Source organism: Pseudodesulfovibrio tunisiensis, from assembly GCF_022809775.1.
In the GTDB taxonomy this organism is placed as follows: domain Bacteria; phylum Desulfobacterota; class Desulfovibrionia; order Desulfovibrionales; family Desulfovibrionaceae; genus Pseudodesulfovibrio; species Pseudodesulfovibrio tunisiensis.
This window is the reverse complement of sequence record NZ_CP094380.1, coordinates 1,222,672-1,278,141: the sequence shown is the minus strand read 5'-3', so window position 1 is coordinate 1,278,141 and position 55,470 is coordinate 1,222,672. Positions and strand designations below refer to the sequence as shown.

General features: G+C 59.1%; 57 protein-coding genes, 2 tRNA genes, 2 pseudogenes and 1 riboswitch (2 of these 62 cut by a window edge). Of the genes and pseudogenes, 52 read left to right on the top strand and 9 right to left on the bottom strand.

What is annotated here, in order from left to right; all coding sequences use genetic code 11:
• On the bottom strand, positions 1-20 hold the beginning of the coding sequence (locus MPN23_RS06425) for a bacteriohemerythrin (protein ID WP_243546875.1). It extends 370 nt beyond the left edge of the window; the window shows 20 of its 390 coding nt (coding positions 1-20); its start codon is at positions 18-20; the stop codon falls past the left edge of the window.
• Between the two features lie 543 nt (positions 21-563).
• On the opposite strand from MPN23_RS06425, the gene MPN23_RS06420 reads away from it, so the two are divergent.
• Positions 564-2,405, top strand: a complete 1,842-nt coding sequence (locus tag MPN23_RS06420; RefSeq protein WP_243546874.1) for a UbiD family decarboxylase — start codon at positions 564-566, stop codon at positions 2,403-2,405.
• 19 nt (positions 2,406-2,424) lie between these two features.
• Positions 2,425-2,934 carry a hypothetical protein gene (locus MPN23_RS06415; RefSeq protein ID WP_243546873.1) on the top strand — a complete coding sequence of 170 codons (510 nt, stop codon included), beginning with the start codon at positions 2,425-2,427 and terminating at the stop codon, positions 2,932-2,934.
• A 95-nt stretch (positions 2,935-3,029) separates the two neighbouring features.
• On the opposite strand, the gene MPN23_RS06410 is transcribed toward MPN23_RS06415, so the two are convergent.
• Together MPN23_RS06410 and MPN23_RS06405 are read right to left on the bottom strand one after the other, a co-directional pair.
• Positions 3,030-3,431 (bottom strand): Hpt domain-containing protein, encoded by a 402-nt coding sequence (locus MPN23_RS06410; RefSeq protein WP_243546872.1) that lies wholly within the window; start codon positions 3,429-3,431, stop codon positions 3,030-3,032.
• On the bottom strand, positions 3,428-4,384 hold the full coding sequence (locus tag MPN23_RS06405; RefSeq protein WP_243546871.1) for a chemotaxis protein: 957 nt from the start codon (positions 4,382-4,384) through the stop codon (positions 3,428-3,430). Before MPN23_RS06405 ends, MPN23_RS06410 begins: the two co-directional genes overlap by 4 nt.
• Positions 4,385-4,615: 231 nt before the next feature.
• Between MPN23_RS06405 and MPN23_RS06400 the strand changes: the two genes are divergently transcribed.
• From MPN23_RS06400 to MPN23_RS06280, 25 genes are all read left to right on the top strand, one after another.
• A complete protein-coding gene (locus MPN23_RS06400; RefSeq protein WP_243546870.1) occupies positions 4,616-7,567 on the top strand; it encodes an NAD-glutamate dehydrogenase domain-containing protein in 2,952 nt (983 codons plus the stop codon).
• 60 nt (positions 7,568-7,627) lie between these two features.
• Positions 7,628-8,716, top strand: coding sequence for a hypothetical protein (locus MPN23_RS06395; protein WP_243546869.1), 1,089 nt, complete (start codon positions 7,628-7,630; stop codon positions 8,714-8,716).
• A gap of 89 nt (positions 8,717-8,805) precedes the next feature.
• A complete protein-coding gene (gene tpx, locus MPN23_RS06390) occupies positions 8,806-9,324 on the top strand; it encodes a thiol peroxidase (protein ID WP_243546868.1) in 519 nt (172 codons plus the stop codon).
• A gap of 79 nt (positions 9,325-9,403) precedes the next feature.
• Positions 9,404-9,760 carry an ArsR/SmtB family transcription factor gene (locus tag MPN23_RS06385; RefSeq protein ID WP_243546867.1) on the top strand — a complete coding sequence of 119 codons (357 nt, stop codon included), beginning with the start codon at positions 9,404-9,406 and terminating at the stop codon, positions 9,758-9,760.
• A gap of 67 nt (positions 9,761-9,827) precedes the next feature.
• Complete coding sequence (locus tag MPN23_RS06380) at positions 9,828-10,898, top strand: SO_0444 family Cu/Zn efflux transporter (protein WP_243546866.1); 1,071 nt, start codon at positions 9,828-9,830, stop codon at positions 10,896-10,898.
• A gap of 112 nt (positions 10,899-11,010) precedes the next feature.
• Positions 11,011-11,943, top strand: a complete 933-nt coding sequence (locus tag MPN23_RS06375; protein WP_243546865.1) for an ABC transporter substrate-binding protein — start codon at positions 11,011-11,013, stop codon at positions 11,941-11,943.
• Between the two features lie 3 nt (positions 11,944-11,946).
• On the top strand, positions 11,947-12,684 hold the full coding sequence (locus tag MPN23_RS06370; RefSeq protein ID WP_243546864.1) for an ABC transporter ATP-binding protein: 738 nt from the start codon (positions 11,947-11,949) through the stop codon (positions 12,682-12,684).
• A gap of 5 nt (positions 12,685-12,689) precedes the next feature.
• Positions 12,690-13,439, top strand: a complete 750-nt coding sequence (locus tag MPN23_RS06365) for an ABC transporter permease (protein WP_243547358.1) — start codon at positions 12,690-12,692, stop codon at positions 13,437-13,439.
• Positions 13,439-14,425, top strand: coding sequence for a PhoH family protein (locus tag MPN23_RS06360; RefSeq protein ID WP_243546863.1), 987 nt, complete (start codon positions 13,439-13,441; stop codon positions 14,423-14,425). The genes MPN23_RS06365 and MPN23_RS06360 overlap by 1 nt, the downstream gene beginning before the upstream one ends.
• 3 nt (positions 14,426-14,428) lie before the next feature.
• Positions 14,429-14,863, top strand: a complete 435-nt coding sequence (gene ybeY, locus MPN23_RS06355; protein WP_243546862.1) for an rRNA maturation RNase YbeY — start codon at positions 14,429-14,431, stop codon at positions 14,861-14,863.
• A gap of 14 nt (positions 14,864-14,877) precedes the next feature.
• Positions 14,878-16,455, top strand: coding sequence for an AlbA family DNA-binding domain-containing protein (locus tag MPN23_RS06350; RefSeq protein WP_243546861.1), 1,578 nt, complete (start codon positions 14,878-14,880; stop codon positions 16,453-16,455).
• 269 nt (positions 16,456-16,724) lie between these two features.
• Positions 16,725-17,627, top strand: a complete 903-nt coding sequence (gene argF, locus MPN23_RS06345; protein WP_243546860.1) for an ornithine carbamoyltransferase — start codon at positions 16,725-16,727, stop codon at positions 17,625-17,627.
• A gap of 29 nt (positions 17,628-17,656) precedes the next feature.
• Positions 17,657-18,889 carry an argininosuccinate synthase gene (locus MPN23_RS06340; protein WP_243546859.1) on the top strand — a complete coding sequence of 411 codons (1,233 nt, stop codon included), beginning with the start codon at positions 17,657-17,659 and terminating at the stop codon, positions 18,887-18,889.
• 5 nt (positions 18,890-18,894) lie between these two features.
• On the top strand, positions 18,895-20,283 hold the full coding sequence (argH, locus tag MPN23_RS06335) for an argininosuccinate lyase (protein WP_243546858.1): 1,389 nt from the start codon (positions 18,895-18,897) through the stop codon (positions 20,281-20,283).
• A 142-nt stretch (positions 20,284-20,425) separates the two neighbouring features.
• Positions 20,426-20,650: a hypothetical protein gene (locus tag MPN23_RS06330; protein ID WP_243546857.1), complete on the top strand. Its 225-nt coding sequence runs from the start codon at positions 20,426-20,428 to the stop codon at positions 20,648-20,650.
• A gap of 87 nt (positions 20,651-20,737) precedes the next feature.
• Entirely contained in the window at positions 20,738-22,744 is a 2,007-nt protein-coding gene (gene ftsH / locus MPN23_RS06325) for an ATP-dependent zinc metalloprotease FtsH (protein WP_243546856.1), read from the top strand.
• Positions 22,745-22,766: 22 nt separating this feature from the next.
• Positions 22,767-23,627, top strand: a complete 861-nt coding sequence (folP, locus tag MPN23_RS06320; RefSeq protein WP_243546855.1) for a dihydropteroate synthase — start codon at positions 22,767-22,769, stop codon at positions 23,625-23,627.
• A 13-nt stretch (positions 23,628-23,640) separates the two neighbouring features.
• Positions 23,641-24,390: a diadenylate cyclase CdaA gene (gene cdaA / locus MPN23_RS06315; RefSeq protein ID WP_243546854.1), complete on the top strand. Its 750-nt coding sequence runs from the start codon at positions 23,641-23,643 to the stop codon at positions 24,388-24,390.
• Between the two features lie 2 nt (positions 24,391-24,392).
• Entirely contained in the window at positions 24,393-25,301 is a 909-nt protein-coding gene (locus tag MPN23_RS06310; protein WP_243546853.1) for a CdaR family protein, read from the top strand.
• 25 nt (positions 25,302-25,326) lie between these two features.
• Positions 25,327-26,679 carry a phosphoglucosamine mutase gene (gene glmM, locus MPN23_RS06305; RefSeq protein WP_243546852.1) on the top strand — a complete coding sequence of 451 codons (1,353 nt, stop codon included), beginning with the start codon at positions 25,327-25,329 and terminating at the stop codon, positions 26,677-26,679.
• 21 nt (positions 26,680-26,700) lie between these two features.
• Positions 26,701-27,573: a UTP--glucose-1-phosphate uridylyltransferase GalU gene (gene galU, locus MPN23_RS06300; protein ID WP_243546851.1), complete on the top strand. Its 873-nt coding sequence runs from the start codon at positions 26,701-26,703 to the stop codon at positions 27,571-27,573.
• Positions 27,561-28,316 carry a hypothetical protein gene (locus tag MPN23_RS06295; RefSeq protein WP_243546850.1) on the top strand — a complete coding sequence of 252 codons (756 nt, stop codon included), beginning with the start codon at positions 27,561-27,563 and terminating at the stop codon, positions 28,314-28,316. The genes galU and MPN23_RS06295 overlap by 13 nt, the downstream gene beginning before the upstream one ends.
• A gap of 6 nt (positions 28,317-28,322) precedes the next feature.
• Positions 28,323-30,686 (top strand): replication restart helicase PriA, encoded by a 2,364-nt coding sequence (priA, locus tag MPN23_RS06290; protein WP_243546849.1) that lies wholly within the window; start codon positions 28,323-28,325, stop codon positions 30,684-30,686.
• A gap of 70 nt (positions 30,687-30,756) precedes the next feature.
• On the top strand, positions 30,757-31,266 hold the full coding sequence (locus tag MPN23_RS06285; RefSeq protein WP_243546848.1) for an OmpH family outer membrane protein: 510 nt from the start codon (positions 30,757-30,759) through the stop codon (positions 31,264-31,266).
• A gap of 13 nt (positions 31,267-31,279) precedes the next feature.
• Positions 31,280-32,539 (top strand): SH3 domain-containing protein, encoded by a 1,260-nt coding sequence (locus MPN23_RS06280; RefSeq protein ID WP_243546847.1) that lies wholly within the window; start codon positions 31,280-31,282, stop codon positions 32,537-32,539.
• Positions 32,540-32,620: 81 nt separating this feature from the next.
• On the opposite strand, the gene MPN23_RS06275 is transcribed toward MPN23_RS06280, so the two are convergent.
• Complete coding sequence (locus MPN23_RS06275; RefSeq protein ID WP_243546846.1) at positions 32,621-33,058, bottom strand: hypothetical protein; 438 nt, start codon at positions 33,056-33,058, stop codon at positions 32,621-32,623.
• 225 nt (positions 33,059-33,283) lie between these two features.
• A riboswitch (TPP riboswitch) is annotated at positions 33,284-33,384 on the top strand.
• 129 nt (positions 33,385-33,513) lie between these two features.
• Here MPN23_RS06275 and thiS point away from each other — a divergent pair.
• The 7 genes and pseudogenes from thiS (at position 33,514) to MPN23_RS06240 (ending at position 39,064) form a co-directional block, all read left to right on the top strand.
• Entirely contained in the window at positions 33,514-33,714 is a 201-nt protein-coding gene (gene thiS / locus MPN23_RS06270) for a sulfur carrier protein ThiS (protein ID WP_243546845.1), read from the top strand.
• A gap of 15 nt (positions 33,715-33,729) precedes the next feature.
• Positions 33,730-34,497, top strand: a pseudogene (locus MPN23_RS06265) (thiazole synthase); the annotation flags it as partial.
• A 10-nt stretch (positions 34,498-34,507) separates the two neighbouring features.
• The gene (gene thiH / locus MPN23_RS06260; RefSeq protein WP_243546844.1) at positions 34,508-35,623 is read left to right on the top strand and encodes a 2-iminoacetate synthase ThiH; all 1,116 of its coding nucleotides are present in this window, start codon (positions 34,508-34,510) and stop codon (positions 35,621-35,623) included.
• Complete coding sequence (gene thiF, locus MPN23_RS06255) at positions 35,620-36,249, top strand: sulfur carrier protein ThiS adenylyltransferase ThiF (RefSeq protein WP_243546843.1); 630 nt, start codon at positions 35,620-35,622, stop codon at positions 36,247-36,249. Before thiH ends, thiF begins: the two co-directional genes overlap by 4 nt.
• The gene (thiE, locus tag MPN23_RS06250; protein ID WP_243546842.1) at positions 36,246-36,893 is read left to right on the top strand and encodes a thiamine phosphate synthase; all 648 of its coding nucleotides are present in this window, start codon (positions 36,246-36,248) and stop codon (positions 36,891-36,893) included. Before thiF ends, thiE begins: the two co-directional genes overlap by 4 nt.
• 13 nt (positions 36,894-36,906) lie before the next feature.
• Positions 36,907-38,211, top strand: a complete 1,305-nt coding sequence (gene thiC / locus MPN23_RS06245; protein WP_243546841.1) for a phosphomethylpyrimidine synthase ThiC — start codon at positions 36,907-36,909, stop codon at positions 38,209-38,211.
• 244 nt (positions 38,212-38,455) lie between these two features.
• Positions 38,456-39,064 carry a TetR family transcriptional regulator gene (locus MPN23_RS06240; RefSeq protein ID WP_243546840.1) on the top strand — a complete coding sequence of 203 codons (609 nt, stop codon included), beginning with the start codon at positions 38,456-38,458 and terminating at the stop codon, positions 39,062-39,064.
• 63 nt (positions 39,065-39,127) lie between these two features.
• Here MPN23_RS06240 and MPN23_RS06235 read toward each other — a convergent pair.
• Positions 39,128-39,204 (bottom strand) — tRNA-Met (locus tag MPN23_RS06235).
• 227 nt (positions 39,205-39,431) lie between these two features.
• Between MPN23_RS06235 and MPN23_RS06230 the strand changes: the two are divergent.
• Positions 39,432-39,983: pseudogene (locus MPN23_RS06230) on the top strand (DsbA family oxidoreductase); the annotation flags it as partial.
• Between the two features lie 53 nt (positions 39,984-40,036).
• On the opposite strand, the gene MPN23_RS06225 reads toward MPN23_RS06230, so the two are convergent.
• Positions 40,037-40,113 (bottom strand) — tRNA-Met (locus MPN23_RS06225).
• A gap of 89 nt (positions 40,114-40,202) precedes the next feature.
• Between MPN23_RS06225 and MPN23_RS06220 the strand changes: the two genes are divergently transcribed.
• From MPN23_RS06220 to MPN23_RS06210, 3 genes are read left to right on the top strand one after another with little or no spacing between them, the layout of a single operon-like run.
• Positions 40,203-40,925, top strand: coding sequence for a glycosyltransferase family 2 protein (locus MPN23_RS06220; RefSeq protein ID WP_243546838.1), 723 nt, complete (start codon positions 40,203-40,205; stop codon positions 40,923-40,925).
• A 1-nt stretch (position 40,926) separates the two neighbouring features.
• Positions 40,927-41,175 (top strand): lipid A biosynthesis domain-containing protein, encoded by a 249-nt coding sequence (locus MPN23_RS06215; protein WP_243546837.1) that lies wholly within the window; start codon positions 40,927-40,929, stop codon positions 41,173-41,175.
• A complete protein-coding gene (locus MPN23_RS06210) occupies positions 41,175-41,885 on the top strand; it encodes a TVP38/TMEM64 family protein (protein WP_243546836.1) in 711 nt (236 codons plus the stop codon). Before MPN23_RS06215 ends, MPN23_RS06210 begins: the two co-directional genes overlap by 1 nt.
• 22 nt (positions 41,886-41,907) lie before the next feature.
• On the opposite strand, the gene MPN23_RS06205 is transcribed toward MPN23_RS06210, so the two are convergent.
• A complete protein-coding gene (locus MPN23_RS06205; protein ID WP_243546835.1) occupies positions 41,908-42,498 on the bottom strand; it encodes a phosphatase PAP2 family protein in 591 nt (196 codons plus the stop codon).
• Between the two features lie 143 nt (positions 42,499-42,641).
• The gene (locus tag MPN23_RS06200; protein ID WP_243546834.1) at positions 42,642-43,565 is read right to left on the bottom strand and encodes a DUF1848 domain-containing protein; all 924 of its coding nucleotides are present in this window, start codon (positions 43,563-43,565) and stop codon (positions 42,642-42,644) included.
• 119 nt (positions 43,566-43,684) lie between these two features.
• Here MPN23_RS06200 and MPN23_RS06195 point away from each other — a divergent pair, with 119 nt between their 5' ends.
• The 3 genes from MPN23_RS06195 to MPN23_RS06185 all read left to right on the top strand — a co-directional run bounded on the left by MPN23_RS06195 (position 43,685) and on the right by MPN23_RS06185 (position 46,892).
• The gene (locus MPN23_RS06195) at positions 43,685-44,785 is read left to right on the top strand and encodes a glycosyltransferase family 4 protein (RefSeq protein WP_243546833.1); all 1,101 of its coding nucleotides are present in this window, start codon (positions 43,685-43,687) and stop codon (positions 44,783-44,785) included.
• A 5-nt stretch (positions 44,786-44,790) separates the two neighbouring features.
• The gene (locus MPN23_RS06190; protein ID WP_243546832.1) at positions 44,791-45,789 is read left to right on the top strand and encodes a glycosyltransferase family 4 protein; all 999 of its coding nucleotides are present in this window, start codon (positions 44,791-44,793) and stop codon (positions 45,787-45,789) included.
• A gap of 581 nt (positions 45,790-46,370) precedes the next feature.
• A complete protein-coding gene (locus MPN23_RS06185; protein ID WP_243546831.1) occupies positions 46,371-46,892 on the top strand; it encodes a hypothetical protein in 522 nt (173 codons plus the stop codon).
• Positions 46,893-46,900: 8 nt separating this feature from the next.
• On the opposite strand, the gene MPN23_RS06180 is transcribed toward MPN23_RS06185, so the two are convergent.
• On the bottom strand, positions 46,901-47,857 hold the full coding sequence (locus MPN23_RS06180) for a UDP-glucuronic acid decarboxylase family protein (protein WP_243546830.1): 957 nt from the start codon (positions 47,855-47,857) through the stop codon (positions 46,901-46,903).
• A 142-nt stretch (positions 47,858-47,999) separates the two neighbouring features.
• Between MPN23_RS06180 and MPN23_RS06175 the strand changes: the two genes are divergently transcribed.
• From MPN23_RS06175 to MPN23_RS06125, 11 genes are all read left to right on the top strand, one after another.
• The gene (locus tag MPN23_RS06175) at positions 48,000-48,692 is read left to right on the top strand and encodes a 2-phosphosulfolactate phosphatase (RefSeq protein ID WP_243546829.1); all 693 of its coding nucleotides are present in this window, start codon (positions 48,000-48,002) and stop codon (positions 48,690-48,692) included.
• Positions 48,693-48,717: 25 nt separating this feature from the next.
• The gene (locus tag MPN23_RS06170; protein WP_243546828.1) at positions 48,718-50,052 is read left to right on the top strand and encodes a GGDEF domain-containing response regulator; all 1,335 of its coding nucleotides are present in this window, start codon (positions 48,718-48,720) and stop codon (positions 50,050-50,052) included.
• 195 nt (positions 50,053-50,247) lie between these two features.
• Entirely contained in the window at positions 50,248-50,625 is a 378-nt protein-coding gene (locus tag MPN23_RS06165; protein WP_243546827.1) for an NADH-quinone oxidoreductase subunit A, read from the top strand.
• Positions 50,604-51,149 carry an NADH-quinone oxidoreductase subunit B gene (locus MPN23_RS06160; protein WP_243546826.1) on the top strand — a complete coding sequence of 182 codons (546 nt, stop codon included), beginning with the start codon at positions 50,604-50,606 and terminating at the stop codon, positions 51,147-51,149. Before MPN23_RS06165 ends, MPN23_RS06160 begins: the two co-directional genes overlap by 22 nt.
• Positions 51,150-51,151: 2 nt before the next feature.
• A complete protein-coding gene (locus MPN23_RS06155) occupies positions 51,152-51,679 on the top strand; it encodes an NADH-quinone oxidoreductase subunit C (protein WP_243546825.1) in 528 nt (175 codons plus the stop codon).
• A 39-nt stretch (positions 51,680-51,718) separates the two neighbouring features.
• Positions 51,719-52,888 carry an NADH-quinone oxidoreductase subunit D gene (locus MPN23_RS06150; RefSeq protein WP_243546824.1) on the top strand — a complete coding sequence of 390 codons (1,170 nt, stop codon included), beginning with the start codon at positions 51,719-51,721 and terminating at the stop codon, positions 52,886-52,888.
• 9 nt (positions 52,889-52,897) lie between these two features.
• Positions 52,898-53,866, top strand: a complete 969-nt coding sequence (gene nuoH / locus MPN23_RS06145; RefSeq protein ID WP_243546823.1) for an NADH-quinone oxidoreductase subunit NuoH — start codon at positions 52,898-52,900, stop codon at positions 53,864-53,866.
• Between the two features lie 9 nt (positions 53,867-53,875).
• Positions 53,876-54,463 (top strand): 4Fe-4S binding protein, encoded by a 588-nt coding sequence (locus MPN23_RS06140; protein WP_243546822.1) that lies wholly within the window; start codon positions 53,876-53,878, stop codon positions 54,461-54,463.
• Between the two features lie 3 nt (positions 54,464-54,466).
• A complete protein-coding gene (locus MPN23_RS06135; RefSeq protein ID WP_243546821.1) occupies positions 54,467-54,976 on the top strand; it encodes an NADH-quinone oxidoreductase subunit J family protein in 510 nt (169 codons plus the stop codon).
• The gene (nuoK, locus tag MPN23_RS06130) at positions 54,973-55,281 is read left to right on the top strand and encodes an NADH-quinone oxidoreductase subunit NuoK (protein ID WP_243546820.1); all 309 of its coding nucleotides are present in this window, start codon (positions 54,973-54,975) and stop codon (positions 55,279-55,281) included. Before MPN23_RS06135 ends, nuoK begins: the two co-directional genes overlap by 4 nt.
• A 2-nt stretch (positions 55,282-55,283) precedes the next feature.
• On the top strand, positions 55,284-55,470 hold the 5' end (the start) of the coding sequence (locus MPN23_RS06125; protein WP_243546819.1) for a monovalent cation/H+ antiporter subunit D family protein. It continues 1,364 nt past the right edge of the window; 187 of the gene's 1,551 nt are visible here — the first part of the coding sequence; the start codon lies at positions 55,284-55,286; its stop codon lies off the right edge, out of view.

Below are 55,470 nucleotides of genomic sequence, written 5' to 3'. Positions count from 1 at the left end.
TCCCAGGTCATCAGGGTCATGTTGCTTCCTCCGGTTGACCGTTTCCGGAATGGTAACGCATGCAGGAAGTTCGGTGCAAGTCGCAGGACGGTATTTCCCGGTCGTTTTCCCCCAAGGCAAATGTGGGGAGATTATAATTGTCCGGCATGGAGGTGCGTGCTTTTACTCGAAACTGGCACATAGGCTGTTTTGAGGTGAAATCATGAGAAAAAAATATTTAATGACGGATGTTTGCAGTCGCTGCGTATTTTACAGAAAAGGATGCGTGCTCGGGCATCGCCGCCCCTGGAACGCGACGACTTGCGAGGAATTCAGGCCGTATTGCGTGGCCTGCACCTATCCGGCGGTTTTCTGCCACACATGCCGCAATGCCATGTCCAAGGGGCTGAAACCTTCCTTGCATGACATGAAACCCGCGTTTCGTCATCTCAGTCCGTTCAGATACGACTGCGTCTGGCAGTCGGGCGTGAACTGATTCTTCGTTGTCTGCCGATTCCCCCTTAACTTTTTCGCATATTCCGTCTACCTTGTCCGATCAGTGAATCCAAGCATGGGAAAGTGAGATGGGATACAGAAATCTTTCCGAATGTCTTGCCGATCTGGAGGCAAGAGGCGATTTGGTGCGCATCGAGCAATGCGTGGACCCGCGCATCGAGGCCGGGGCCATTCAGCGCAGAGTGTTTCAGGCCGGTGGACCGGCGCTGCTCTTCACCAACGTGAAGGGGTGCCGATTTCCCATGGCCGCCAATATCTATGGCACACGGGAACGTTTGCGCCATGTCTTTCGGGACACGTTGGAAACCGTTGAACGGCTCATGCGGCTCAAGCTGGAACCTCAGGCCGCGTTCAAACGCCCGTGGGAATATGTGCGTGCGCCTCTGGCCGCATGGCATACTCTGCCCAGAAAGGTTGCGTCCGGTCCGGTCATGCAAAATCGGACAAGCGTTTCCTCGCTGCCTCAACTGGTCTCCTGGCCCATGGATGGTGGCGCCTACGTGACCTTGCCGCAGGTATATTCCGAAAGTCCGGATTCTCCCGGATTCGGTGCGTCCAATCTCGGAATGTACCGGGTACAGCTCTCGGGATGGGCCTTTGAGAGGAATCGGGAAATCGGTCTGCATTATCAGATTCATCGCGGCATAGGCCATCATCACGCACAGGCCATCCGCAGAGGCGAGCCTCTCAAGGTCAATGTCTTCGTGGGCGGGCCGCCGAGCATGACCCTTGCCGCGATCATGCCGCTTCCCGAGGGCATGCCCGAGGTCTTTTTTGCCGGAGCCATGGGCGGGCATCGCATTCCGTTCGTCAGAAAGGCCGGGGAACTGCCCATTCTGGCCGAAGCGGACTTCTGCATTTGCGGCACCGTGCTGCCGAATGAGCAGAAGCCCGAGGGGCCGTTCGGCGACCATCTCGGCTATTACAGTCTTGAACACGATTTTCCGGTTCTGCGCGTGGACGCCGTGTATCATCGTACCGATGCGGTCTGGCCGTTCACCACGGTCGGACGTCCTCCCCAGGAGGACACCATGTTCGGGGAGTTCATCCACGACCTGACCGGGGCGCTGGTGCCGTCCGTGTTTTCCGGGGTGCACGAGGTGCATGCCGTGGATGCGGCCGGTGTGCATCCTCTTCTGCTGGCCGTGGGCAGTGAACGGTATGTGCCGTATGCCGAGGAACGCCAGCCGCAGGAACTGCTGACCAATGCGCTGGCCCTGTTGGGCAATACCCAGACCTCGCTTTCCAAGTACGTGCTCATTGCCGCAGCCGAGGATGCCCCGGACCTGTCCGCGCATCGCGTGCCCGAATTCTTCCGGCATCTGCTGGAGCGGGTCGATCTGGGCCGTGACCTGCATTTCATCACCAGAACCACCATCGATACGCTGGACTATTCGGGCATCAGTCTGAATCAGGGCTCCAAACTGGTTCTGGCTGCTGCCGGATCGAAAAAGCGGGAACTGGGAGTCGAAAAGCCCGGCAATCTGGACCTGCCGCGCGGATTCCGCGATCCTCAGGTGTTTCAGCCCGGCATTCTCGTGATCAAGGGACCCAAACATCGGCGCAAGCGCGATCAGCAGGACCCGGCCATGGAGCGGCTGGCAAAGGCTCTGGAAAAGGCTGTCGGGCTGGAAGGCTTTCCGCTCATCGTGGTTGCGGACGATGCCGGGTTCACGGCTCGCGATTGGGACAATTTCCTGTGGGTCGCCTTTACCCGGTCCGACCCGGCCACGGATATCTACGGGGTTCGGGCGTTCAGTCATTGCAAGCACTGGGGCGCGGAAACCGCCGTGGTGGTGGACGCACGCCTCAAGACGTATCACGCGCCGCCTTTGGAGCCCGATCCCGAGGTGGAACGGCGGGTGGATGAGTTGGGCGCGCCGGGCGGCCCGTTGCATGGAATCATTTAGACGGAATCGGAGCTGAATAATGGATCGGAACGTTATCCGCGATCTCAAGGCCGGCTTTTGCCATGACCTGTATGAAACCGTGAAGGCCGCCCGCAAGAACCGGGATGAAAAGGTCTTTCGTCACACCATGTTTCAGGACGGCGAAGTTCTGGTGTTCGCCGCAGTGTATCCCAAGCAGGAGCTGATGCAGTTCCCGGACATGTCCGAGGATTTTGCAGCAAGGCTCAAGACGTTCAATCTGCTCGGAGTGGCCACCAACAGCGAGAACAGTCTGGACCTGTTTTTTCTGGGCGGCATGAACAAGCCGTTTACCTCGGCTGCCAACCCCAATGATTTGAGCAAGGTGATCGAGGACGAGTCTCTGGCCGTGTTTCTGGAGATGTATTTTCAGGCCAGAGGCGTGGATCTGGACTTCCGCTCTCTGGACTATGATGCCTTTCTGGCCGCCGTGCAGGGCGAGGTCTTCAAGAATACGTCGTTCTCCAAGCTCGCGGACGTGGATGCCCTGTTGCGGCAGATGGGGAGCTAGTCCGGGGACAATCTGTCTTTCGTCGTTGCGAAATGAAAAACGGCCTGCGTTCATTGTAAACGCGGGCCGTTTCCTTTGATTCTTCGGGAAACGGATCAGACCGAAGCGCCGCCCATCTGGATGGCGTTGTCGAGCATGGCCGTGTGCAACCGGATGCTGACACCGTCGCTGTTTTCCACGTCCTCCACAAGTTCGCGGAGTTTGTCCACGGCCTCCAGGCTGGCCGTGATGACAAGCTCGGTAGGCGCAAGCTTGTCCCGTCGGATGAGTTCGAGAACATTTTCCAGCTTGTGGGCAAGGTCTTCGATGGTGTGCAACTTGAGCAGGTTGCAGCCGGCCTTGACCGAGTGCGCATCCCGGAACACGGAATTGACGAGATCGGGATCGCAGTGATCCCCGCATTTTTCCAGTTCCAGCAGGCCTGCCTCGATGTTGTTGAGCCGTTCTTCGGTCTCTTCAATGAATATTTCGAGCACATGGTCTCGAACTGGGGTCATTCCGGATTACCGCCTTTGATAAGTCCTATGGCTCTGCCGGGGATGGTATGGATGTCCGGCTTGGTTATCTGCAGGTTTGCACCGACAGAGTCGCCCTTGTGCTTCAGTTCCTTGGTGATGATGGAAGAATACAGTATGACGGGCAGTATTTGCAAGACTTCATCCTGCTTGATGTTCTTGGTCAGGCTGAAACCGTCCATGAGTGGCATTTCAATGTCGGAAATGACCACATTCACCAGTTCGGTGATGTCGCATCCTTCCTCAAGAGCCTGTTCCTTGAGTTGAAAGATCTTGTCCAGGGCATCCTTGCCGTTGGTGACCATGATGATGTTGAAGTTGGCTTCGGTCAGGTGCTCCTGCAGCATGGTGCGGATCGTGGCGGAGTCGTCCGCTACAAGGGCCGTGTAGCGCTGGTCCGCCACTTCCACTTCCAGATCGTCCCGCTGTGTGAACTGGGACAGGATGGTTTCCAGATCCAGAAGCTGGATGAAGCGGTCGCCCTTGTCCACGAGTCCGATGATGGCATCCGTGCTGCTGGAGATCACGCCACTGGGCGGAATGACCTCGCCCCAGCCCACTCTGTGGATTTCCGTGACTCCGGACACGAGGAAGCCGGTGACGGATTGGCTGAATTCCGTGACAATGACGATGTCCCGTTCGGTTTTGGGCATGTCCAGCTCCAGCCAGACCGAAAGGTCGAGGACCGGAAGGATGTGATCGCGCAGAGGGATCGTGCCCATGAAGGACGGATGCGGAGCAGACTCCGGCGGTTCCAGATTCGGAGTTTCGATCACCTGCATGACCTTGGCCACGTTGATGCCGAAGTAATTGGGAACCGGCGGTTCTCCTTCCTTGCGTGTCTCACTGATGTAGAATTCAAGTATTTCCAGCTCGTTGGTGCCGGTTTCCAACAGAATTCCGGTATCTACGGAGTTGTTCCGTGGGGTGCTCATGTCTACCTCGTTTGCCTTTGGCGGCCAGCCGGGGACTTCCGGGGCACGACTGTCGGTTTTTTACGCTTTGAATGAACGACTGTCCATGCCGTTATCGTGAATTATTCCCATGAATAATCCCGTAATGCGAATGAGGGAATGATTTTTCCAAAAAATTTGACTTCCCTCTTGGCAACCGGGCTGCGTCAGGGCAAAGTTGAAAATCCTATTCACCCCAAACTGGAGCGAAGAATGACTATTGCAGAGGGTTCCAGCCCGATGGAAATTCGGGATAAAGTGGGAAGCAGGCTACAGGATTCGGTGAACGCTCTTGTGCCGTGGTTCTACGAGAACATGCCGGAATACTATTTCCGGACCCATGGCGAAGAGGAGCAGATACGCCATCTCATGGGCATTGTGTCCGGACTGGTGCGTGAAGACAGGCAGGCCATTGCCCTGCACAGCCCGTGCGGCACCAAGGTGACGCACATCACGCCCGGCGGAGACATGAAGGCCCTGGTACAGGTCCTGGAGCCGTACATCGATCGCGATATCCAGATCGCGCGAATCTATTCCAGCCGGGACGACTCGTTGCGTCTGGACACGTTGCTGTTCGGTCCGCAGCCGCAGTGCGCCACGGACGGCGGCAATTTTCGGGCCGCGCTCGCCGAACTGGCCGGCGAGCAGACGAGTCTGCCCGGCGACACCGGCGAGTTCGAGCATTTTCTGTCTTCGGTTTCCGAGGATTACGTGGAAAAGTTCGATCCGCAACGGGCCGTCCGCCACTTCAACACCTGCGGCTGCCTGATCGGCAGGGAGCGGGTTCAGGTCATGCTGGAAAAGGACGTGCACCCGGGATTCGACAGGATCAGCGTGGCCATGGCCAATCCGCCGCGAAGGGCGCTTCTGCTGCGCATCATCAAGGTGCTGGCCTGGGAGAGCATTCCCGTGGATCGCGCCTATGCCGACGAGTTCGAGCTGGACGGAAACACCGTGGCCATCATGAGCTTCTATCTGAACCGGGAGCGGATCGACATGGACCCGCAATCCGAAAGGTGGCTCAGGCTCGAACGTCAGCTCAAGCTCGTCAAATGGTTCGCGTTTCACGGCCTTGAAGCCCTTGCTTCGGAAAACGGCTGGGAACTCGGCAAGGTCATGCTCATGCAGGCGGCGTCCGAGTTCGTGCATCAGTTCCTGATGCGCAAGAACATCCATGCCTACACGTCGAGCCGCATCGTCTACACCATCCTCAAGCATCGCGAGCTGGCGGAAAAACTGTTCGGCTACTTCGACGCCCGGTTCAATCCGGAGATAGCCGGGGATCGGAAGGCCCTGATGCTCGAGCGCAGGAATGCGGTCCGGCAGGCTCTGCGCAATGTCGGGGATCAGGTTGCGCGGGACATTCTCACCTATGTCTACAAGTTCTTCCGCTATACATTGCGGACCAACTATTACCTGCCGGAAAAGGCGGGGTTGAGCTTTCGGCTGGACCCGCTGATTCTTGCGCCCATGCCCAGAGAGGAGCGCCCTTACGGCATCTACTGTTTTCACGGTCCCTACAGCTTCGGCTTCCATGTCCGGTATCGCGATACGGCGCGCGGGGGCGTGCGTGTGGTCCGCACCTGGAGCCAGGAGCAGTTCGAGCTGGAGTCCAATCGGCTCTTCGACGAGGTTACCAAACTGGCGAGCGCCCAGCAGATCAAGAACAAGGACATTCCCGAGGGCGGTTCCAAGGCCGTGATCCTGCTTGGTCCGGACGGGGACATCGATCTGGCCGTCAAGAGCATGGTGGATTCCTTTCTGGACCTCATTGCCGTGCCCGAGGATGCCGAGGGCTTTGTGCAGCCCGGCGTGGTGGACTATCTGAATCGGGAGGAAATCATTTTCCTCGGCCCGGACGAGAACATCACTCCCGCGCATATCCAGTGGATGGCGGACCGTGCCGAGCGGCGCGGATACAAGTGGCCGTCCGCGTTCATGAGTTCCAAGCCGGGCGCGGGCATCGCGCACAAGCAGTACGGCGTGACCAGCGAAGGCGTGGTCGTGTTTGCGGACGAGGTGCTCAAGACCCTGGGCATCGACCCGAAGCGCGATCCGTTCACGGTCAAGATCACGGGCGGACCCGCCGGAGACGTGGCATCCAACGTGGTCAGGATTCTGTTCCGCGAATACGGCGACAACGCACGCATCGTTGCCATGACCGACGGGCATGGCGCGATTTTCGATCCGGACGGTCTGGACCGGCGCGAACTCCTGCGGCTCATGGACAAGTCGCTCAAGACCGCGGACTTCGATCCGGCTCGGCTCAAGAGCGACAGTGCGTTCGTGGTCTCCACCAACGACCCGGACGGTGTGCGCATCCGCAACGAGCTGCACAACATCGTCGTGGCCGATCTGTTCATTCCTTCCGGCGGCAGGCCGGATACCATCAATGCCTCGAACTGGAAGGAATTCCTGCAACGCGACGGCACGCCGTCGGCCCGAGGCATCATCGAGGGCGCGAACATCTTCATTTCGCCGGATGCGCGCCTGCATCTGGAAAAGGCGGGGGTGCTTGCCGTGCCCGGTCCTTCGGCCAACAAGACCGGCGTGATCTGCTCCTCCTACGAGATTCTGGCCGGACTCGTGATTTCCGAGGAGGAGTTCATCGGCATCAAGGACGAGTACGTGGCCCAGTTGCTGGACATTCTGCGGCTGAGGGCGCGTTCCGAGGCCCGGACCCTGATGCGGGAATACAAGCTGGCTGGCGGTCGCAAGAGTCTGATCGGGCTTGCCTTCCAGATTTCCCGGTCGATCATCTCTCTTGCGGACAGGATTGCCGTGATTCTGGACAAGGGGCTGGAAAAGGTGGCGGACGATCCCCGGCTGTGCAACGAACTCTTTGCCTATTGCCCGGCCGTGCTGGTGGAAAAGTATGGAGAGCGTCTGGTGAACGACCTGCCGCGCAAGCATCAGCTTGCCTTGCTGGCCTCGTTCATTTCTGCCAAGATGGTCTATCAGGAAGGAATAGGCTGGGCCGAGAATCTGACGAATGTGCGTGACGTTCGCGACGTACTGTTCAGCTATCTCGAAGAGGAGGATCGCGTCGGTGCGCTGGTCGAGGAAATCCGGAAGGCCGGACTGGCCGACGAGGACGTGATTGCGGAAATTCTGGAAAGTTCCGGACGCAAGCATCTGACTCTGGCCCGCCTCGGACTCGCATAACCCGGGCGGCATTCGGACCGTATCAGGCCCGTGTCCCGCCTCCATTACGGGAGAAGGGACATGGGCCTGTCTTTTTGCAACGACGATTCCCTGTTGCGGCGCGAGGTGGCACGCGTGGCCGAGGACCGTGCCCGACTGGGGCTGAACGGTCTGGTCGGCGGACTCGAGTGCGTGGTGATCAACACCGAACCTGACCGGCAGAAGGCGGCGGTCAGGGAACTGCTTTCCTCTACCGGACTGGAATTCGACGGCGCTTTCGAGGCTCAGGCCGTGCGCACGGCCGTGCTGCGGCAGGATGGAGGCGCGGATTTTCTTGTCACCAGTCGCAAGGGGCTGGATAATCCGTTCCGTGCCGTGAATCCGGCTCCGAAGAGCGAGCATCTGCCGAACACGCGACTGGAAACCTTCGTGTTTCAGTGTCCGCAACTTGAACGATACGTGGACATCCAGAAGGAGCGGGGAGTCCGCTTTCTCACCGAAGGCATTGTCGAGACCGATGCCTATCTCTTCATTCAGACCGAACCTTCCTCCTTTACCGGCAATTCCCTCGGGTTCATCAAGTGGATTGACGGCAGGGAAGGGAAATACCAGTGGGAAGGAGCTGCGCCTCTGGTTTGGCATCTCGGGAAGCCGGACCGGCCGCACCTGGCCGACATTCGTGAACTGGATCACGCGGCCACGCGGGTTCGGGCCGAGGACAGGGACAAGGCCATCATCGAGTTCATGGAACTCACCAACTACCATTTCGACTTTTCCATTTACGTGGAGTCCCTGAATTCCATCACCAACGTGGCGCGCCTCAGCCATGATGACTACGCCATGGTGTTCACCTCGGGCATCAAGCCGTTTCAGTCCGCGGACGAAGCCGGACCGACCGAGATGTTCATTCACAACTATGGCACGCGCGTGCACCATCTGGCCTTTCGAACCGAGAATATCGAGCGGACCCATGCGGCACTTGCCGAAGATGGCATGGAGTTTCTCGTGGACCTCGTGGGATCGCCGGAAGAGGGCTTGAAACAGACTTTTTCCGTTCCATTTGAAAATACGCTTCTCGTCAATGAATACATCCATCGCTACGGGGAGTTCGATGGTTTTTTCACCCGGAGCAATGTGACGCTGCTGACCAAGGCCACGGAAAATCAGTGAAGTGGGAAAAATAAGGATTATAATCTTTGCTGCAAAGGTGTGGGCGTGGTATGCGTGAATGCGTGAAACCTGACAGCAAGGAGTCTTCAATGCCGGAGAGAAGCGGAGCCGTCGCATTCATGGGCAACGGATTGACCTTGGTGGGACCGGAAATCAGTGTTGGCGATAATGCGCCTGATTTCAGTGCCTTGGATACGAATTTGAATGACAGGACCCTGAAGGATTATGCCGGTCGCGTGCTGGTGATCGCGTGCGTGCCGTCCTTGGATACACCTGTTTGCGACATGGAAACCAGACGGTTCAACACTGAGGCCGCAGCCCTTGGCGATGATATCCGGATTTTGACCGTCAGCATGGATCTTCCCTTTGCTCAGGCACGCTGGTGCGGGGCGGCGGGCGTGGATGCGGTCGAAACCCTTTCCGATCATCGGGATGCCAGTTTCGGGCTGGCGTGGGGCGCTCTGGTCAAGGAACTGCGTCTTCTGACACGGGCCGTTTTCGTGGTGGATCGCAAGGGAGTGGTGCGGCATGTCCAGTATGTTCCCGAAATTACCGAGGAGCCGGATTACGAGGCCGCTCTGGAGGCTGCCCGAAAGGCCGCTTCCTGACGAGACTGTTCCGGATTGACAATCCCGACCAATGAAGTTACATATATCATATATGAGTGACTAGTCATGTGAGGAGACCATGTCGAATATGGCTTGCAATGAAACGGAAAAGCACGCGGTCAATGTGGCCGTGGTCAAGGACCAGATGCTTTCGGAAAGAAATTTCCTGTTTCTGGCCGAATTGTTCAAGGCGCTCGGAGACTATACACGCGTGCGCATCCTGTTTGCCCTGTCCCAGAGTGAACTGTGCGTATGCGCGCTGGCCGAGGTCCTTGAAATGTCCCAGTCCGCGATATCCCACCAGCTTCGGCTGCTCAGGGCGGCCAAGCTCGTGAGGTACCGCAAGGAAGGAAAAAACGTGTTTTATGCTTTGGATGACGAGCATGTGCGCAATCTGTTGACGCAGGGATATGACCACATTCTTGAGGAGGGGTGATGAACCCCTTTTTTTGACCTTTGATATGAACAAGTGTTCATTTGTAGCGAGTGGGTAGGTGAAAAGCATGGAAATGATATACCTTGTTGTTTCGGAGTCGTGGCATGTGCTTGTGGATGCCGCTCCATATGTTCTCTTCGGCTTTTTCGTGGCCGGACTGCTCAAGGCGTTCGTACCCGACTCGTTCATGAGTCGACATCTTGGCGACAGCACTGTCGGGTCGGTTGCCAAGGCTGCGGTCATTGGCGTGCCGCTACCTCTGTGCTCCTGCGGCGTGTTGCCCGCAGCCCTCGGGTTGCGGCGGCAGGGTGCGAGCAAGGGGGCCACGACAGCCTTCATGATTTCCACACCCGAAACCGGGGTGGATTCCATTGCCGTGACCTATGCGCTGATAGATCCGATCATGACCGTGATTCGGCCCGTGGCCGCATCGGTGACCGCGCTTGTCGCGGGAGTGCTCGTGAATCTTTTTCCGGAAAGGGAGCCTGAACCGATTCCCCTGCAACATCTTTCCGAGTCGCATGACCATTCCGGGTGCGGATGCAGCGGGGGATGCAGTCGCGGACTCGCTGAGTTGGAGGTACCTCTTTCTCCATGGCGACGTTTTCTGGGCGGCATGCAGTATGCGTTCGGGGAAATGGTGCAGGACATCGGACGTTGGCTGCTGGTCGGCGTGGTGCTGGCCGGAATCATTTCTGCGGTCATTCCGGAAAATCTGGTCGGGGAGTATCTGGGGGGCGGATTCCTGTCCTACGCGGCCATGCTGGTGGTGGCGCTGCCGTTGTATGTGTGCGCCACGGCCTCCACGCCCATTGCCGCCTCTCTGTTGCTCAAGGGGGTTTCTCCCGGAGCCGCGCTCGTGTTTCTGCTGGCCGGACCCGCCACCAACGGCGCGACCATTACCGTAATGCTCAAGACGTTGGGCAAGCGCGCTGCCGGGCTGTATCTGCTGTCCATCGTGATCTGTTCGCTGGCACTGGCCTGGGCCACGGATCGGCTTTACGCCCATCTCGGGCTGGACATCCGGGCCGTGGTGGCCGAGGCCGGGGAGACCCTGCCCGAATGGCTGGGCGTGGCTAGTGCCGTCCTGCTGCTTGGCCTCATAGGCTGGGGAATGGTGGGCAGACGGCACCACTGACAGGAGATGAATTGCCGATGACAGTCAGGCGGACCGGTTTCCCGACCGGGCCGCCTTTTCTTTCCTTGGGCTGCGTGATACACATTGCGCCAGCAAAACAGGGAGATATGGGATGAGGAAACTGATCTTCGCCTTGGCGATGCTGGGCGTGCTGTGTTTCGGGTCCGATGCCGGGGCGGAAAACGTGAAAATTCGGTTCGGGATACTGCCTGTTCTGGATACGCTGCCGCTTCAGGTCGCGGTTCGGGATGGCCTGTTTCAGGCGCATGGTCTGGACGTGGAACTGGTGCCGTTCGCCTCGGCTCTGGAGCGCGACACCGCCATGCAGGCCGGGCAGCTCGACGGATATTTCGGCGACCTGATCGCCACGTACATGCTCATCCAGAAACAGGTGCCCATGTACATCGCCCTGACTTCCTGGCGCACCAGACCCGGCAATCCCATGTTCGGCATTGCCCTGTCTCCGGCCAACAGGGACGCGCAGCTCGATTCGCTCAAGGGCGTGAAGATCGGCTATTCCCGCTCCACCATCATGGAATTCCTGCTGGACAAGATGGAGGCGCGCCTTGGTGTGGGAAAGGGGCATTTCGAGCGCGTGGAGGTCAAGAAGATTCCCATCCGCATGCAGATGCTGCTCACCGACCAGCTTGGTGCATCCCTGCTGCCCGAACCGCTTCTCTCCCTTGTGCGGCTCAAGGGCGGCAGCGTGATTGCCACCTGCGACGAACTGGATGTCCCCCTGACCGTGCTCTGCCTGCACAAGAGGTATTTCGACAACGGGGCAACGCAGTACAGCGCATTTGTGGACGCGTACGCCGAGGCCGTCGAACACATCAGGGCCAATCCCGAGAACTATCGCCGGCTCATGGCGGAAACCTGCCGCATTCCCAAGCCGCTTGCACCGAAATTTCCGGTCTATGATTTTCCGCTTCCGGCCATGCCTTCGGATGCCGAGCTGGATGAAGTGGAGCAGTGGATGGTGGCGCACGGCCTGCTGGAGCGCGAACTGCCCAATGAAATGGTGCTTGCGCCGGTGCTGCCGTAGATCATGCTGGCTGTCAGGAATGTGACCAAGGCGTACGCCACGGGGCGTACCGTGATCGAGGATTTGTCCTTCGACCTCGGACCGGACCAGACTCTGGCCGTGGTCGGACCGTCCGGCTGCGGCAAGACGACTCTGCTCTACATGCTGTGCGGGCTGTCCCGTCCCGATGCCGGAAGCATTGCCCTTGCCGGTGGTCCCGTTGACGGAACTGCCGGAGATATTTCCATCATTTTGCAGGACTATGGTCTGCTGCCGTGGAAGAACATCGCGGAAAACGTGGCTCTGGGACTCAAGATTCTGGGCGTGCCGCGCAAGGAGCGCATGGCGCGTGCCATCGAGCAGCTTGAGGAACTGGGCATGGCCGGGCGCGGCAAAGATTATCCCGCCATGCTGTCCGGCGGCGAACAGCAGCGGGTGGCCATTGCCCGGGCTTTCGTGACCCGGCCCCGGCTCATGCTGCTTGACGAGCCGTTTTCCTCGCTGGACGCGCTCACTCGCGAACGGCTCCAGAAGACCATGCTCGACGTGTGGTCCCGGCGCAGGGTGCCGTACGTGCTTGTCACGCACAGTCTTGAGGAGGCCGCTGTCCTTGGCCGCCGCATTCTGGTGCTGTCCCGCAGACCGGCCCGGCGTGTGGCCATGTTCGAGAATCCGGGGTTCGGCGACCCGGACATCCGCGACACCGAAGCGTGTTTCAAGTTGCTGCGCGACTTGCGGCATACCGTGGAGGAGTTGTGGTGAACCGGCTGAAATCGATTTTTCGCTACGGCGGCGTGATTCTGGTCATCGGTCTGCTCTGGAAGCTGGCCGCCATGAACATGGGCGCGATCCTTCCTCCGCCGGAGGATGCCGGAATCGCGTTTGTTCGTGCCATGGGCACCCGGATTTTCTGGGAGCATTTCTGGGTCAGCGCCTATCGCGCTGTGGCGGGCATGGCCATTGCGTGGATCGTGGCCTTTCCGCTCGGGCTGGTCATGGGCAGCGTCAAGCGTGTGGATGAGCTGCTGGCCCCGTTCGTCTTTCTGACCTATCCCATTCCCAAGATCGTGCTGCTGCCCGTGCTGCTGCTTCTCCTCGGATTGGGGGACAGCGCCAAGATCGCCATGATCGTCATGATTCTGGGATACCAGATACTCGTCACTACCCGGGACGGCGTGAAGAGCGTCCATCCCAAATACTGCGACTCGGTTCGTTCGCTTGGTGGCACGCGGCGGCATGTGCTCATGGAAGTGCTGGTGCCTGCTGCGCTGCCGCATGGATTCACTGCGCTCCGGCTGGGAACCGGCGTGTCGGTCGCCGTACTGTTTTTCGTGGAATCCTTTGCCACCACCCGGGGGCTTGGATATATGATAATGGACGCCTGGGGCGCCATGGATTATGTTACCATGTTCAGCGGCATTCTGGGCATGAGCCTGCTCGGCGCGGCCCTGTATGAATGCGCGAACCTGCTCGAGCGGCGTGCGTGCCGCTGGATGTTCATGAGAGGAAAGCATTGATGTCGGAGGGAAAAGCCCTGACAACCAAACTGGAATTCGATGACGGACGGCTGGCCAGCCAGTTGTTCGGACCGCAGAATACGCATCTGAAACTGCTGGGTGAACGGCTGGATGTGCGTGTCGAGAGTCGCGGTGCGACCGTGATCATCCGCGCCGAGGACCATGATGCCGAGGCCCGGGCCGAAATCGCGGCCAAGGTGCTGACGCAGCTCTACGCCATGATTCGGGCCGGAAAATCCGTGTATGCGCAGGACGTGGATTTTGCCTGCCGCGTGCTGGAGCGGCAACCGTCTGCGGATGTGGGCAATGTGTTCAAGACGGATTTGTTCGCCGGAACCGCGCGCAAGGCCATTGCGCCCAAGTCCCTGAATCAGCGCGAATATCTTCAGGCCATCCGCGAATCGGATCTGACCTTTGCGGTCGGTCCGGCCGGAACCGGCAAGACCTATCTGGCCGTGGCCATGGCCGTGGGGGCACTCAGCCGTCGCGAGGTCAAGCGCATCGTGTTGACCCGTCCGGCCGTGGAGGCCGGGGAAAAGCTCGGGTTCCTGCCCGGGGACATGGCCGAGAAGATCAACCCGTATCTGCGTCCCTTGTACGACGCCCTGCACGACATGCTGGATTTCAACAAGGTCGGGGAATTGCAGGAGACCGGGGTCATCGAGGTCGCGCCTCTTGCCTTCATGCGCGGTCGCACCCTGAACGATGCGTTCGTGATTCTGGACGAGGCACAGAACACCACGCCGGAGCAGATGAAGATGTTTCTCACCCGGCTCGGATTCGGTTCCCGTGCCGTGGTCACCGGCGACGTGACCCAGATCGACCTGCCGAGCCATGCCCGGTCCGGGCTGCTCCATGCGCGGCGCATTCTGACCGATGTGAAGGGCATCAGCTTTGTGGATTTCGACGACAGGGACGTGGTGCGGCATCCGCTCGTGGGCCGTATTGTTCAGGCGTACGACAGGTTCGAGGAACGCGGGGAATAGCGCATGGAACGTGCCTATCGAGTGCTGCGGGAAACCTGGATCGACCCGGAGTTTCCCCTGTCCCGCAACGAACTGCCCATGGTGCTGGATGCGATTCTGGAGATGCTGGATCTGGAGGAGACCGCCTTCACCCTCAAGCTGGTCGACGACCGGGAAATAGCCCGGTTGAATCGCGAATTTCTGGGCTGCACCGGTCCGACCAACATTCTCAGTTTCCCTGCCGATCCGGATGGGGAAGAGGAGTCCCTCGGGGAACTGGCTCTTTCCGTGGATACGCTGGCCCGTGAAACCAGATTGTACGAGCAGGAGCCGGTTGTCCATCTTGCCCGGCTGCTGGCGCACGGCCTGCTGCATCTTGCCGGGTACGATCACGGAGACGAGATGTATGCGCTTACGGATGCGGCCGTGGATCGCGTCCTGCTGGAATTTGCCGACTGATCAAGGAGATAGCCATGCCCGCGTCCGCACGTCACGGTATCCGAGGAAAGAATCTTTACGCAATTCTGTTTTACGGAGTGATCGGAGCGGCCATGGCCATCGGTCTGCTTGCCTTTTGGGGCGTGCGCGAGATTCGGCATGATGCCGCCTCCATTGCCGTGGAAAGCTCGGGTCGTGGAGTGGCCGGGGCGGTCAACGTGCTCATGAGCGCAGTCAGTCGGACCGATGCGGACCTGGGCGGACGCGAACTCGTCAATCTGGAAGAGAAATATCTCAGGACCAAGTATCAGGCCATACTCAAGCGGCATCAGACCTTGACCGGAATTACGGTAGCAGATGCTGCCGGACTGGTCTTTTCGTTGGCCCGGGGGCCGGAAGGGTTGGTCGAAGGCGTGCGGTCGACTGACGGCAAGACCATGTCGTGGCGCGTTTTTCGCGAGGGGGCGGACGTGCGGACGCTTTCCGGCAATGCGGCGGAAAGGGAACGCGTGAATCGGGTTCTCGTCGAGTTGTTTCGACAGCTCAAACCCGGGCAGATCAACTGGTCCAGCGCCTATCGCATCCATCGGGGAGGGGAGTCCTGGGTCTCCGCTTCCCAGCTCCTGCCGCTCAAGGATAACGAATCGGACGTGATGGTGTCCTACATGTTCCCCGTGGACGTGGTTGCCAACCAGCTCGCCCATGCGGAGCGGGGGAGTGCGGAAAGCATCTTCCTTTTCTGGAACAGCGGAAAGATCATGGAAATTCCGCTGAACGGCGACGCCGAGATAGTGGGAGAGCGGGCTGCGCGGGCCATTGCTCCGGACGATGCCGTGAATCCAGCCGTGTCGCGGGCCGCAAAACTGCTGGCCGCCCGTCGCACGGACCGGCTTGCGCCCTTTGCCTTTCGTCTGGACGGCAGTATCTGGTGGGCGGACCTTGAACCCCTGTCCGTGTTCGGGGATACCATGTCCGTGGGCGTGATCATGCCGCAGAAGGCTGCGGTCTCCACGCTGACCAGCGACAATTTCATTGCCGTGTTCAGCGCGCTTCTGGCTTTGGCCGCCGGGGTGGCCCTGTTCTTTCTGCATCGCAACCGACTGCGCATCGAGGCGCTGGGCCAGCGCCAGCACATGCCCGTGACAGCCGAGGACGTGCTGCATCTCATTGCCGAGGGCGAGTCCTCGCGGCTTGAGTTCAAGCAGACCCTGCGTTTCAATGTCAAGGCAGGCAAGAATGGCAAGGAGATCGAGTATGCCAGCCTCAAGACCGTGGCCGGATTTCTCAATTCCGAGGGCGGCACCCTGCTGGTGGGCGTTTCCGACAATGGTGCGGTCACGGGGCTGGATGACGACAAATTTGAAAACGATGACAAGGCGTTGCTGCATTTCAACAATCTGCTCAATCAGAGCATCGGGGCCGAGTTCGCCCGCTACGTGAATACCAAGGTCATCGAAGTGCAGGGAAGCAGGGTGCTGCGAGTCTTTTGCGTTCCGGCCCATTCGCCTGCCTTTCTGAAGAAGGGACAGATTGAGGAGTTCTATGTCCGTTCCGGGCCTGCCAGTCGGACCTTGTCCCTGAGCCAGTTTTACGAGTGGTTGCAGAATCGTTGATGCGCCAATTGTGTCGAGTCGAAGCGGAAACAGCCTGTTTTGCCGTCCCTGATCTTGCTTTTCCGGTATTTTGAACGTCATATCTGTTGCCGGTGCGGCCGGTTCCGGCTGTTCTGCCGATTCCCGGACTGCGCAGAAGCGCGGATCATGGCGCGTGGCGTGGCATGATCCGTATTTCCTCCCTACTCATTTCTTTACATTCATCCGATTATCGGCCAGACTTCATCCCTTCTTCCAATATTGGAAAATGACAATGGAGAGACTTAGACATGGCCAAGCATTTTCTGACGATTCTGGACATTCCCAAGGACGAGGCCCGGCAGGTTCTGCTCCGCGCAAAGGAGATGAAGGACAAGAAGCTCCGAACCGACCTGTTGGCGGGCAAAACCCTGCTGCTCATTTTCGAAAAGGCCTCCACCCGAACCCGCGTCTCCTTCGAGGTCGGCATCCGACAGCTCGGCGGAGACCCGGTATTCATTTCCTCCCGCGATTCCCAGCTCGGGCGAAGCGAGCCGCTTGAAGACACGGCCCGTGTGCTGGAGCGATTCGCGGACGGCCTTGTTGTCCGAACCTTTGGCCAGAAGAAACTCGAAACGCTGGTGGAGTACGGCAATATTCCGGTCATCAACGCCCTGACCGACGAATACCATCCGTGCCAGGTCATGAGTGACATGCTGACCATGTACGAGCGCACCCCGAAGCTGGAACAGCTCAAGGTGGCGTGGGTCGGTGACGGCAACAACATGGCCCATTCCTTCATTAATGGTTCTGCATGGTTCGGCTATGAACTGCGCCTTGCCTGTCCCGAAGGATATGACCCTGACGGCGAGATCGTGGAAAAGGCCCGTTCTCTGGGCGCTCGCGTGACCTTGACCCGCGATCCGGCCGAGGCCGTGGCGGGAGCGGATTACGTGAACACCGATGTCTGGGCGTCCATGGGCCAGGAAGAGGAGCAGAAGCTTCGCGAGGCCGCGTTCGCCGGGTACATGATTGATGAAGCCATGATGGCCAAGGCTGCGGAGAATGCCAGGTTCCTGCATTGCCTGCCTGTGCATCGGGGCGAGGAAGTCTCCGAGGCCGTGTTTGAAGGTCCGGCTTCCATCGTGTTCGATCAGGCCGAGAACCGTCTGCACATGCAGAAGGCGATCGTTGAATGGATTTTCAAGAATTAATCGGATATATAGCTACAAGGAAATAATCGATGAGCAAGATAGACAAGGTTGTTCTGGCCTATTCCGGTGGTTTGGACACCTCCATCATTCTGAAGTGGATCAAGACCAATTACGATTGCGACGTGGTCACCATGACCGCCGATCTTGGTCAGGGCGAGGAAATGGAGGGCATTGAGGACAAGGCCCTGAATACCGGCGCGGTCAAGGCGTATGTCGAAGACCTGCGCGAGGAGTTCGTGCGCGACTACGTGTTCCCGGCCTTTCGTGCCGGCGCCCTGTACGAGGGCCGCTACCTGCTCGGCACGGCCATTGCCCGCCCCCTGATTTCCAAGCGCATGGTCGAGATTGCCGAGATGGAAGGCTGTCAGGCCGTGGCCCATGGTGCCACTGGAAAGGGGAATGATCAGGTTCGTTTCGAGCTTGCCACCATGGCCCTGAATCCCAAGCTGACCACCATTGCGCCGTGGCGCGACTGGGATTTGAAGTCCCGGACCGATCTGCTCGATTTTGCCAAGGAAAACCAGATTCCCGTTCCCGTGAGCCGCAAGAAGCCGTGGTCCATCGACGCCAACCTGCTGCATACCTCCTTTGAGGGCGGCGAGCTGGAAGATCCGTGGAATGCGCCTGGCCCGGACTGCTACCGCAACGTGGTTCCGCTCGAAATGGCTCCGGACGAGCCCGAGGAAATCACCATTGATTTCGAGGCGGGCGATCCGGTCGCCATCAACAACGTCAAGCATTCCCCGGCGGCCCTGCTGGCCAAGCTCAACGAATTGGGCGGCAAGCACGGCATCGGTCGCGTTGACATGGTCGAAAACCGCTTCGTGGGCATGAAGTCCCGCGGCGTGTACGAGACCCCGGGTGGCACCATCATGCACATCGCCCACCGCGATCTGGAAGGCGTTGCCATGGACCGCGAAGTCATGCACCTGCGTGACAGCCTGATTCCGAAATATGCGGAAATGATCTACTACGGCTACTGGTTCTCCCCGGAACGCGAGGCGCTTCAGGCCATGATCGACAAGACTCAGGAAAAGGTGACCGGAACCGTGCGGCTCAAGCTGTACAAGGGCAATTGCGTGCCTCTCGGCCGCAAGTCCCCGTTCTCCATGTACAATCCCGAGCTGGCGACTTTCGAGGAAGATTACGTGTACGACCAGTCGGACGCTGCCGGTTTCATCAAGCTGGTGGGCCTGCGGCTCAAGGGCCGCATGCAGCAGTCCAAGTGGGGCGGCAAGGAATCCGACGATACCTGCGAGTAAGCGAGATGGCAGACAACAAGATGTGGGGCGGCCGGTTCGAACAGGGCACGGCCGCCGACATGGAAGCCTATTCCGAGTCCGTATCCTTTGACTGGCGTTTGTACGCCGAGGATATCCGCGGCTCGCAGGCGCATGCGAAAATGCTCGCCGAGCAGGGCTTTCTGACCTCGGAGGAGGCGGAAACCATCTGTTCCGGGCTGGACAGGGTCAAGGCCGAGATCGAGGCCGGGAATTTCGAGTGGAAAGTGGGACACGAGGATGTTCACATGAACATCGAGTCCCGGCTCACCGAAATCATCGGTCCTCTGGGCGGCAAGCTGCATACTGCGCGCAGTCGCAACGATCAGGTCTGTCTGGATTTCCGGCTGCATGTTGCCGCGCGTCTCGAGGACTGGCGTTCGCGTCTGGCCGCGCTCGTGGCCGCGTTCAAGGACGGGGCATCGGAAAACAGAAATGTCATCCTGCCCGGATGCACCCATTTCCAGCCAGCCCAGCCCGTGAGTCTGGCGCATCATCTGCTGGCCTATTGCCAGATGTTCCGCCGGGATTTCGAGCGTGTGGACCAGTGTCTTGTGCGCACACGGATTTCTCCGCTGGGCGCAGCCGCTCTGGCCGGGACCACGCATCCGGTGAATCCCGCTGCGGTTGCCGGGCATCTCGGTCTGGAAGGTGTGTTCGCCAACAGCATGGACGCGGTGTCGGATCGCGATTTCGCAGTGGAGGCCGTGTTCTGCGGCAGCCTGATCATGACGCACCTTTCGCGCTTCTGCGAGGAGATCATCATCTGGGCCAATCCGAATTTCGGGTTCGTGAAGCTGCCGGACGCCTATTCCACGGGATCGTCCATCATGCCCCAGAAGAAGAACCCGGACGCCTGTGAGATCATGCGCGGCAAGACCGCTCGCGTGAACGGTTCGCTGGTCGCCCTGCTGACTCTGCTCAAGGGACTGCCTCTGGCCTACAATCGGGACATGCAGGAAGACAAGGAACCGTTCTTCGATGCGGACCGCACCGTGGCTTCGTCTCTCGGCATCATGGAAGGCATGCTCCGTCAGCTCGAGTTCGTGCCGGAACGCATGGCCGAGACCGTGCAGCGTGGATTCCTGAATGCCACGGAGCTGGCCGATTATCTGGCCGCATCCGGCGTGCCGTTTCGCGAGGCGCACCATATTACCGGTGCTGCGGTCGCCTACGCCGAAAAGCACGGCAAGGCGCTCGAGGAATTGAGTCTGGAGGAATTGCGTCAATTCTCTTCCAGGATCGGCGAGGATGTCTTTGCCGTTCTGGATTACAGAGCTGCCGTGGAGCGGCGGACCTCATCCGGCGGAACCGGACCGGATTCCGTGAGCGCGCAGATAAAGGGATTGGAAGCCTGGTTGAATTCCGTGGCCTGATTCTGCTGACATACGCATAGAATCGAGTTGAGGTCCGGGCCGTTGCGCTGCTTGGGCGGAGTGTTTTCCCCGCGGGAGAATCTTCGCTTGCGGTGCATTGCCCGGGCCTTCCGCTTTTTTTTCTTCGGAAAGAGGAGGGCTTTTGCGGGATTATGGACTCAACCCGTTGAAAACCCTGTACGACATCGGACTAATTTATTACAGAAAGCTCAAGGGCAAGGACGCGAGGCTCGAAATTGGATTTGCGTCTGCAGACAGGGTGCGGCAACAGCCGGAAAGCAAGGTCTTCCGGCTGGAACTCGCCCTCGGGGGAAAGGGAAAAAAATTCCGCGAGCGCTTGATTTTTCGCCCAACGGCATTACTGTAGAAAATCAGTCGGCAATAGAATACAAACCCCCGTCATTCAATACTCGCCGCGAGCGGTGGAACCGCCGGGCGAACGGAGGAAGTTCTTTTGAACAACCATATGAAAAATCTGGTGATTTGGGCGATCATATTCATCCTGATGGTCGTCCTGTTCAATCTGTTCAACCAGCCCCCGATGCCCAAGCATCAGCCTTCCTACAGCGAGTTCCTGACCATGGTGGATCAGGGCGGCGTGCAGGAAGTGAAGATTCAGGGCCGCAAGATTTCCGGCGTCAAGGCGTCCGGCGAACGGTTTCAGACCTATGCGCCGGAAGATCCCAAGCTCGTGGACACGCTGATCAGCAAGGGTGTCGAGGTCAAGGCCGAGCCGCCCGAGGAGTCTCCCTGGTACATGACCCTGTTCCTGTCCTGGGCACCCATGCTGTTGCTCATCGGCGTGTGGATTTTCTTCATGCGTCAGATGCAGGGCGGGTCCGGTGGCAAGGGAGCCATGAGCTTCGGACGCTCTCGGGCCAAGCTGATCAACGAGGAACACGCCAAGGTCACGTTTGCGGATGTTGCGGGTGTTGACGAAGCCAAGGAAGAGCTTTCCGAGGTCGTGGACTTTCTGCGCGAACCCCGCAAGTTCACCCGGCTCGGTGGTCGCATTCCCAAGGGCGTTCTGCTCGTGGGCCCTCCGGGCACGGGCAAGACCCTGCTGGCCCGTGCTGTTGCGGGTGAGGCCGGTGTCCCGTTCTTTTCCATCTCGGGCTCGGATTTCGTGGAAATGTTCGTGGGCGTGGGTGCGGCGCGTGTGCGCGATCTGTTCGTGCAAGGCAAGAAAAGTGCTCCGTGCCTGATCTTCATTGACGAAATCGATGCCGTGGGGCGTCAGCGTGGTGCTGGCCTCGGCGGCGGACATGACGAGCGCGAGCAGACCCTGAACCAGCTTCTCGTGGAAATGGATGGTTTCGAATCCAACGAAGGCGTCATTCTCGTGGCCGCCACAAACCGTCCGGACGTGCTTGACCCGGCCCTGCTCAGGCCCGGTCGTTTCGACCGTCAGGTCGTGGTACCCACCCCGGACCTGCGTGGGCGCGAGCGTATCCTCAAGGTGCATTCCCGCAAGACTCCGTTGGCTCCGGAAGTGGAACTCGCCACCATCGCGCGCGGCACTCCGGGCTTTTCCGGCGCGGATCTGGAGAACCTGGTCAACGAAGCCGCTCTGCATGCGGCCAAGGTCGGCAAGGATCGCGTTGAGATGGCGGATTTCGAGGAGGCCAAGGACAAGGTCCTCATGGGCAAGGAGCGCCGCAGCGTGATCCTGTCCGACGAGGAAAAGAAGACCACGGCCTGGCACGAGGCCGGACATGCCCTGATTGCCAAGCTGCTGCCCGGCACGGACCCGGTTCACAAGGTGTCCATCATTCCGCGCGGCAGGGCACTTGGCGTGACCATGCAGCTTCCCGTGGACGACAGGCACAATTATTCCAAGCAGTATCTGGAACACACCATGGCCGTGCTCATGGGCGGTCGCGTGGCCGAGGAAATCGCCTTGGATCAGCGGACCACGGGCGCGAGCAACGATATCGAGCGCGCCACCAAGATGGCTCATAACATGGTCTGCATGTGGGGCATGAGTGAAAAGCTCGGTCCCTTGTCCTTTGGCGACAATCAGGAGCAGGTGTTTCTGGGCAAGGAACTCATCCACAACAAGAACTACGGCGAGGAAACCGCCAAGACCATCGACTCCGAAGTGCGGCGGTTCGTCGAGGAAGCCCATGAAAGGGCCAAGGCGCTGCTCAAGGACAACTTCGAAGCGCTGGGTTGGATTGCGGATGCCCTGCTTGATCGGGAAACCATTTCCGGCGCGGACATCGATCTGCTCATGGAAGGCAAGCCGCTGCCGCCTCTGCCTGAAAACGGCAACAACGGTTCCGGTGCCGCCGGAAGCAATGGCGGTCCCCAGTCCTCGGGCCCGGGCTATTCTCCCGTGAGCGAGGAAAAGGCCGGGAACGAACAGGCTGATGCCGCTGGCAACGAGGAGGATGATTTTCTTCTCGAGGAAGAAGACGTGCCGTCCGACGAAAAGGACGACGGCAAGAAAATTCAGTAAATCCCGAAGGGTTTCCACCGAGATGACTGATAGTACATGGATACTCAAGGGGGGCAGGGTCTTGGGCCCGGCCCCCTTTTTCATTGCCGGGGTGGTGAATGTCACCCCTGATTCGTTTTATGACGGCGGCAGGCACCCGGACAGCATTTCCGGTGTGGAGCACGCTGCGCTTCTGGCCCGACAGGGGGCGGAAATGCTGGATATCGGCGGTGAAAGCACGCGTCCCTACGCCGATCCCGTTTCGCTGGAGCAGGAACTGGAACGGGTCGTGCCCGTGGTGACGGAACTGGCCCGGGGCGTTTCGAACGGGGAAGGGGAACTGCTGACCCCGGCTTTGTCCGTGGATACCTACAAGGCCGGTGTCGCGGCTGCGGCGCTGGATGCTGGTGCCGACGTGATCAATGACGTGTCCGCATTCGAGTTCGATCCGGAATTGCTCGACGTGGTGGCCCAGTACAAGCCCGGCTATGTGCTCATGCACAGCCTGGGCAGGCCGGAAACCATGCAGGATGCGCCGTCCTACGAAAATGTGGTGGACGAGATGCTTGCCTTTTTCGAGCGCAAGCTGGAAATACTGGACAAGGCCGGGCTGCCCAAGGAAAATGTCACACTGGACCCGGGCATCGGGTTCGGCAAGCTCCTTGAGCACAATCTGGAGATCATGCGCAATATCGAGCGGTTCAAGGTGTTCGGGTTGCCATTGTACGTGGGGCTTTCCAACAAGTCCCTGTGGCAGGGACTTCTCGGGCTCGGCGTGGAGAGTCGTCAAAATGCCACGCAGGCCGGAGTCGCGGTCATGGCAATGAAGGGCGTGGCCGTGCATCGGGTGCACGAGGTGGCCCTGACCAGGCAGACCTTGGCCGTGGTAAAGGCCGCAGCATAGGCGGGGAGTGCGAGTGATAGAGCTTTTCGGATTTCAGTTCACATGGCAGGCGGCGCTGGACATCGGCCTTGTGGCCCTGCTGTACTACAACATCATTCTGCTGGTTCGGGGAACCCGGGCCGCGGCCGCGCTGTACGGCCTCATGATGCTGCTGGTCATCTACTATTTTTCGGACCTGCTGAATCTCTATACACTCAACACTCTGCTTGGGGAGTTCCTGAGTTCCCTGTTTCTGGTGATCATCATCCTTTTCCGCAAGGACGTGCGAAAGGCTCTGGCGGCCGTGGGAACCAAGCGGTTCTGGCGACCTTCCGAGGCCAGCGAGGATACGCTCGATCAGGTGGTGGGCGCGGTCATGGACATGTCGTCCACCCGTACCGGAGCTATTATCGTCATCGAGAAGAGCGTGCCTCTGGGCGACATTGCGGAGCGCGGCATCGAATTGGATGCCAAGGTGAACAAGGATCTGCTCAAGACCATTTTCACCATGGACACGCCCTTGCATGACGGCGCGGTGGTGATCCGGCGAAACCGGATTCTCGCGGCTGCCTGCATCCTGCCGCTGTCCAGCAAACTCAAGGGGCAGCCCATGTTCGGCACGCGTCACAGGGCCGCTCTCGGCATCAGTGAAGGATCGGACGCCATTACCATCGTGGTGTCCGAGGAACGCGGCGAAGTGTCCATCGCCCTGAACGGGCGGCTGACCACCAGCCTTGATGAAGTTCGCCTGCGGCGTGTGCTGCGAAACGTTCTGGAGCGCTAGAAATGATGAAGAACTGGCAGACCATGCTTCTGGCTCTGGGGTTGGCCGTCTTTACCTGGTTTCTCGTCACGGGGCGGGAAAAGGTCGAGGCGTGGATCGACATGCCGCTGGTCATGACCAACCCGCCCGAAGGCATGATCATCAAGGATGGTCTGGTTGACAGGATTCAGGTACGGGTCCGCGGGCCGCGTGGACTGGTGAATTCGCTGGCCAATGAGCGGCATTCCTATCCTCTCGACGTGAACAAGGTGAAGATCGGCGAACAGGTCGTGGAAATCGATGCGGATCGCATTTCCCTTTCCTCGTCCTTCGAGGTCATGGAGGTCAAACCCAACAGGTTGACCCTGACCGTGGACAGGAATGTTCAGCGGACGATTCCCGTGGATGCGTCCTGGGCTGGCAATCTGAATCCGTATTACGATCAGGTTGGGGTGAACGTGGAACCGGCTTCCGTGGAGATTCGCGGGCCGGAAACCGTGCTGCGCAAGATCACGCGGACATCGGTTGTGGTCAAGGAGGATTTCCCGGATGAGGTTCCGGCTTCCTGGGTCGAGGATGTGCCTCTGCTTCTGCCCGAGGAGGTCGAGGCTTCGCCCGGACAGGTGCGTGTGGAGGTCGCCTTTGCCGCCAGGACCAAGGAAATCTGGATCAAGCTGCCGCTCGAAATTCCCGAGACCGGCAGGTTTGCGGTGCGCACCTCTCAGGATTACGTGCGATTCCTGATGGAGGGGCCGCTCTATCTTTTCAGGGACAATGATTTTCGCAAGGACATGGCCGCCAGACTCGTGCTGCCCGACAATCCCGGACCGGGAAGGTACGAGCTCGACTATCACGTGACTCTTCCCGAGGGATGCCGCGTCGTGAAGCGCAACCCCGAGGTGGTGTCCACTGAAATCAGGGCGGCCAAATAATCAGGACGATTGGACGGAGAAATTCATGACGCAACGACTTTTCGGCACCGACGGCCTGCGGGGGCAGGTGAACATATTCCCCATGACTGCGGAAATCGCGCTTCGGCTCGGACTTGCCGCCGGCCAGTATTTCCGCAACGGTTCCAAGCGGCACAGGGTTGTCATCGGCAAGGATACGCGCCTGTCCGGCTATGTGTATGAAACCGCACTGACCTCCGGGCTGTGCGCCAACGGCATGGACGTGTTTCTTGTCGGTCCCATGCCCACCCCGGCGATTTCTTTTCTGACCCGGAACATGCGTGCCGACGTGGGCGTGGTGATTTCCGCGTCGCACAATCCGTTCATGGACAACGGCATCAAGTTCTTCGATCGCGACGGATTCAAGCTGCCCGACGAGGAAGAGGACAGGATTGCCTCTCTGGTTCTCGATCCCTCGACCCAATGGGATTACCCGGCTGCCGAAGAGATCGGCAGGGCATACCGCATCGATGATGCGCGCGGCAGATACATCGTCTACCTCAAGAACAGCTTTTCCAGTCATCTGACTCTGGACGGCATGCGCATCGTGCTGGACTGTGCCAATGGCGCGGCCTACGGTGTGGCTCCCTACGTGTTCGAGGAACTCGGGGCCGAGGTCATCAAGATCGGCATGCATCCCGACGGGATCAACATCAACGACAAGTGCGGTTCCCTGTACCCCGAGGGCATTTCCCGCAAGGTCGTGGAGTACGGCGCGGACATCGGGTTGGCGCTGGACGGCGATGCGGACAGGCTCATTGTCTGCGACGAAAAGGGCAAGGTGCTGGATGGCGATCAGATCATGGCCCTGTCCGCCATGGAGATGCTCGAACAGGGGCGTTTGACCAAGAACATGCTGGTGGCCACGGTCATGAGCAACATGGCTCTGGAGCTTTTCATGCAGGAGCGGGGCGGGACCCTGCTGCGTACGCCCGTGGGCGACAGGTATGTGGTGGAAGCCATGCGGCGCGAAGGCGCCATGCTCGGCGGAGAGCAGTCCGGCCATCTGATTTTCATGGAACACAGCACCACCGGAGACGGCCTGCTTGCGGCGCTGCAATTGTTGCGTATAATGTGCGAAAGGCAGAAACCCCTTTCCGAACTTGCGGGATTGCTTCAGCCGTTTCCGCAGGTACTTAAAAACGTGCACGTGGAGCGGAAGATTCCCTTTGAGGAAGCTCCCAAGGTGCAGGAGGCCGTGCGCAAGGTGGAGGACGCCTTGTACGGCAAGGGAAGGGTTCTGCTTCGGTATTCCGGCACCGAGGCCGTGGCGCGTGTCATGGTCGAGGGACCGAACCTCGACAAGGTGGAGGAATACGTCGGCGAAATCGTTGAAGCCTGTGAAAAGCATTTGCGTTAAATTCCGAGGAGATTGTTTGGCATGGACATCAAGAAAGTCGTGATTCCGGTCGCTGGATGGGGAACCAGATCGCTGCCCGCAACCAAGAACATCCCCAAGGAAATGCTGCCGATATACAAGAAGCCCATCGTGCAGTACATCGTGGAAGAAGCCATGCAGGCCGGGCTCAAGGACGTGGTGTTCATCACCAACCAGAACAAGCGGATCATCGAGGATCATTTCGACCGCAACTTTCTGCTCGAGCAACTCCTGACCCGCGGCGGCAAGCTGGACCTTCTGGAAGAGGTCAAGCGGGTTGCGGACATGGTGAATGTGGTTTCCGTGCGCCAGAAGGTGCAGCTCGGTCTGGGGCATGCCGTCCTGTGCGCCAGCGAGGTGTGCAAGAACGAACCCTTTGCGGTCATGCTCGGCGACGACCTCATGTTCGGTCTGAATTCCGGCATCAGCCAGCTCATCGAAGCTGCGAAAGCCGAAAACAAGGCCGTGGTCGGCGTGATCGAGGTGCCGAGAGACAAGGTCAGCAAGTACGGCGTGATTGCCGGTGAGGAATTTGCCAAGGGCATGTATCGCGTCAGCAAGCTGGTGGAAAAGCCCAAGGTCGAGGATGCTCCGTCCAATCTGGCGATCATCGGCAGATACGTGCTGCTGCCCGAGATTTTCGACATTCTGGATGGCCAGAAGGCTGGTGTGGGCGGGGAAATCCAGCTTACCGATGCCTTGCAGGGACTCGCTGACCGGGACAAGCTCATTGCCGTGAAGCTTCAGGGCCAGCGGTTTGACGCTGGCGACTGGGTGGAATATCTTACCGCCAACATCTATTTCGCTCTGCACGACGAGGAATTGCGCGACGACCTTGTCAAACGGCTTCAGGAGTTGCTGTCTTGTTCAGATTGATTTCCGGCTTTGCCTGCTGTTTGCTGATACTGTTTTCCGCTGCTGCCGCATTCGCCTTTGCGCCGGATGACGAGGAATTGGGGGCCATGCTGCGCAAGGCCTACGGTCCCTTGTCCTCCTGGGAGGCGGAGGCCTCGTTTCCGGATTATCCCGGAGTGGCCGTGCATATCTGGTATGCGCGCGGAAAATGGCGTCAGGAATGGCGGGCCAACGGGCTGAAGTCCTCCGGCGTGGGCGTGGGCGGGACCGTGCTTGCCTCCTGTGTCGGGCAGGCCTTTCCCCTGTCTCCGCTCTTTGCGTGGATGCCGCCGGACACGTTGCAGACGTGGCATGACTGGGGCGTGGACAATGCCACGCGTACCTTCGGATTCTGCGGGGACGTGCCGTGCTTCATGTACGGTGCCGATCCCGAGGATATGACATTGCCTGCCGTGTGGCTGAACAATGAAACCATGGCCCCGCTGCTGGTGCGGTACGAGGCTGGAGGCGGACAGGCCAGCATCGCCTTTTCCGATTTCCGGACCCTTGGCGGATATGATGTGCCGCAGAAGGTCATCTACACCGCCCCTGGAGCTGAGCCTCTGGTCATGGCCGTGAAGTGGCTGGCCGTGAATCGGGCCGGGGATGCATCCCTGTATGATCCCAAGGCCCTTGCCCGGACCCTGTCCCCGGAAACCTGCGGCGCCATGCCGGAACCTTTTGACCGGTTGGGGAATGAGTTCCGTTTTCCGGTTGTCCGCTGATTCGTGATGAAGGATTATTGGCAGGTCGCCCTGCTCAGCCCTCCCTATCAGGCGCTGACGTACGGGCGGCCTGATTTTTTTTCCGCTCTTGTTCCGGGACAGCGTGTGGCTGTTCCCCTTGGACGTTCCTGCCGCGCCGGGATCGTGATCGGTCCTGCCGAATCCGTGCCCAGGGGCGTGGCGCTCAGGCCCGTGCTCTGGCCGTTGGAACGCAGGCCGCTTCTCGACGCCGATTACATGGACATGATCGGGAATCTTGCTTCCCGGCAGATGATTCCCCTTGGTCGCATTCTTGAAGGTGCGCTGCCACGCGGCCTGCGAACCGCTGCGGTCACGTTTGCCGTTGACCGGCATATGGCGGACCGGCCACTGCCTGCCTCGCTCAAGCCCACGGAAATCGTCAAGCTGTCCGTGGAGGATCAGCGGTGCCTCATGAATCTGTGGCTGGACGGGCGCATGCGTGTTCGTGTGGACCCGAAGCGCGAGGCCGAGGACAGGTTCGTTTCCCTGCTGTCCGATCCGCCGTGGCCTGTGCGTCCCAATGCCAAACGCCAGCTCCGGCTGTTGGAGCACCTCATGGACAATGGGCCGCAGAGTCTGTTTTCCCTGAAGTTTTCCCTTGGAGAATGGACGAAGGATGCTGCCGCCAAGCTGGAAGGAGCCGGACTGGTTTCCGTGGGCGAACTCACACCCGATGATCTGGCTCATGTGGATGAAGGCGGCGGTGCCTGCGTCGGTCCGGCCGAGTGGGGATACGAATTCACGCCCGAACAGTCCGCAGCCCTGAAGCGGCTTGGTCCGGCTCTGGAGTCCGGGGGCACGCATCTGGTGCATGGTGTTACCGGCAGCGGCAAGACCGTGGTCTATCTGGAGTTGGCGCGCCAGTGTCTCGAGGCCGGAAAGAGCGTGCTGCTGCTTGCGCCGGAAGTGGCTTTGGCCTGTTCGCTGTACAAGACCGTTGCCGCGCATTTCCCGGAGGCGAGAACCGCATTCTATCACGGGTATCAGAGTCCCAAGAAGCGGGAACTCACGTTTCGCGATCTGGCGCGTGAACAGACTCCGTCCGTCGTGGTGGGCACGCGTTCCGCGCTTTTTCTGCCCATGCGCAATCTGGGGCTGATCGTTCTGGACGAGGAACATGACGAATCCTTCAAGCAGGAAGAGCGGTTGCCGTACCATGCCAAGGAAGTGGCGTGGTTCCGCGTCGGAATGACCAGGGGGCTTCTGGTGCTCGGGTCGGCCACGCCGGACGTGAAGACCTTTCATGCCGCCCGGGAAGGGCACATCCCCATGTGCTCGCTCAAGGAACGCGTCGGGGACAGCCGGTTGCCGGACGTGGAACTGGTGGACATCACCAACCTCAAGAATCCGGATCAGCCGTTCGCACCTCGAACTCTGGAGGCCCTGCGCGAGACCGTTGCCGCGGGCGAGCAGGCCATTGTCATGCTCAACCGCCGGGGCTATTCCCCGGTCATGTATTGTCTGGACTGTGGCGAGACCGTCAAATGTCCCGAGTGTGAAGTGGGCATGACCTATCACAAGCGGCAGGAACGGCTGGTGTGTCATTATTGCGGTCATGCCAAATCCTATCCTCTGCTGTGCGCCAAGTGCGGAGGTGCGAATTTTCTGCCCATGGGCGAAGGCACGGAGCGACTTGAGGAGAGCATTGCGGCTGTCCTGCCCGATGACGTGAAGGTGCTGCGTCTGGATCGGGACGCCACGCGTCGGCAGGAACGCATGGAGGAAATTCTGGCAGCGTTCGCCCGACGGGAGGCGCAGGTGCTCGTGGGCACCCAGATGATTTCCAAGGGGCATCATTTTCCGGATGTGACGCTGGTGGCGGTCGCGGATGGCGATCTTGGCCTGAATCTGCCGGACTATCGTTCCTCGGAGCGCACGTTTCAGCTTCTGGTTCAGGTGGCTGGCCGGGCCGGACGCGGTGGCAAGGCCGGGCGCGTGCTCATTCAGACCCGCAATCCCGGGCATCCCATCTGGACCGAAGTGATTTCCGGTGATTACGAAGGATTCTACGCCCGGGAGATCGAACGGCGGCAGAAGTTCCGGTATCCGCCGTTCATCAAGCTCGGTCTTGTGCGCATCAGCTTTCCTGCGGATTTTTCGGATGGCCCTGGAGCCATGATGGATTTTTCCCGGATTCTGCGGGAACAGGGACCCGGCCTGTGCGTGCTGGGCATGGGGCCGGCACCCGCGCCGTTGAGCCGACTTCGCGGAAGGATGCGGTTCAACTGTCTGCTCAAGGCGGATTCCTGGGGTGCTGTACGCGGCCTGTTTGCCCGGCTTGAACGGGCCAATCCCGCGCCCGGCAAGATTCGGCTTTCCCTGGACCTTGACCCGGTGTCCACCCTGTGATTCTCGACAGGGTGCGACTTTGCCGCTAGAGTGGCGCGAATATCATCAGACCACAAGAGAGCGTATCAATATGAAATTGTTCAGGACCATGACGGTCTTGCTTGTGTTTTCCGTCCTGCTGGTTCCGGCTGCCCGGGCCCAGATGTCCAAGGTGGGATTTCTCAATCCCCAGCGGGTCATCAACGAATCGAAAATCGGCCGTGTTGCGCAGGACGATCTGGCGCGTCTGGGCAGGGAAAAGGACAGGCAGGTGGCCGTTGCTCTGGAAAAGGTGCAGGCGCTCAAGGGCGAACTGGCTTCCGGCGAGGTGTCCGTGGCCGAACAGTCCCTGCGCGAGGCGGAATTGCGTCGGGCCGCCCGGGACTACGAGGCCGTGGTGGAGCGGAGCAATCTGGAGATTCAGGAAGAGGAGCGCAAGCTCATCCGTTTCATCATGCACCGCGCGGATTCCATTCTCAAGGCCTTGGCCGAGGAGCGCGGATTCACCCTGATTTTGACCGATCCGGAAATCGTCGGCTATGTGGTGCCGCAGATGGACGTGACGGACCGGGTTATTTCCGAACTGGACAAGATGCTGTAGACGGAGGCCGGAAATGGCGTGCGGCAGAATGATGCGGAACGTGGTGGCGGCAGTGTGCCTGATTTGCCTGTGTGCGGGAACGGCCTTGGCATGGGGCGAGATTCGATATCCGGATCGGCCCCTGAATCTGCGCAAGGCGCGGTCGGCCAGCGCCGCGTGGGTTGGCATGCTGTTTCCGGGCCAGAAGGTGCGCATCGCCCATGAGGTGGATGGTTGGGTCGCGATATACGAACCCGGGGAAACGCGCAGCAGCGAGGCGGCAGCCGTGGGCTATGCCAACATCAAGTATCTCAAGCCGCGTCCGGGCAAGGTGGATATCGAAGCCTGGGGCGAACTCATGGCCACCAAGACCCGGCTCAACGTGCGCGCCGAGAGCACTATTCGATCCGAAAAGGTCTCTGCTCTGGCTCCGGGGCAGCGCGTGCGCGTGGATTTTCCCGAGGATGACTGGACTATGGTGTTCGTGCCCGGGGCGACCATCCGGTCCCAGCTCAATGCCGTGGGCTGGGTCAAGAGCAAGTATCTTGTTCCGGCTGTCGGCGTGACTCCGACCCGGCAGGCCGTGGCGCAAGAGGATTCGGTTCAGGCCGATCCCGATCCCGTGGTGAAACCCGCACCCAGGGTCGCTTCTTCTGGCAGGCCGTGGGGCAGGATCGTGACCATTCCCGACGACGTGGTGGTGCGCATGGCGCGTTCGTCCAAGTCGCATTTTGTCAGGACCTTGAAAAAGGGAGACAAGGTCAAGGTCGATATGCTCAGGAACGGCTGGTACGCCGTGTTCCAGCCCGGGGAATCCCTGCGCAGGGAAAACCGGGCCATCGGCTATGCCGCCGAACACGATCTCGAAGGACGGCCTGCGCCGGTTGCAGCGGCTCCGGCAAAAAGCGATGGCGGCCAGACCGTGATTCCCATAGACCGCAAGCGGTTTGCGGATGCCAAACGTCCCGATCCGGTGGCGGACCGGAATGTTCACGGCTTCCAGTACAAGGTCATGGAAACCAGCGAGACCAGAAAGTTCGGCGAGAGCTGGACCATGGTCAAGGTGTTCGTGGCGGCCAAAAAGGTGCCCAGGGAAGCCGGGCTGGCTGATCTGGCTGAAACCCTGCGTCCGGGGCTGGCGAAATCCGGCAGGAATCTGGCAATACTTTTCTATCTGCCGGGCATGGATTTCGAGGACATCGCCTATGGCGAAGCCCGGTTCGTGGAAAAGACGCTGACCGAATTTCGGATCAGGAAGACCGCGCTCTTTGGTACGGATTTTCCCTTGCGCTGACAGGGTGGAACGATTTGAAGCAGCAGGGCCGACGCGAATGATTTCGCGTCGGCCCTGCTGCTTTTGCCGCCTGTCCGGGACTCATCCCAGTTCATGCCCCATGAACAGGGGAATGGTCTTTTTCAGAGTGGTGCGAATGGCTTTCTTCCTTTTGGGAGCGGTGGCAACCTGAGGGATCATGTAGAGGCTGCGGCAGCTCTGGCATTCCCAATGCTTGTCGTGCTGCTGCAGATGCACCAGCAGGCCGTCCTTGTCATAGCAGAGCTGGCAGAAGGGCCCTTTGCGCTTGCCTTCTTCCATGAGCCAGTATTTCTGGCCGTCGTATTGAACCTTTTCCGCCAGATCGAGAACTTCGGCCACTTCCGAGAGCTGCGTCTTGAGCACCTCGTTTTCCTCGCATACGGCAAGGAATTCTTCCTGAAGGCTGGTCAGCAGGGCTTTTGCCTCGTCTGTTCTGCCTTTTTCAAACAGTGTCAGCACCCGTTTGTAACCGGTGATCTGGAAAATAGCTGATACCATGATGATTCCCCCCATGAACAATGGTGACGCATGATTTATCGGTCGGGTTATCGAATTACTTTAGAGTCCCCGGAATGTTTTGATGCACGGGTGTCTCCCATACTGTGTTATTAGCCGGAATTGGTATGGATATGCATTCAACTATCTGTAAATGCTGTTTTAAATAAAAAGAAGCGACAGTTTTTCCGGTTCCCTGTTGACAGGGCGCTGCTGGCGGCATACGTTTTTGACGGCTAGGGGAGCCTTCATGGCTGAGATGGGCTGCGGCCCGACCCTTTGAACCTGATGCAGTTTATACTGCCGTAGGGAAGCTGGTCTGAACACAGTCTGCTGATTCAAACCGGGCTTGCCTTCCAGCAAGCCCGGTTTTTTTATGCGGATCACTTCATACCGCCTCGACCTTCCGTACATCCCCAGCCGAAACCCTCCGCATCTGTGCGGAAAGGAGTCGTTCCGTGATCATCGTAGTCAACGGAAAGGAAACCGACATCCCGTCCGGCATGAGCCTGCTGGAGTTTCTGGATGCCCGGGGCATGTCCCCGGACACCCTTGTGGTGGAGCGCAATCAGGAAATCGTTCCCGGCTCCGCCTTTGGTGAAACCCGGTTGGTAGAGGGCGATCGTCTTGAAATTCTCCGCGTTGTCGGTGGCGGGTAACCGGAGTTGAACGGCATGAAGAAAGATCAGCTGGAAATCGGCGGCGTCGCACTGGACAGCCGTCTGTTCATCGGAACCGGAAAGTATGGAAACGACGCGGTCATCCCGGATGTGTGCGAGGCCTCGGGCGCACAGGTCATCACCGTGGCCCTCAGGCGGGTGGATTTCGAATCCGATACCGGGAATGTCATGGATTTCGTCCCTCAGCACATGAAGCTGCTGCCCAACACCTCGGGAGCGCGTACCGCGGACGAGGCCGTGCGCATCGCCCGGCTTGCCCGGGCCATGGGATGTGGCGACTGGATCAAGATCGAGGTCATTTCGGACAACCGCTACCTGCTGCCCGACGGATACGAGACGGCCAAGGCCACCGAGATTCTCGCAAAGGAAGGCTTCGTGGTCCTCCCGTACGTGAATGCGGATCTGTATGTGGCGCGGAGTCTGGTTGATGCCGGAGCCGCCGCGGTCATGCCTCTGGGGGCGCCCATCGGCTCGAATCGGGGGTTGCAGACCAGGGAAATGCTGCGCATCCTCATCGAGGACTGTCCGTTGCCCGTGGTGGTCGACGCGGGCATAGGCAAGCCGTCCGAGGCGTGCGAGGCCATGGAAATGGGCGCGGATGCCTGTCTGGTGAATACGGCCATTGCCACGGCGGGCGATCCGTTGGGCATGGCCCGGGCATTCGGACGCGCGGTGCGTGCCGGACGCGAGGCGCATCTTGCCGGACTGGGCGCAACCCGGACCCACGCTTCGGCTTCGTCTCCGCTTACCGGATTTCTGGGGAAGAAGCGTGATGAGTTTCCGCGAAACAGTCGAGGCCGTGTTTCCGTCGGTCATGGATCGGTTCGACGCGGTCCGGGAATCCGACGTGCTGCGTGCCTTGCAAAAGGACGTGATCGACGAATGGGATTATCTGGCGCTGCTGTCCGAGGCCGCCATTCCGCATCTGGAGGCCATGGCTCGCAAGTCCCATGACCTGACCACCCGCAACTTCGGCAGGACCATCAGCCTGTTCACTCCGCTGTACCTGTCCAATTTCTGCACCAACCATTGCGTGTACTGCGGGTTCAATTGCCGGAACGGCATTCCGCGCAGCCAGCTCGACATGGATCAGCTGGCGGTCGAAGCCAAGGCCATTGCCGACACCGGACTCAAGCATCTGCTCATCCTGACAGGCGAAGCTCCGAAAATGGCAGGCGTGGACTATCTGGAATCCTGCACCAGGGTATTGCGCAGATTCTTCCCTTCCGTGAGCATCGAGGTGTTCGCCATGACCGAGGAGGAATACGCGCGCATGGTTCGGGCCGGAGTGGACGGCATGACCATGTTTCAGGAGACATACAACAGCGAGTTGTATGCCGTGTTGCATCCGGCCGGACCGAAAAAGGACTATGCGTTCCGCGTGGATGCGCCGGAACGGGCCTGCAAGGCCGGGATGCGCGTGGTCAATGTGGGCGCGCTGCTCGGTCTGGACGAATGGCGGCGCGACGCCCTGTTCACCGGAATGCATGCCCAGTATCTTGAGACGAAATATCCCGAAGTGGACATTGCCGTGTCCCTGCCGCGCATGCGGCCGCATGCCGGGGATTTCCAGCCCACCACCGTGGCCTCGGACCGTGATCTGGTCCAGATCATGTGCGCGCTGCGGCTGTACATGCCCCGGCTGGGCATCACCATCTCCACGCGCGAGGCCCCGGAATTCCGCGAGAACATCCTGCCGCTGGGCGTGACCCGCATATCCGCAGGCGTGTCCGTGGAAGTGGGGGGCCACAGCCAGAAGGGCGAGAAGGTCGGTCAGTTCGAGATCGCGGACAGCCGAAGCGTGCCCGAGGTGTGCGACATGATCCGCTCCCGGGGATTCCAGCCCGTGTTCAAGGACTGGGAGCCCTTTGACGGAGTGCGTGCATGAACATGAGCGAGCAGGGCATGGCAACTTGGCTGGGCGCGGGATTCCTCGACTTCGTGAGCCGCGTGACCGTGGGCATTGCCGGAGCCGGGGGCCTTGGGTCCAACTGTGCCATGCATCTGGTCCGAAGTGGTTTTCGACGGTTCCTCGTGGCGGATTTCGACCGCGTGGAACCGTCGAACCTGAATCGGCAGTGCTTTTTCGCGGATCAGGTCGGGCAACTCAAGGTCGAGGCGCTGGCCGAAAATCTGCGTCGCGTGAATCCCGATGTGGTCGTGGACGCGAGACCTGTGCGCGTGGAAGCCGCTGATGCGGCCGATCTGTTCGCCGGATGCGATGCGGTTGTCGAGGCGTTCGACGATCCGGCCTGCAAGAAGGCGCTGGTCGAGGCCGTGGTTCCGTCGGGCAGGCTCGTGGTCGCTGCGTCCGGCATTGGCGGGTGCGGCAACAGCGATGCGGTGCGCATCCGTCGGATGCTGCCCAATTTCCATCTTGTGGGGGACATGGAAACCGAATGCTCTGTCGACCATCCGCCCCTGTCTCCCACTGTGGGCGTGGTCGCGGCAAAACAGGCGGACGTGGTTCTGCACCATTTTTTCGAACGATACAAACAGGGGGAGACCGCATGAGCGGAATCAATCGGCAAACCATCCTGAACACGGACATCTATTGCCTGACCGGGGAGAAGTTTTCCCTTGGACGGAACAACATCGAAGTGGTCGGCTCCATGCTGGAGGCTGGCGTCAAGCTTGTCCAGTACCGGGAAAAGCACAAGAAGATGGGGGCCAAGTACGAGGAGTGCCTGAAGATCCGGGAAATGACCCGGGAGGCTGGCGCAGCGTTCATCGTCAACGATGACGTGCATCTGGCCGTGCTCGTGGGCGCGGACGGCGTGCATGTCGGGCAGGAGGACCTGCCTCTGGAAGCGGTGCGGCAGCTTGTGGGGCCGGACATGGCCATCGGTCTGTCCACGCATGCTCCGGAAGAGGCGCGCGAGGCCGTGGCGCGTGGCGCGGACTACATCGGGGTCGGTCCGATCTTTCGGACCGCCACCAAGGAGGACGTGTGCGCCCCGGTGGGCTTCGAATATCTCGAATTTGTGGCGAACAGCATTGATCTGCCTTTTGTAGCCATTGGCGGCATCAAGGAGGACAATGTCGGAGAAGTGGTGCGGCGCGGGTGTTCCTGCGTGGCCATGATTACCGAGGTTGTCGGCGCGCAGGACATTCCCGCGAAAATTCAATCGCTTCGCAACGCCATGCAAAGCGCATAAGGAGAATATGGAAATGACATTCACCACCCAGATGGACGCGGCCCGCAAGGGCATTGTCACCCCGCAGATGGAAACCGTGGCCCGCAAGGAACGCATGCGCATCGAGGATTTGATGGAGCGCATGGCCAAGGGAACGGTCATCATTCCGGCGAACAGAAATCACACCAGCCTGGAAGGCGCGGCCGTGGGCGAGGGCACTCGCACCAAGGTCAACGTCAATCTCGGCATCTCCAAGGACTGCTCGGACGTGGACAAGGAGCTGGACAAGGTGCGCGCGGCCTTGGCCCTCAATGCCGAGGCCATCATGGACCTGAGCTGCTTCGGCAAGACCCGCGAGTTTCGTCAGGCCCTCGTGAACATGTCCCCGGCCATGATCGGCACCGTGCCCATCTACGATGCCGTGGGGTTCTACGACAAGAATCTTCAGGACATCACCGTTGACGAATTCTTCAAGGTCGTGGAGGCCCACGTGCATGACGGCGTGGACTTCCTGACCATCCATGCGGGTCTGAACCGCGCGGCAGCGGCCAAGGTACGGCAGGGCGGCAGGCTGACCAACATCGTGTCCCGCGGCGGTTCCCTGCTGTACACCTGGATGGAAATCAACGACGCGGAAAACCCGTTCTACGAGCATTATGACAGACTGCTCGACATCTGCGAGGCACATGACGTGACTCTGAGCCTCGGAGATGGCTGCCGTCCCGGCTGTCTGCACGATTCCACGGATGCGTCCCAGGTCGAGGAGCTCATCACGCTGGGCGAACTGACCAAACGCGCATGGGAGCGCAATGTGCAGGTCATGATCGAGGGGCCGGGCCATATGGCCCTGAATGAGATTCCGGGCAACATGATGATGGAAAAGCGTTTGTGCCACGGCGCGCCGTTCTACGTGCTGGGTCCCATTGTCACGGACGTAGCCCCGGGCTATGACCATATCACTTCCGCCATCGGCGGGGCCGTGGCCGCACAGCACGGCGCGGACTTCCTGTGCTATGTCACCCCGGCCGAGCATCTGCGTCTGCCCACCCTTGAAGACATGAAGGAAGGCATCATCGCGACCCGCATCGCAGCCCATGCCGCGGATATTGCCAAGGGACTGCCCGGCGCGCGGGAATGGGACGATGAAATGAGCGGGGCACGCGCCGCTCTGGACTGGGACGCCATGTTCAAGCTCGCCATGGACCCGGTGCGGCCCAAGGAGTACAGGGCCTCCTCCGAACCCGAACACAAGGATTCCTGCTCCATGTGCGGCAAGATGTGCGCCGTGCGCAACATGAACCGCATCATGGAAGGCAAGGACATCCAGCTTGATGACTAGCTGTTCGTGATCCGAACGCCTTGCGGCCCTGCCCGGAACATCGGACAGGGCCGTTTTTTTCTTGCAATGCCGGGATGTTTTCACATCCTCGGGTTGGCTTTTTGTCGGATAGGGTGTATATCGCCGCCATACTCGGAAATCCGGGTCGCTGTCATGCATGCGGCCCTGTAGCGGCGTGATGCCTTGATTCCGCCGCAGTAGAGAACAGGGGCACGGTCCGTGTCCGCGAACCAGAGGAAAGCAGATGGCGAGGAAAACCAGAGAGGAGGCGCTCAAGACGAGGGCCATGCTCCTCGACGCGGCCTTGGCCGTGTTTTTGCGCAAGGGGTATTTCAGGACGTCCCTGACCGACATCGCCGAGGAGGTCGGCATGACCCGGGGCGCGGTATACGGTCATTTCAGGAACAAGGTGGATTTGTATACCTCGCTGCTCGACGACGTGTTTCAGCCCATTGAGGATTTCTTCAATGCATTGATGCGTGAAGAGTCCTCGGGCAACGGCCTGCGGGCCGTGATGGAGAACTGGTTCGAAAATCTGGCGGAAAACGAGCGGTTGCTTCAGGCTCTGGAGCTGGACCTGCACCGTACGGAGCGGTGCGAGGAGTTGCAGCCCCGGGACGAGGAGATCAAGGAACGGTTCAAGGGATACATGGCGTCCGTGGAAAATCATTTCCGCAAGGGACAGGAACTGGGCTGGGTAAAGCCGGAGCTGGACCCCGGCGCAGCTGCAACCTATTTCATGGCCGTACTCATCGGCATGGGACATTATCGTCTTGATCAGCCGGATCGGCACGATTGGCGGGCTTCCGTTCCCTTGTTCGTGGACATGTTCTTCCACGGCGTGGCCAGATAGTTCTGCCGCGAGCAGAAAAAAGAAAGGCTTGCGAATTTGATTCGCAAGCCTTTTTGATATCTGTGGTAGCGGGGGCCAGATTTGAACTGACGACCTTCGGGTTATGAGCCCGACGAGCTACCGAACTGCTCCACCCCGCGTCACTGCGAAAAGAGTTCTAGGCTGTGAGGGGTGCGGTGTCAACGGAAAAATGAAAAATATTTGAAATGGTTCGGTTCGGGATTGTATTGACGTGCCTGAACCGGGCGCATACCTTGGATTTTGTGTCGATAATGCATGCAGAGATATTCCCAAGGCGTTTGGAGGGGCGGTTATGAGACCCGTTGTTGTTGCCATCTATTCCGATTACGTTTGACCTTTCTGCTATGTCGGCAAAGGTATTGTCGAACAGTTGCGAGATGAATTCGTGATTCGGGATGAATGGCTGCCCTATGAATTGCACCCGGAAACTCCGCAGCAGGGGGTACTGCTTGCGGAGCAATTTCTCGGAATGGATTTCGAGGCGTTCTTTCATGATCTGGATAGGCGCGGCAGGCCCATGGGGATTCGATTCGACGTGCAGGAGCTCATGAGCAACTCGCGGCTTGCGTTGCAGGCTGGCGAGTTCGCCCGGGATTGCGATCTGCATGAGGAATTCCACGAGGCCGTGTTTCAGGCGTATTTCACGGACTGTCTGGACATCGGGCAGCGGGATGTGGTGCTGGCCGTTGCCCGGAAAACCGGTTTGGACACGGATGCGCTGATTCGTGCGTGGAACGACAATACGTATCAGCCGCGTCTGGATCGGACGCGGCAGGCCGCGTTGGAAGTGCCGGTCAAGGCCGCACCCACATTCGTGATCAAGGGGGGAGAGGTCATTACCGGGGCACAGCCCGTGGAAACGTTTCGCAAGGCGTTTGCCGAAGTGGCCGGAGGATGAGGGAAAAGAAAAAAGGCCTGCGAACCGAATTCGCAAGCCTTTGTGCTATCGTGTGGTAGCGGGGGCCAGATTTGAACTGACGACCTTCGGGTTATGAGCCCGACGAGCTACCGAACTGCTCCACCCCGCGTCACGTGAGAAAAAGGTTCTAGGCAGTCGGCCCGAGTTTGTCAACAACTTATTTACAAGAATCCGAAAATTCCGTATTCCTGCTCCGCTATGGATGATTCCCGTAAATTTTCCGTTGTCCTGCCCGTATATAATGAACAGGACAATCTGACGTTGCTCTTCGAGGAGCTGAAAAAGGCCGCGGATTCCACCGGACAGGAGTGGGAAGCCGTATTTGTTGACGATGCCAGCACCGATGACAGTCTCTCCGTCATCAGGGGGCTTGCCCAGTCGCATCCCGAGGTCCGGTTCGTGGCTTTTGCCGAGAATCGTGGCCAGTCCGCCGCGTTTTGCGCCGGGTTCGATGCTGCCCGGTTTCCCGTGGTGATCACCATGGATTCCGATCTGCAGAACGATCCCGCCGACATTCCGGCCATGCTGAACCTGTTCGGTCAGGAGTGCGAGATGGTCATCGGCTGGCGTGCCAAGCGCAAGGACACTTTGGTGAAACGGCTTTCGTCCAGAATTGCCAATGCCGTCCGGGACTGGTTCACGGACGATGGCGTCCGCGACACCGGATGTTCGCTCAAGGTGATGCGGGCCGACTATCTGGCCGAATTGCCCCGGTTTCGCAACATGCACCGGTTTCTGCCCATTCTCATGAAGATGCAGGGTGCGCGGATAAGGGAGATCGAAGTCAATCACCGCCAGCGGCATCGGGGCGAGTCCAAGTACGGTACCTGGGACCGGGCCGTGGCCGGATTGTACGATCTGATCGGCGTGCAGTGGCTCATTCGCCGTCATCTCGACTATACGGTGAAGGAAAAGAAGTAGGATGTCCCTGCCGGAAAACTGGTGGCTGCTCGCGATGACCGTCGCGGGGCAGGCGGTTTTCTTTCTCCGGCATGCGATTTTACGTTTCCACACGAAAGAGGTACAACCCTTTCCGCGTTGGGCACTGGTCTGTGGCTGGACCGGAACCGGTGCGGGAATGGCCTATGGAGCGGCGCAGAGCGATCCCGTGTTTGTCACGGGACAGGCGTGCGTCGCATATATTCTTTTCAGGCTGCAAAGGCAGGAATGATGCCGGAAATCAACGGCGCGACAAACAGGGGCTGGAAGTCCGCAATCAAGGGCATTGTCATGCTGGCCGTGCTGGCAGGGGGCGTGTATCTCGCCAGAACCGCCGGACTGGCCGACATGCTCGAGGATACGCAGTGGTTCAATGACCACATCCTTGGTTCCGGGCCCATGTCCGTGGTCATCTACCTGCTTGTGGCCGCTGCGTTCACCGGACTGGGATTGCCGCGTCAGCTCGTGGCCTTTCTGGGCGGATTCGCGTTCGGCGCGGTAAGCGGTACGCTGCTGGCCACGCTTGGTTCCGGCATGGGCTGTGCCTTGGCTGCGGGCTATGCCCGGCTTGGCGGGCGGGAATTCGTGGCCCGGAAGTTCGGGCATCGGGTCAAGGCGATCGACGCATTTCTGAGCCGCGAGCCCTTCAACATGGCCCTGACCATCCGGCTGTTTCCCCTTGGAAGCAATCTCATCACCAATCTGGCCGCAGGCGTGAGTTCCATTCCCCTGTCCCGCTTCGTGCTCGGCTCGACCCTCGGCTATATTCCCCAGAATTTGATCTTCGCGCTTTTCGGTTCCGGCCTGAATGCCGATTCCTCCACGGGCGTGGTCCTGTCCCTGGGCACGTCCGCCGTGCTGCTTGCCGTGTCCGCATGGCTCGGCGTGCGGCTGTATCGCCGGTATCGCGCCGAGGCGGCTGCTGCCGTGGGCGACGAATAGCCGTTCTCTTCGTTTTTCCCTTCTATTCGAATCCGAGCCGCCGTGCGGCCCAGTGTTTCCACACGAGCCAGACCAGGGTTCCCGTGATCAGACCGAATGCCCATCCGGCAAGCACGTCCGTGGGGTAGTGCTTGGCCAGATAGAGCCGGGAATAGCCGACTGCCAAGGGCAGAAGCAACGGCCATTTTTTCAGTCCGGGCCAGAGCGTCATGGCGAGCAGAGCCAGACACATGGTGTTCGCGGCATGGGACGACGGGTAGGATGTGCCGTTCTCCTTGGTCTGGACAAAGTCGGCAGGGCGTTGCCGCCACTGACCGTCTTCCTGATAATGCACGCCAGCCAGAGCGTTGAGCGGGCGGACGCGTTGCACCTGCTTCTTGACGAAATTGGCGGAAAGATCCGTGAGCCCCATGCCGACCAGCAGCACCAGAAACAGGATGAGCTGACGTTTGCCCTTGCGCAGCACGGTCAGGATCGCGGCGATGCCGAGCAGCCCGAGCATCAGATATTTCGAGGACAGCGCTGGCATGAGCACGTCGAAAAAAGCGCATCGCAACTGGGTGTTCACGAGCAGGAACAGATCAAGGTCAAGAGATGGCGTCTGGAACAGCATGGAGTCCTCTTGCGGTCGACAGCATGTTGAGAAAAAGGTGATTTTCTGTTTTCATGTATTGAATTCCAGCTTTTTCAAGCCTTGCATCCCACCATTTCCGAACAGCCTGCATTCTGTTTTTTTCAGCGGTCTGATTCAGTCCGTTATTCGGCAAAAAGCGATTTCTGCACGGCATCGGGTGGGTGATGGCCGAGCAGGGACGGGGACAGCGGATCATGCGCGGCGCGGTTCCTGACGGAACGCGCAAAGTCGGCATTGGCATAGCAATAGGTGCAGCCGAACACGCAGGAATCATACATGCCGATGTCGCGTGATGCGGAGCACAGGCAATGAGGCCGCTGGCCCGAATCCTTATGGCACGGAATGGACAGGTTGAAAACCGTGTTCAGGCGAGCTGCGTCGATGCAGGCTCCGGGCCGGACCGTGGCATTGGCAAAGGCTTCGCTCTGGGCGCAGGTCTGGAAGGTCATGCCCGATTGTTCGGCAATTGCTGCCATGTCGGCCAGCAGCGGCAATACGGATTCTGGGGAGGGGGTCAGTTCGGGCTGCAATTCCTCGGATATTCTTTTCATTCGTTTCACGGTCTTGCCATACGGGTCCATGACGCTGACGATGCATTGATGCGTGGCTCCCTGAAGCAGGGTGGCGATCTGCTGAAAATTGTTTTGGTGAAAGAATGCATTCGTGACGCGGGAGAGCACGATGGGGTCGTATCGCCACGCCACGCGATCCGGGCCGACTCGTTCCGCAAGCCGGAGGAAAGTGTCCAGCCGTGCCGGAAACGACGGCATGTTCGGTTCCATGTCCGGCGGGTAGCTCATCAGGGTGAAGAGAAACGTGTAGGGAATGCCGAATGCGTCCAGTTCGTCGAGCATGGGCAGGAAACGGGCCGGGTATCGGGTCCAGAAGACAATGGCGTCCACTTCCGTTCTGTTCAGGGGGATGGTGGACACCTGTTTTGCATTGAATGGATTGGGCACGGTGCAGAAGCCCGCGCGCATGCGGTTCATGAACCATTCCGGGTACAGGGCGGGAATGTCGGTGCGGCGGCTGGCGCTGACGATCATGGTTGCCTCTTGCGTGTTGGTTTGTCCGGAGGAAATGGTTGCGCAATCCTGCGTTGCCTGTCAATGTGTCCGCCAAGATGACGGCAGTTGGTGAAAAACAGAAAAAAATCGCGGTAGTCATGCCTCGGCTCAGTCCGTACGGTGGTGCGGAATCCTTTGCGCTCAGGCTTTCGGATGCCTTGGCGCGCAAAGGGCATGCCGTGGATTTCATTTGTGCTCGTGTGGAAGCCGAGCCGCCGCATGGCGTCAGGCCTGTGGTCGTGGGGCGTTTCGGCGGGTGCCGATGGATCAAGATCGTCTGGTTCGCTGTTGCTGCGGAGTTCGCGCGCAGGCGCGGAAAGTATGATTTGACCGTGGGACTGGGGAAGACGTTTCGTCAGGATTTGCTGCGCATCGGTGGCGGCCCGCAGACCACGTTCTGGAAGTTGTCCAGAGAAGCCTGGCCTGCCGGCTTTCCCCGTTTCTTCAAGATGCTGCGCCGCCGTCTTTCTCCGTCGTCCTGGGCCACGCATGTTCTGGATGTGCTGCGGTTTCGCCATTCCCGGGAAATCGTCGCGGTTTCCCACTTCGTGCGGGATTTGATTCTGGAGGCCAATCCGCATCTGAACAGGGATGATGTGCGGGTCGTCTACAATCGTCCTGATCTGACCCGCTATACTCCAGTGCCCCCCGAGGAGCGCCAGCAGCTCAGAAAGGCGCATGGCATTGCGGAAACGGATGTTGTCATTGCCACGGCCGCAACCAACTTCGTTCTCAAGGGCATTGGCCCGTTGCTGCGGGCATTGGCTCGACTGCCGCAGAATTTTCGGCTGCGTGTGGCCGGGGGCCGCAAACCGGACAAGTATCTCACGTTGGCCCGCAGGCTGGGCGTTGCGGATCGGGTGGAATTTCTGGGCCGTGTCGACGACATGCCGCAGTTCTATCGGACTGCGGATGTCTTTGCCTTGGCCACGTATTACGATGCATGTTCCAATGCCGTGCTTGAAGCCTTGGCGTGCGGGTGCCGGGTGGTTTCCAGCGCGCGCAATGGGAGCGCCCATTTTCTGTCCGAAGAGTGGATTTTTTCTGACCCCGGAGATGAAGTCGAATTGGCCCGCGTTCTTGCGTCGGCTGCCGAACACCCCTTGGCCGCCCCCTTCTGCTGGCCGGAAAACGGCAGCTTCGGCGTGGCTCCATATGTTGATCTGATAGAAAACATGCTCGCGAACACCGCGAGGTGACAATCATGGCTATACGAATCGGATTTCTGACTCCTTCCGGAGCCAACTTGCCCAGTGTGCGTTTTCGGGTGCTGCCTTTTGTTGATCTCGGCAGACAGCAGGGACTTGATTTCTTTTGGAAGCGTATTCCCAAGAGCATGGTGCGCCGGTATCCCTTTTTCAGTCGTCTCCCCTGGGCTGATGTCTATGTTGTGCAGCAAAAACTTTTTTCCACATTGGAACTGTCGGCCCTGAGACGCAAGTGCGGCAAGTTGGTGTTTGATTTCGATGACGCTGTCTGGACTTTGCCTGCGCATGATTTGCAGGGCATGAAGCAGCGGAGGAGGGCGGCCAAGTTTGCCGATCGGTTCGGTCGTCAGTGCGCCTCTTCGGATTTGTGTATAGCCGGGAATCGTTTTCTCGCTGACAAGGCTTTGGAATATCAAAAAAATGTCAGTATCCTGCCAACGGGATTGGATACGGACAAATATGTGTGCGGCTCCGGCGGCAACGAGGGGGATGCGGTTCTGGTCGGCTGGATGGGGACGTCCGGCAATTTGCCGTATCTTGATGAGCCCATGGAGGCGTTGACTCCGCATGTCGGCCCCATTCAGTTTTCCGTGGTGTCGAACGCCAGATACGAGGGAGTGGGGAAAGACGTGACATTTTGGTCTGCCTGGTCTCCGGAATTGGAGGTGCGTCAATTGCAGGCCATGCATATTGGGCTCATGCCTCTGCATGACACCGAATACACCCGCGGCAAATGCGGATTCAAGATACTCCAGTACATGGCGTGCGGTGTTGTTCCCGTTGCTTCGGATGTCGGCGCGAATGCCGAGATCATCGAGCACGGCATGGACGGTTTTCTGGTCCGGAAACCCGAGGAGTGGGCTGAGTATGTGCTGCGCCTTGCCCATGATCCGGATTTGCGGGAGAAAATGGCTCAGGCCGCCCGGCGCAAGGTGGTTGCCGAATTCGACATAAAGGCCTTGGCTGATCGGCTGTGGCGTGTCCTCGGCGTGTGATCCGGTTGGGATAATAACAGTCATTCATTCGGGGGCAGCGTAACAGGAAACAAATGGAACCTGTTGCGCGGATATTGTTTTTTCGCCTGTGCCCGGGGCGCCATGGACCTGTGCTTTGGCGAATGGGCATTGTTTCTGTTGCAATGCTTCTGGTCGGGAGTTGCCTGTTCGGGGCGTTGGCCGGGAATAGACCTGTTCTGTTTGTGGCAAGCGGGAAGGATGATGGTGGCCGGGAATCGGTGTATCGACGCATTCTGTCCGAGGAATTCAAGCCTCGAGACCTGAATGCGTTTTTTCTTGGTATCGAATCGCAAGGGGGCCATGCAAGCGAACAGATGGTCCTCAGGGGGTTGCGGGAAATACGGGAAAATTCTCCGGCATTGGTCTTTCTTTCCGGGGATGCTGCTTTGCAGGCTTTGGGCAAGCCCTTGTCCGGAAAGGATTTCCCCGTCGTGTATCTGGGGGTTCGCGGCAATCCCAGAGCTGTCCTGGATGCGTCGGCACTGAATGTGACCGGCATTTTGGACCGGCCGCGAGTCAGGTTTTTCCCTTCCCTTCCTCAGGCTGTGCTCAGGAAACCGGTGTGCAAGGTCTTGCTGCTCATGGATCGCACCGAGGATTCCAAACGTCTTTGGGCTTCCATCCTGAATGGTTTCGACGACCCGGGATATCGACGCAGGTTGGCGATCAGAAGAGTTTTGGGATGGGAGGAGTGGCAGATGGAGGTCAAGGCCCTGAGGGCCAAGGGCTTTTGCGTGCTGGTCCTGTCCCGTTTGCACACCTTGCCCGATGCCGGGGGCGGAAAAGTGCTGCCCTCGGATATTCTGGCCTGGACCGTGAAATATTCCCCGGTTCCGGTGTTCTCACTGGTTCCGGAAGATGTGGGGCCCGGCAGGGCGCTCGGAGCCTTCTGGGTTGCCCCGGAAATTCAGGCCGGGGCCGCAGCAGACCTTGCCCGGTCCATCCTTGGCGGAGCACGTCCCTACATGTTCTCTGCGAAACCGCCGAAAGCCATTTCCCTGAGATTCAGCAAAAGGGAATTGCAACGGCTCGGCATTACCTTGCTGCCCGAAATTCTGTCCCGGTCCGAGATCGTGGAATAGCGCGCAGTCTAGCCGCGTTCGGCTTTGAGCTGCGCATCGAAATATTCGATGGTCTTGCGAAGCCCGATTTCCAGATTCACTCGGGGCTCCCAGCCTATGGTTGATTTGGCCAGGGTGATGTCCGGGCGGCGTTGCATGGGATCATCCGAAGGCAACGGCTTGAATTCGATTCTGGATTTCGATCCGGTCATGGCAATTACGGTTTCCGCCAGTTCGAGAATGGTGAACTCGCCGGGGTTGCCCAGATTCATGGGGCCGGTGAATTCGTCCGGAGTGTCCTGCATGAGACGGATCAGTCCGTCGACAAGGTCGTCGACATAGCAGAAACTGCGGGTCTGCTCTCCCTTGCCGTAGACCGTGATGGGTTTGCCCTGCAGGGCCTGAATGATGAAGTTCGAGACGACCCGGCCATCGTTCATGGCCATCCGCGGTCCGTAGGTATTGAAGATTCTGGCCACCTTGATGCGCAGCTTGTGTTGGCGGTGGTAGTCGAAGAAAAGGGTTTCGGCGCATCGTTTGCCTTCATCGTAGCATGCGCGTAATCCGTTGGGATTGACATGTCCCCAGTAGTCTTCCCTCTGGGGATGCATTTCGGGATCGCCGTAGACTTCGCTGGTCGAGGCCTGCAGAATCTTGCCCCGGATGCGTTTTGCCAGCCCCAGCATGTTGATGGCGCCGTGCACCGAGGTCTTGGTGGTCTGCACCGGATCGAACTGATAGTGGATCGGTGAGGCCGGGCAGGCCAGATTGTATATTTCATCCACTTCAATATATAACGGGAAGGTCACGTCGTGGCGCAACACCTCGAAGTACGGATTGTCGACGAGGTGCAGGATGTTTGCCTTCTGTCCGGTGAAGAAGTTGTCCACGCAAAGGACTTCATGCCCCATGTCGAGAAGGCGTTCGCAGAGATGGGATCCCAGAAAGCCGCTGCCGCCGGTGACGAGAATGGATTTTTTTGCCATGCGGTGAGAATTGCAATAAAAGGACCATTCTGTCAATGAATCCGTCGGGTTCTTTTTCCCGAGAAAGTTTCCGGATGAGGTTGACGCTTGCGTCTGCGCATGCGAGATAGCAACCAGAACCATTGTTTAAGGATATACCCAAATGATCGTTAAAATAGCTGAATGTCTGGAAGGCGCTCGCAGTGCGCAAGGGCTTGTCGTTGTCATTGATGTGTACAGGGCGTTTTCCCTTGCCTGTTATGCCGCGGCCAATGGTGCGGAAAGATACGTGGCCGTGGATGACGTGGATTTGGCGCGGGATATCGCGGCGCAGGAAAAGGGCGTTCTGGTCGGAGAGCGCGATTGCATCCGAATCGATGGTTTCGATTTCGGCAATTCCCCGACCGAGATTGAGCACGAGGATTTTTCCGGCAGAACATTGGTGCATACGACCAGCGCGGGGACGCAGGGGCTGGTGGCGGCCCTGGGGGCCGGAGAGGTGATCACCGGGGCGTTTGTCAATGCCGCTGCCGTGGTCGAGTATGTTCGGCGCACCGAACCTGAAGTCGTCACTCTGGTGGCCATGGGCGAGGCCGGACGGATGCGGGCGCAGGAAGACATGATGTGCGCCATGTACATCAAGAATGAGATCGAGAACTACCCGAACAGTTTCAAGACGTTGAAAAAATTTCTGGCCACGGTTCCCGGGGCCTTGAAGTTCTTTGATGAGACCAAGGACTATGCGCCGGAGCGGGATTTCGACCTGTGCATGGATCTGGATCGGTTCGATTTCGTGCTGAAGGCGGGGCCGCGCGACGGCGGTGGAGTCTGGTTGCGCAGGATTTCCGTGGCCTGAAGCCTTTTTTCTGATAGGAAAGCCCATGAGCAAACAGCTTCAGAAAGTTCTCATTGTCGACGATTCCCAGACCAATCTGGCTCTGCTGGATCACTTGCTGTCCCAGGAAGGGTGCGAGATCGTTCAGGCCAAGAACGGCATTGAGGCTGTGGAGCTGGTTCGTCGAAACGACTTTGCGCTCATTCTGCTGGATATCCAGATGCCGGGGATGAATGGCTATGAAGCTGCCATGCACATCAAGGAACTGGACCGCGGTCGTCATGTGCCCATCATCTTCATTACTGCCATTTATCAGGATGAGGAAAACATAAAGCAGGGCTACGAGTCGGGTGCCGTGGATTACATGTTTCGCCCGGTGGACGTGCAGGCCCTGAAAAGCAAGGTTCAGATTTTTCTGCAGATGAATCAGCAGAAGGCTCTGCTTGAGCGGGAGATCGAGCAGCGGAAGGCTGTCGAGGCCCAGTTGCGCAAGGCCGAGGAAAAATATCGTTCCCTGTTCGAACGCGCGGTCGAGGGAATTTTTCAACGGACATCGGATGGGAAATACCTTGAAGCCAATCCTGCGCTCGTCAAACTTCTGGGTTATGATTCCGCCTCGGAATTGATAGGGGTTTCCGGATCTTGGGATTCGATCATGGCCTTCGAGGAGGAGCGTCGTGCCTACCGTGAGGGGTTGGCGCGGGACGGTCTTGTCTCCAATTTCGAATTTCGGGCCCGGAGACGGAGTGGCGAAATCATCTGGTGTTCGGAGAGTTCCCGCGTGGTTCCGGCGTGCGACGAACATCCGGAATTGGTGGAAGGCGTTGTCGAAGACATCACCAAACGAAAGCGGACAGAGCTGGAGCTTCGCCATCTGGCGACTGTGGACAGTCTGACCGGCATTCCCAATCGGCATCTTTTCTTTGATCGTCTGGAACATGCCCTTGCTTCGGCAAAGCGATACGGCGTGGGCATTGCCGTGCTTTTCATCGATTTGGACGAGTTCAAGAAGGTCAACGATTCCAAAGGACATCAGGTTGGCGACGAATTGCTGCGCATGGTCGCCGAGCGTCTGAGCCAGCGGATCAGGGAGGCCGATACGCTGGCCCGGCTGGGTGGCGATGAGTTCGGCGTGCTGCTTGAAGGCCCGGATGGCGCGGAAAGTGCGTCCGTGGTGGCGGGCGGTCTTTTGGAAGTTCTGGAATCTCCGTTTGTCATCAATGGCGAACAGGTCTGTGTCGGTGCGACGATCGGCATCAGCCTGTATCCCGAAAACGGTCGCGACAGCATGACTCTGGTCAGTCGGGCCGATGCTGCCATGTACCACGCCAAGAAGCGCGGTGGTCACAAATTCGGCTACTTTTCCGAGTGCGGCGAATAGCCGCGTCCTTTCCTATTTCCTACCTTTATAGTCCTCCTTTTTAGTCGGGTAACTTGCCGAATTTGTTGCTGGTGTCATTGCCAAAATTTTCGCAATGTCCTTGACTTAGTTTTTTTTTCAGTGCATGACAGTGGACAACCTGTAAAAAGGTATTTTGCGGGTTTTTCAAGCAAAATTAAAGCCAAAGGATGGGGTATGATTTTTAGTTGGCTGCATTTTGCAATTATCCTCTTTTTGCTTGCTGGTATCCTGTTTGCCGTTGGCCCAATTCTCCTTGCTGTTCTGCTTGCACCGAAAGCAAGAGGCGGAGACATTGGCATGCCGTATGAGTGCGGTATGCGTCCATTCGGCGGAGCCTGGCAGCAGTGGGGCATATCCTACTATGTATATGCTCTGATCTTCCTCGCATTTGACGTTGATGTACTTTACCTGTTCCCGGTTTCAACGGCCTATGCGTCGGCAGAAGGATGGATTGCATTCGTCAAGGTGTTTATCTTTCTGTTCTTCCTAATTCTTTCCGTCATCTACTTCTGGGCAAAAGGGGTGTTTACATGGCCGCGCAGGATTCAATGATGCAGAAGGATTTCCTCACCGCCAACGGAAGTTACATCGACCAGCCCCTGGTCAACGTCCAGCTTGCACAGGACATACTGGACGTATGCCGTGCCATGTCTTTGTGGCCCATGACCTTCGGACTTGCCTGTTGCGCCATTGAAATGATGGCCACGGGCATGGCCCGCTGGGACATGGCCCGGTTCGGAGCCGAGGTGTTCCGGCCGTCCCCTCGCCAGTCGGACGTGATGATCGTCGCCGGAACCGTGACAAGGAAGCTGGCCCCGGCCGTTGTCAGGCTCTACGAGCAGATGCCCGCGCCCAAATGGGTCATTGCCATGGGCAACTGCGCTATTTCCGGCGGTCCTTTCAAGCTCAAGGAAAACTACAATGTGGTGGAAGGCGTGGACAAGATCATCCCGGTGGATGTGTACGTGCCCGGATGTCCGCCCAGACCCGAGGGGCTGCTCGAAGGGCTGTTCGAACTGCAGCGCAAGATAACCGGCAAGCGTTGGTGGCCTGTTGCCGCCGAACTGGAGGGCTAGTCATGCTGAACGTGCTGGATGGTGTCGCCACCTTGTGCGTGACCAGGGACAACCCGGCATCCACTGGCCATGCCTGGTCCGTGTTTCTGGCTCCGGGACAGATCGTCCGCGCTGCCGAGGAACTGTTTGCCGAGGAATATGTCCTCGAATCCATTCTCGCCTTGGACGTGGAGGAAGGTTTTCTCCTTGTCTATCATTTCAACAAATACTTCGTTGACGAGCGCATCGCCGTCAAGGTTCTGGTTTCCAGGGAGGACCCGACGGTTCCTTCCATTACCGGTATCTATGACGGCGCGGAATGGCACGAGCGGGAAGTGCGGGATTTCCATGGGGTGAATTTTGACGGCAATCCCAATCTGGTGCCGATTCTGCTGCCTGCGGACGATTTCGATCTGCATCCGTTGCTCAAGGACGACAAAAGCAGGAAGGCGCTTCGGGAGGTCATGAGCCTGGGCGAAGTCGTCACCTGTTCTTCGGAGATCGAACAGCTTTTTGCGGAAGAGGCCGAGGAAGAAGCCTCCACGGAATAGGCCGCGTGCCGGCCGGGATTCAAACCGGACTGAGGGATTATGGCTTTCCAGAATGCAGAGCACATCTCGGGTGATTTCTATACCCGGAAATTCGAAAAGGGAAAGCAGGACAATACCCTTATCGTCAACATGGGGCCGCAACATCCGTCCACGCACGGCGTGTTGCGGGTCATGCTGGAGATTGACGGGGAATACATCCTGCGGGCCGAGCCCGTTGTGGGCTACCTCCATCGCATGCATGAAAAGATGGGGGAAGCCAAGACCTGGGGCGGGTTCTACCCCAACCTGGGCCGCATCGATTACGGGCATGCCCTGAGTTGGAACTGGGCGTATTGCGGGGCCGTGGAGCGGCTTATGGGGATGGAAATCCCGGAAAAGGCCGAACTGCTTCGCGTCATTACCTGCGAACTCAACCGTCTGACCTCCCACCTGCTGTGGTGGGGCGCGTATATTCTTGATCTCGGGGCCTTCACCCCGATTCTGTATGCCTTTGATGACCGGGAAAAACTGCTGGACATCCTTCAGCGCCCCACGAATTCCCGCCTGACCTACGCGTATTTCCGCGTGGGCGGGGTCAAGGCCGATCTGGATGACGAGTGCATCCGGAAGATACGGGAATTCATTCCGTATTTCAGAAGCCGTCTGCCCATGTACAAGAATCTGGTCACGGATAACATCATCCTGCGCAAACGCATCGAGGGCATTGGCATCATCGATCGCGACATGTGCACGCGCTACGGCTGTACCGGTCCCGTGATTCGGGGCGCAGGCGTGCCGTACGACCTGCGGCGCAGCGAACCGTATTCCGTGTATGACAGGTTCGACTTCGAGGTCCCGACCCAGGATTCGGCCTGCTCGGCCGGACGGTATCTGGTGCGGATGTCCGAGATGGAGCAGAGCCTGCGAATCATTGAACAGGCCTTGGACATGCTGCCTTCGGCAGAGGGCGGCCACCTCATGGCCAAGGCGCCCAAGCCCGCCATGAAGCCGCCAGCGGGTGAAGCCTTCTTCGCCGTGGAAGGCGGACGCGGCAAGGTCGGCGTCTATGTCGTGTCCGATGGTTCCAAGAATCCGTATCGGGTGAAGCTCCGTGCACCGGGATATTCCAATCTGCACGCCTTTGCCGAGGCCGCGCAGGGAACCATTCTGGCGGATGCCGTGGCCATCTTGGGCAGCCTGGACCTGATCATCCCGGAAATCGACAGGTAGGGTGGGCAAATGAACGCATACATACCGCAACTCATTCATCTGATCATCGCCATTGTCGCCTGCATGCTGTGGCTGGCGCTGAACGCCTTGCTGCTGGTCTACTGCGAACGCAAGTTCGCGGGGCATATCCAGCGCAGACCCGGTCCCTTCGAGGTCGGACCCCACGGCATTCTCCAGCCGCTCATCGACGGCGTGAAGCTCATGTGCAAGCAGCTTGTCACTCCGGATGGGGCCGATCCCTATCTGTACTGGCTTGCTCCGATGCTTTCCATGCTTCCGGTCATGCTGCTTTACATGCCCATCCCCTACGGTCCGGTTCTGACCGGTCTGGAAGTGAACCTCGGGCTGCTGCTGATACTGGCCTTTTCCGGATTCAACGTGCTGGCCCTGCTTCTGGCGGGCTGGGGCTCCAACAACAAGTGGGGCATCCTCGGTGCGGCCCGCGCCGTGGCACAGTCCGTGGCCTACGAGATTCCGCTTCTGCTGTCGGTTCTGGCCATTGCCTTCATGACCGGCACGCTGAACATGAGCGAAATCACGGCGCAGCAGGGGGCATGGCCCTGGCAATGGAACGTGGTTACCCAGCCTCTGGCCTTCATCGTGTTCATGGTCAGCATGTTCGGGGAAACCAACCGTGCGCCGTTCGATCTGGCCGAGGCCGAATCCGAACTGACCGCAGGGTTCCATACCGAATATTCCTCCATGGGATTCGGCCTCTTCTTCATGGCCGAATACGGGTACATGGTCGTGATCTGTTCCGTGTGCTCTGTACTGTTCCTCGGCGGGTTCAAGGGCCCGATCATGGACGGCTGGTGGTGGATGCTGCTCAAGACCTACGCGTTGCTGTTCGTCATGATCTGGGCGCGCTGGACATTCCCTCGCGTCCGTTTCGACCAGCTTCTGAACATCAACTGGAAATGGCTGTTGCCTCTGGCCACGTTCAATCTGCTGGCAACCGCCTTCATCATGAAGCTGTAAGGAGCGAGCATGAACGCATTTCGAAAACACATCCTTCAGCCGATCATCGACTGCTGGAGCCTGTTCGTGGGCTTCGGAGTTACGGGCAAGTATTTCTGCAACAAGCTCGTGACCGTGCATTATCCCCGTCAGACCGTGGAGGAAGAGAACCTCGATACCTATGGCGGGCATATTGAACTGGTGGGCAAACCCAAGGACCCGGCCATGCCCAAATGCATTTCCTGCATGATGTGCGTGACCAACTGCCCGAGCAAATGCCTGACCGTGGTCAAGCAGAAGCCGCCCAAGCCCACCCCGGAGCAGGAAAAGGCCATGAAGGAGGCCGAGGAAAAGGGGGAAAAGGTCTCCAAGCCCAAGGCTCCCAAGAATCCGGCCAAATTCATCTACGACTACTCGCTGTGCAGCCTGTGCGGCACCTGCATTGAAAATTGTCCGACGAAATCCCTTCGGTATTCGAGCAATTTCTACTGGGTCGCCTCGGATCGCAAGGAACTCAAGCTGGATCTCCTCGCCCGGCTCAGGGAACAGGCCAAATCCATGCCTGCTTCCGCCCCCAAGGCCGAGGCCAAGCCGGCCAAAGCGGAGAAGGAGGCGTAATCAATGGAAGTCATGGCTAAAGTGGCATTCGGGGTCTACACCCTCTTCATATTGTGCGGCGCCATCGCTGCGGTCTCGGCAAACAGCCTTGTCCGCGCTCTGGTCGGCCTGATCACCACCCTCGTGGGGGTGGCGGGCATGTATCTCATGCTGGCATCGCCGTTCATGGCCTTCATGCAGCTGCTCATTTACGTGGGCGCGGTCAGCGTGCTGATTTTCTTTGCCATCATGCTGACACCGGCCCAGTCCGAGAGCGAAGACAATCGGCCTGCGTCCATGAAAAAGTACGTGTACAGCCTGGCTGGGGCCGCGGCTCCGGCAGGCGTGCTCGGCTGGGTGGTCCTGACCGCCAAGGTGGACAGCACGGCGGTTCCCGTCGAGGTGGGAATCGAGGCGCTTGGGCACGGGCTTCTCGGCTCGTATCTTCTGCCGTTCGAGATCATTTCGGCTGTGCTGATGGTGGCCATGTCCGGAGCCGTGCTTCTGGCATGGGAGAAGAGGGGGAAGAAATGAGTGCGCTGACTCTCTATCAGATCGTGGCTCTCATTCTGCTCTCGGCCGGGCTGTTCGGCCTGTGCCAGCGCAGGAGCCTCGTCGGCATGCTGATCTCCGTGGAGCTGATGCTCAACGGTGCGGGCCTGTCCATTGTGGCGGCGGCCCAGCTCACGGAGTTCGATGCGGTCCTCGGCCAGCTCGGCACCCTGTTCGTCATGGGGCTTGCCGCTGCCGAAGCCACGCTCGTGCTGGCGATCATCGTGGTAATTGCCCGGCGGTTCGGATCCGCCAGAACCAGTGAAATCACTACGCTGAAGGATTGATTATGATCGACGGGGTTACAATCGAAAGTTCCCGGATTCTTCTGCCTGTGGCGATCACGCTGGTCGCTCCGTTCGCCATCTGGCTCAACCGGAAAAACGAGAACAACCGCGAGGCGTGCAGCTTCATTGCCGCCGCGCTGACGTTCCTGTCCGTGCTGTCCCTGGCCCCGGCCGTGCTGGACGGCAAGG

What these genes read in the sequence shown, in the direction of transcription:
- ybeY (WP_243546862.1), top strand. Translation starts at nt 14,429, where the DNA reads ATGGAACGTGCCTATCGAGTGCTGCGGGAAACCTGGATCGACCCGGAG.
- MPN23_RS06280 (WP_243546847.1), top strand. Translation starts at nt 31,280, where the DNA reads ATGGCGTGCGGCAGAATGATGCGGAACGTGGTGGCGGCAGTGTGCCTG.
- MPN23_RS06395 (WP_243546869.1), top strand. Translation starts at nt 7,628, where the DNA reads ATGGGCCTGTCTTTTTGCAACGACGATTCCCTGTTGCGGCGCGAGGTG.
- MPN23_RS06175 (WP_243546829.1), top strand. Translation starts at nt 48,000, where the DNA reads ATGATCGTTAAAATAGCTGAATGTCTGGAAGGCGCTCGCAGTGCGCAA.
- MPN23_RS06195 (WP_243546833.1), top strand. Translation starts at nt 43,685, where the DNA reads ATGCCTCGGCTCAGTCCGTACGGTGGTGCGGAATCCTTTGCGCTCAGG.
- MPN23_RS06160 (WP_243546826.1), top strand. Translation starts at nt 50,604, where the DNA reads ATGGCCGCGCAGGATTCAATGATGCAGAAGGATTTCCTCACCGCCAAC.
- thiF (WP_243546843.1), top strand. Translation starts at nt 35,620, where the DNA reads ATGAACATGAGCGAGCAGGGCATGGCAACTTGGCTGGGCGCGGGATTC.
- MPN23_RS06350 (WP_243546861.1), top strand. Translation starts at nt 14,878, where the DNA reads ATGCCCGCGTCCGCACGTCACGGTATCCGAGGAAAGAATCTTTACGCA.
- MPN23_RS06380 (WP_243546866.1), top strand. Translation starts at nt 9,828, where the DNA reads ATGGAAATGATATACCTTGTTGTTTCGGAGTCGTGGCATGTGCTTGTG.
- MPN23_RS06165 (WP_243546827.1), top strand. Translation starts at nt 50,248, where the DNA reads ATGATTTTTAGTTGGCTGCATTTTGCAATTATCCTCTTTTTGCTTGCT.
- MPN23_RS06155 (WP_243546825.1), top strand. Translation starts at nt 51,152, where the DNA reads ATGCTGAACGTGCTGGATGGTGTCGCCACCTTGTGCGTGACCAGGGAC.
- thiC (WP_243546841.1), top strand. Translation starts at nt 36,907, where the DNA reads ATGACATTCACCACCCAGATGGACGCGGCCCGCAAGGGCATTGTCACC.
- MPN23_RS06340 (WP_243546859.1), top strand. Translation starts at nt 17,657, where the DNA reads ATGAGCAAGATAGACAAGGTTGTTCTGGCCTATTCCGGTGGTTTGGAC.
- MPN23_RS06210 (WP_243546836.1), top strand. Translation starts at nt 41,175, where the DNA reads ATGCCGGAAATCAACGGCGCGACAAACAGGGGCTGGAAGTCCGCAATC.
- MPN23_RS06240 (WP_243546840.1), top strand. Translation starts at nt 38,456, where the DNA reads ATGGCGAGGAAAACCAGAGAGGAGGCGCTCAAGACGAGGGCCATGCTC.
- thiE (WP_243546842.1), top strand. Translation starts at nt 36,246, where the DNA reads ATGAGCGGAATCAATCGGCAAACCATCCTGAACACGGACATCTATTGC.
- MPN23_RS06285 (WP_243546848.1), top strand. Translation starts at nt 30,757, where the DNA reads ATGAAATTGTTCAGGACCATGACGGTCTTGCTTGTGTTTTCCGTCCTG.
- MPN23_RS06190 (WP_243546832.1), top strand. Translation starts at nt 44,791, where the DNA reads ATGGCTATACGAATCGGATTTCTGACTCCTTCCGGAGCCAACTTGCCC.
- argH (WP_243546858.1), top strand. Translation starts at nt 18,895, where the DNA reads ATGGCAGACAACAAGATGTGGGGCGGCCGGTTCGAACAGGGCACGGCC.
- galU (WP_243546851.1), top strand. Translation starts at nt 26,701, where the DNA reads ATGGACATCAAGAAAGTCGTGATTCCGGTCGCTGGATGGGGAACCAGA.
- MPN23_RS06420 (WP_243546874.1), top strand. Translation starts at nt 564, where the DNA reads ATGGGATACAGAAATCTTTCCGAATGTCTTGCCGATCTGGAGGCAAGA.
- MPN23_RS06135 (WP_243546821.1), top strand. Translation starts at nt 54,467, where the DNA reads ATGGAAGTCATGGCTAAAGTGGCATTCGGGGTCTACACCCTCTTCATA.
- argF (WP_243546860.1), top strand. Translation starts at nt 16,725, where the DNA reads ATGGCCAAGCATTTTCTGACGATTCTGGACATTCCCAAGGACGAGGCC.
- MPN23_RS06150 (WP_243546824.1), top strand. Translation starts at nt 51,719, where the DNA reads ATGGCTTTCCAGAATGCAGAGCACATCTCGGGTGATTTCTATACCCGG.
- MPN23_RS06180 (WP_243546830.1), bottom strand. Translation starts at nt 47,857, where the DNA reads ATGGCAAAAAAATCCATTCTCGTCACCGGCGGCAGCGGCTTTCTGGGA.
- MPN23_RS06360 (WP_243546863.1), top strand. Translation starts at nt 13,439, where the DNA reads ATGTCGGAGGGAAAAGCCCTGACAACCAAACTGGAATTCGATGACGGA.
- MPN23_RS06215 (WP_243546837.1), top strand. Translation starts at nt 40,927, where the DNA reads ATGTCCCTGCCGGAAAACTGGTGGCTGCTCGCGATGACCGTCGCGGGG.
- MPN23_RS06410 (WP_243546872.1), bottom strand. Translation starts at nt 3,431, where the DNA reads ATGACCCCAGTTCGAGACCATGTGCTCGAAATATTCATTGAAGAGACC.
- nuoH (WP_243546823.1), top strand. Translation starts at nt 52,898, where the DNA reads ATGAACGCATACATACCGCAACTCATTCATCTGATCATCGCCATTGTC.
- MPN23_RS06310 (WP_243546853.1), top strand. Translation starts at nt 24,393, where the DNA reads ATGATGAAGAACTGGCAGACCATGCTTCTGGCTCTGGGGTTGGCCGTC.
- MPN23_RS06385 (WP_243546867.1), top strand. Translation starts at nt 9,404, where the DNA reads ATGTCGAATATGGCTTGCAATGAAACGGAAAAGCACGCGGTCAATGTG.
- nuoK (WP_243546820.1), top strand. Translation starts at nt 54,973, where the DNA reads ATGAGTGCGCTGACTCTCTATCAGATCGTGGCTCTCATTCTGCTCTCG.
- MPN23_RS06205 (WP_243546835.1), bottom strand. Translation starts at nt 42,498, where the DNA reads ATGCTGTTCCAGACGCCATCTCTTGACCTTGATCTGTTCCTGCTCGTG.
- MPN23_RS06200 (WP_243546834.1), bottom strand. Translation starts at nt 43,565, where the DNA reads ATGATCGTCAGCGCCAGCCGCCGCACCGACATTCCCGCCCTGTACCCG.
- MPN23_RS06170 (WP_243546828.1), top strand. Translation starts at nt 48,718, where the DNA reads ATGAGCAAACAGCTTCAGAAAGTTCTCATTGTCGACGATTCCCAGACC.
- MPN23_RS06405 (WP_243546871.1), bottom strand. Translation starts at nt 4,384, where the DNA reads ATGAGCACCCCACGGAACAACTCCGTAGATACCGGAATTCTGTTGGAA.
- glmM (WP_243546852.1), top strand. Translation starts at nt 25,327, where the DNA reads ATGACGCAACGACTTTTCGGCACCGACGGCCTGCGGGGGCAGGTGAAC.
- MPN23_RS06415 (WP_243546873.1), top strand. Translation starts at nt 2,425, where the DNA reads ATGGATCGGAACGTTATCCGCGATCTCAAGGCCGGCTTTTGCCATGAC.
- MPN23_RS06370 (WP_243546864.1), top strand. Translation starts at nt 11,947, where the DNA reads ATGCTGGCTGTCAGGAATGTGACCAAGGCGTACGCCACGGGGCGTACC.
- folP (WP_243546855.1), top strand. Translation starts at nt 22,767, where the DNA reads ATGACTGATAGTACATGGATACTCAAGGGGGGCAGGGTCTTGGGCCCG.
- MPN23_RS06275 (WP_243546846.1), bottom strand. Translation starts at nt 33,058, where the DNA reads ATGGTATCAGCTATTTTCCAGATCACCGGTTACAAACGGGTGCTGACA.
- MPN23_RS06220 (WP_243546838.1), top strand. Translation starts at nt 40,203, where the DNA reads ATGGATGATTCCCGTAAATTTTCCGTTGTCCTGCCCGTATATAATGAA.
- tpx (WP_243546868.1), top strand. Translation starts at nt 8,806, where the DNA reads ATGCCGGAGAGAAGCGGAGCCGTCGCATTCATGGGCAACGGATTGACC.
- MPN23_RS06375 (WP_243546865.1), top strand. Translation starts at nt 11,011, where the DNA reads ATGAGGAAACTGATCTTCGCCTTGGCGATGCTGGGCGTGCTGTGTTTC.
- thiH (WP_243546844.1), top strand. Translation starts at nt 34,508, where the DNA reads ATGAGTTTCCGCGAAACAGTCGAGGCCGTGTTTCCGTCGGTCATGGAT.
- MPN23_RS06400 (WP_243546870.1), top strand. Translation starts at nt 4,616, where the DNA reads ATGACTATTGCAGAGGGTTCCAGCCCGATGGAAATTCGGGATAAAGTG.
- MPN23_RS06140 (WP_243546822.1), top strand. Translation starts at nt 53,876, where the DNA reads ATGAACGCATTTCGAAAACACATCCTTCAGCCGATCATCGACTGCTGG.
- priA (WP_243546849.1), top strand. Translation starts at nt 28,323, where the DNA reads ATGAAGGATTATTGGCAGGTCGCCCTGCTCAGCCCTCCCTATCAGGCG.